Annotated in this window: 52 protein-coding genes and 2 pseudogenes (2 of these 54 only partly in view); 22 read left to right on the top strand and 32 right to left on the bottom strand. The window is 68.5% G+C overall.

Annotated features, from left to right (window positions below):
* The 5 genes from EGX94_RS09180 to EGX94_RS09160 form a co-directional block, all read right to left on the bottom strand.
* A protein-coding gene (locus EGX94_RS09180) for a DUF3073 domain-containing protein (RefSeq protein ID WP_028706226.1) crosses the window boundary here: on the bottom strand, positions 1-30 show its start. Its footprint begins 171 nt before the window's first position; 30 of the gene's 201 nt are visible here — the first part of the coding sequence; the start codon lies at positions 28-30; the stop codon falls past the left edge of the window.
* Between the two features lie 157 nt (positions 31-187).
* Positions 188-1246 (bottom strand): phosphoribosylformylglycinamidine cyclo-ligase, encoded by a 1059-nt coding sequence (purM, locus tag EGX94_RS09175; protein ID WP_021797292.1) that lies wholly within the window; start codon positions 1244-1246, stop codon positions 188-190.
* A complete protein-coding gene (gene purF / locus EGX94_RS09170; RefSeq protein ID WP_021797286.1) occupies positions 1243-2772 on the bottom strand; it encodes an amidophosphoribosyltransferase in 1530 nt (509 codons plus the stop codon). The genes purM and purF overlap by 4 nt, the downstream gene beginning before the upstream one ends.
* A 50-nt stretch (positions 2773-2822) precedes the next feature.
* Positions 2823-3551: a hypothetical protein gene (locus tag EGX94_RS09165; RefSeq protein WP_021797294.1), complete on the bottom strand. Its 729-nt coding sequence runs from the start codon at positions 3549-3551 to the stop codon at positions 2823-2825.
* A gap of 90 nt (positions 3552-3641) precedes the next feature.
* The gene (locus EGX94_RS09160) at positions 3642-4976 is read right to left on the bottom strand and encodes an NAD(P)/FAD-dependent oxidoreductase (protein WP_021797288.1); all 1335 of its coding nucleotides are present in this window, start codon (positions 4974-4976) and stop codon (positions 3642-3644) included.
* 275 nt (positions 4977-5251) lie between these two features.
* Between EGX94_RS09160 and EGX94_RS09155 the strand changes: the two genes are divergently transcribed.
* The 3 genes from EGX94_RS09155 (at position 5252) to EGX94_RS09145 (ending at position 7706) form a co-directional block, all read left to right on the top strand.
* On the top strand, positions 5252-5521 hold the full coding sequence (locus EGX94_RS09155) for an ACT domain-containing protein (RefSeq protein ID WP_021798202.1): 270 nt from the start codon (positions 5252-5254) through the stop codon (positions 5519-5521).
* A gap of 3 nt (positions 5522-5524) precedes the next feature.
* Complete coding sequence (locus EGX94_RS09150; RefSeq protein ID WP_021798205.1) at positions 5525-6874, top strand: PFL family protein; 1350 nt, start codon at positions 5525-5527, stop codon at positions 6872-6874.
* Positions 6875-7082: 208 nt separating this feature from the next.
* On the top strand, positions 7083-7706 hold the full coding sequence (locus EGX94_RS09145) for an AAA family ATPase (RefSeq protein ID WP_021798193.1): 624 nt from the start codon (positions 7083-7085) through the stop codon (positions 7704-7706).
* Positions 7707-7718: 12 nt separating this feature from the next.
* Here EGX94_RS09145 and EGX94_RS09140 read toward each other — a convergent pair whose 3' ends face one another.
* The 5 genes from EGX94_RS09140 to purL form a co-directional block, all read right to left on the bottom strand.
* Positions 7719-9386, bottom strand: coding sequence for a formate--tetrahydrofolate ligase (locus EGX94_RS09140; RefSeq protein WP_021798199.1), 1668 nt, complete (start codon positions 9384-9386; stop codon positions 7719-7721).
* Positions 9383-10333: a hypothetical protein gene (locus tag EGX94_RS09135; RefSeq protein WP_021798187.1), complete on the bottom strand. Its 951-nt coding sequence runs from the start codon at positions 10331-10333 to the stop codon at positions 9383-9385. The genes EGX94_RS09140 and EGX94_RS09135 overlap by 4 nt, the downstream gene beginning before the upstream one ends.
* Positions 10334-10397: 64 nt before the next feature.
* Positions 10398-10700, bottom strand: coding sequence for a DnaJ family domain-containing protein (locus EGX94_RS09130; protein ID WP_021798183.1), 303 nt, complete (start codon positions 10698-10700; stop codon positions 10398-10400).
* A 47-nt stretch (positions 10701-10747) separates the two neighbouring features.
* Positions 10748-12103 (bottom strand): dipeptidase, encoded by a 1356-nt coding sequence (locus tag EGX94_RS09125; protein WP_021798194.1) that lies wholly within the window; start codon positions 12101-12103, stop codon positions 10748-10750.
* Between the two features lie 5 nt (positions 12104-12108).
* Positions 12109-14367, bottom strand: coding sequence for a phosphoribosylformylglycinamidine synthase subunit PurL (purL, locus tag EGX94_RS09120; protein ID WP_021798189.1), 2259 nt, complete (start codon positions 14365-14367; stop codon positions 12109-12111).
* 330 nt (positions 14368-14697) lie between these two features.
* Between purL and EGX94_RS09115 the strand changes: the two genes are divergently transcribed.
* A complete protein-coding gene (locus EGX94_RS09115; protein ID WP_123826219.1) occupies positions 14698-14916 on the top strand; it encodes a hypothetical protein in 219 nt (72 codons plus the stop codon).
* Positions 14917-15024: 108 nt separating this feature from the next.
* Here EGX94_RS09115 and EGX94_RS09110 read toward each other — a convergent pair whose 3' ends face one another.
* The gene (locus EGX94_RS09110; RefSeq protein ID WP_123826217.1) at positions 15025-15231 is read right to left on the bottom strand and encodes a hypothetical protein; all 207 of its coding nucleotides are present in this window, start codon (positions 15229-15231) and stop codon (positions 15025-15027) included.
* On the opposite strand from EGX94_RS09110, the gene EGX94_RS09105 reads away from it, so the two are divergent.
* Entirely contained in the window at positions 15230-15421 is a 192-nt protein-coding gene (locus EGX94_RS09105) for a hypothetical protein (protein ID WP_123826215.1), read from the top strand. The two genes, EGX94_RS09110 and EGX94_RS09105, sit on opposite strands and share 2 nt — an antisense overlap.
* A gap of 321 nt (positions 15422-15742) precedes the next feature.
* Positions 15743-16072, top strand: coding sequence for a hypothetical protein (locus EGX94_RS09100; protein ID WP_021798200.1), 330 nt, complete (start codon positions 15743-15745; stop codon positions 16070-16072).
* A 290-nt stretch (positions 16073-16362) separates the two neighbouring features.
* Here the strand turns inward: EGX94_RS09100 and EGX94_RS09095 are convergent, their stop codons facing one another.
* Together EGX94_RS09095 and EGX94_RS13475 are read right to left on the bottom strand one after the other, a co-directional pair.
* On the bottom strand, positions 16363-17736 hold the full coding sequence (locus tag EGX94_RS09095; protein ID WP_081707444.1) for a dihydrolipoyl dehydrogenase family protein: 1374 nt from the start codon (positions 17734-17736) through the stop codon (positions 16363-16365).
* 75 nt (positions 17737-17811) lie between these two features.
* Complete coding sequence (locus EGX94_RS13475) at positions 17812-17970, bottom strand: hypothetical protein (protein WP_021798210.1); 159 nt, start codon at positions 17968-17970, stop codon at positions 17812-17814.
* Positions 17971-18520: 550 nt separating this feature from the next.
* Between EGX94_RS13475 and EGX94_RS09090 the strand changes: the two genes are divergently transcribed.
* Complete coding sequence (locus EGX94_RS09090; RefSeq protein ID WP_021798208.1) at positions 18521-19288, top strand: hypothetical protein; 768 nt, start codon at positions 18521-18523, stop codon at positions 19286-19288.
* Between the two features lie 181 nt (positions 19289-19469).
* Here the strand turns inward: EGX94_RS09090 and pflA are convergent, their stop codons facing one another.
* The 3 genes and pseudogenes from pflA to EGX94_RS09075 all read right to left on the bottom strand — a co-directional run.
* Positions 19470-20333, bottom strand: coding sequence for a pyruvate formate-lyase-activating protein (gene pflA / locus EGX94_RS09085; protein ID WP_021798186.1), 864 nt, complete (start codon positions 20331-20333; stop codon positions 19470-19472).
* A 14-nt stretch (positions 20334-20347) separates the two neighbouring features.
* Positions 20348-20794: pseudogene (grcA2, locus tag EGX94_RS14500) on the bottom strand (autonomous glycyl radical cofactor GrcA2).
* Between the two features lie 162 nt (positions 20795-20956).
* A pseudogene (locus tag EGX94_RS09075) lies at positions 20957-22651 on the bottom strand (pyruvate formate lyase family protein); the annotation flags it as partial.
* A 574-nt stretch (positions 22652-23225) separates the two neighbouring features.
* On the opposite strand from EGX94_RS09075, the gene EGX94_RS09070 reads away from it, so the two are divergent.
* On the top strand, positions 23226-24560 hold the full coding sequence (locus tag EGX94_RS09070; protein ID WP_021798190.1) for a glycoside hydrolase family 28 protein: 1335 nt from the start codon (positions 23226-23228) through the stop codon (positions 24558-24560).
* Positions 24561-24589: 29 nt separating this feature from the next.
* Entirely contained in the window at positions 24590-25552 is a 963-nt protein-coding gene (locus EGX94_RS09065; protein ID WP_021798195.1) for an N-acetylglucosamine kinase, read from the top strand.
* Between the two features lie 73 nt (positions 25553-25625).
* Here the strand turns inward: EGX94_RS09065 and EGX94_RS09060 are convergent, their stop codons facing one another.
* Positions 25626-26567, bottom strand: coding sequence for a sugar phosphate isomerase/epimerase family protein (locus EGX94_RS09060; RefSeq protein ID WP_021798188.1), 942 nt, complete (start codon positions 26565-26567; stop codon positions 25626-25628).
* Positions 26568-26691: 124 nt separating this feature from the next.
* Here EGX94_RS09060 and EGX94_RS09055 point away from each other — a divergent pair, with 124 nt between their 5' ends.
* The 6 genes from EGX94_RS09055 (at position 26692) to EGX94_RS09030 (ending at position 32944) form a co-directional block, all read left to right on the top strand.
* Positions 26692-27405 (top strand): GntR family transcriptional regulator, encoded by a 714-nt coding sequence (locus EGX94_RS09055; RefSeq protein WP_226906020.1) that lies wholly within the window; start codon positions 26692-26694, stop codon positions 27403-27405.
* 109 nt (positions 27406-27514) lie between these two features.
* A complete protein-coding gene (locus EGX94_RS09050) occupies positions 27515-28498 on the top strand; it encodes a 4-hydroxythreonine-4-phosphate dehydrogenase PdxA (protein ID WP_021798206.1) in 984 nt (327 codons plus the stop codon).
* Positions 28499-28635: 137 nt separating this feature from the next.
* Positions 28636-29949 (top strand): MFS transporter, encoded by a 1314-nt coding sequence (locus tag EGX94_RS09045; protein ID WP_021798207.1) that lies wholly within the window; start codon positions 28636-28638, stop codon positions 29947-29949.
* Position 29950: 1 nt separating this feature from the next.
* Complete coding sequence (locus EGX94_RS09040; protein WP_021798192.1) at positions 29951-30901, top strand: amidohydrolase family protein; 951 nt, start codon at positions 29951-29953, stop codon at positions 30899-30901.
* A 53-nt stretch (positions 30902-30954) separates the two neighbouring features.
* Complete coding sequence (locus EGX94_RS09035) at positions 30955-31662, top strand: cyclase family protein (protein WP_021798198.1); 708 nt, start codon at positions 30955-30957, stop codon at positions 31660-31662.
* A complete protein-coding gene (locus EGX94_RS09030) occupies positions 31652-32944 on the top strand; it encodes an MFS transporter (protein WP_021798204.1) in 1293 nt (430 codons plus the stop codon). The genes EGX94_RS09035 and EGX94_RS09030 overlap by 11 nt, the downstream gene beginning before the upstream one ends.
* 76 nt (positions 32945-33020) lie before the next feature.
* On the opposite strand, the gene EGX94_RS09025 is transcribed toward EGX94_RS09030, so the two are convergent.
* From EGX94_RS09025 to EGX94_RS08980, 10 genes are all read right to left on the bottom strand, one after another.
* Positions 33021-34388: a sn-glycerol-1-phosphate dehydrogenase gene (locus EGX94_RS09025; RefSeq protein ID WP_021798201.1), complete on the bottom strand. Its 1368-nt coding sequence runs from the start codon at positions 34386-34388 to the stop codon at positions 33021-33023.
* A gap of 19 nt (positions 34389-34407) precedes the next feature.
* Positions 34408-35967: an FGGY-family carbohydrate kinase gene (locus EGX94_RS09020; protein ID WP_021798191.1), complete on the bottom strand. Its 1560-nt coding sequence runs from the start codon at positions 35965-35967 to the stop codon at positions 34408-34410.
* 65 nt (positions 35968-36032) lie between these two features.
* The gene (locus EGX94_RS09015) at positions 36033-36890 is read right to left on the bottom strand and encodes an HAD-IIA family hydrolase (RefSeq protein WP_043122461.1); all 858 of its coding nucleotides are present in this window, start codon (positions 36888-36890) and stop codon (positions 36033-36035) included.
* 35 nt (positions 36891-36925) lie between these two features.
* The gene (locus EGX94_RS09010; protein WP_021798212.1) at positions 36926-38005 is read right to left on the bottom strand and encodes a hypothetical protein; all 1080 of its coding nucleotides are present in this window, start codon (positions 38003-38005) and stop codon (positions 36926-36928) included.
* A gap of 715 nt (positions 38006-38720) precedes the next feature.
* Positions 38721-39554: a DeoR/GlpR family DNA-binding transcription regulator gene (locus EGX94_RS09005; RefSeq protein ID WP_021798185.1), complete on the bottom strand. Its 834-nt coding sequence runs from the start codon at positions 39552-39554 to the stop codon at positions 38721-38723.
* Between the two features lie 413 nt (positions 39555-39967).
* On the bottom strand, positions 39968-41659 hold the full coding sequence (locus EGX94_RS09000; protein WP_123826213.1) for a dihydroxyacetone kinase family protein: 1692 nt from the start codon (positions 41657-41659) through the stop codon (positions 39968-39970).
* A gap of 190 nt (positions 41660-41849) precedes the next feature.
* Entirely contained in the window at positions 41850-43616 is a 1767-nt protein-coding gene (locus tag EGX94_RS08995) for a hypothetical protein (protein WP_021798655.1), read from the bottom strand.
* 33 nt (positions 43617-43649) lie between these two features.
* Positions 43650-45005 (bottom strand): MFS transporter, encoded by a 1356-nt coding sequence (locus tag EGX94_RS08990; RefSeq protein ID WP_021798665.1) that lies wholly within the window; start codon positions 45003-45005, stop codon positions 43650-43652.
* 93 nt (positions 45006-45098) lie between these two features.
* Complete coding sequence (locus EGX94_RS08985) at positions 45099-45953, bottom strand: phosphogluconate dehydrogenase C-terminal domain-containing protein (RefSeq protein ID WP_021798661.1); 855 nt, start codon at positions 45951-45953, stop codon at positions 45099-45101.
* Entirely contained in the window at positions 45946-46767 is an 822-nt protein-coding gene (locus EGX94_RS08980) for a sugar phosphate isomerase/epimerase family protein (protein WP_021798663.1), read from the bottom strand. The genes EGX94_RS08985 and EGX94_RS08980 overlap by 8 nt, the downstream gene beginning before the upstream one ends.
* Before the next feature lie 160 nt (positions 46768-46927).
* Between EGX94_RS08980 and EGX94_RS08975 the strand changes: the two genes are divergently transcribed.
* From EGX94_RS08975 to EGX94_RS13460, 6 genes are all read left to right on the top strand, one after another.
* Positions 46928-47659 (top strand): FadR/GntR family transcriptional regulator, encoded by a 732-nt coding sequence (locus EGX94_RS08975; protein ID WP_021798651.1) that lies wholly within the window; start codon positions 46928-46930, stop codon positions 47657-47659.
* Positions 47660-48065: 406 nt separating this feature from the next.
* Positions 48066-48416 (top strand): helix-turn-helix domain-containing protein, encoded by a 351-nt coding sequence (locus EGX94_RS13470; RefSeq protein ID WP_155948349.1) that lies wholly within the window; start codon positions 48066-48068, stop codon positions 48414-48416.
* 274 nt (positions 48417-48690) lie between these two features.
* Complete coding sequence (locus EGX94_RS14080) at positions 48691-49134, top strand: transposase (protein ID WP_192962643.1); 444 nt, start codon at positions 48691-48693, stop codon at positions 49132-49134.
* Positions 49131-49280, top strand: a complete 150-nt coding sequence (locus EGX94_RS14385) for a glycohydrolase toxin TNT-related protein (protein WP_081707487.1) — start codon at positions 49131-49133, stop codon at positions 49278-49280. Before EGX94_RS14080 ends, EGX94_RS14385 begins: the two co-directional genes overlap by 4 nt.
* A complete protein-coding gene (locus EGX94_RS08960; RefSeq protein WP_021798650.1) occupies positions 49277-49531 on the top strand; it encodes a hypothetical protein in 255 nt (84 codons plus the stop codon). The genes EGX94_RS14385 and EGX94_RS08960 overlap by 4 nt, the downstream gene beginning before the upstream one ends.
* A 66-nt stretch (positions 49532-49597) precedes the next feature.
* On the top strand, positions 49598-49759 hold the full coding sequence (locus EGX94_RS13460; RefSeq protein WP_155948348.1) for a hypothetical protein: 162 nt from the start codon (positions 49598-49600) through the stop codon (positions 49757-49759).
* A gap of 176 nt (positions 49760-49935) precedes the next feature.
* Here the strand turns inward: EGX94_RS13460 and EGX94_RS08955 are convergent, their stop codons facing one another.
* The 5 genes from EGX94_RS08955 to EGX94_RS08935 all read right to left on the bottom strand — a co-directional run bounded on the left by EGX94_RS08955 (position 49936) and on the right by EGX94_RS08935 (position 55190).
* Entirely contained in the window at positions 49936-50682 is a 747-nt protein-coding gene (locus EGX94_RS08955; RefSeq protein ID WP_021798666.1) for a triose-phosphate isomerase family protein, read from the bottom strand.
* Positions 50683-50711: 29 nt separating this feature from the next.
* On the bottom strand, positions 50712-51149 hold the full coding sequence (locus tag EGX94_RS08950; protein WP_021798657.1) for an RpiB/LacA/LacB family sugar-phosphate isomerase: 438 nt from the start codon (positions 51147-51149) through the stop codon (positions 50712-50714).
* A gap of 246 nt (positions 51150-51395) precedes the next feature.
* Positions 51396-52430: a 4-hydroxythreonine-4-phosphate dehydrogenase PdxA gene (gene pdxA / locus EGX94_RS08945; protein ID WP_021798653.1), complete on the bottom strand. Its 1035-nt coding sequence runs from the start codon at positions 52428-52430 to the stop codon at positions 51396-51398.
* On the bottom strand, positions 52414-53796 hold the full coding sequence (locus tag EGX94_RS08940; protein ID WP_021798664.1) for a four-carbon acid sugar kinase family protein: 1383 nt from the start codon (positions 53794-53796) through the stop codon (positions 52414-52416). The genes pdxA and EGX94_RS08940 overlap by 17 nt, the downstream gene beginning before the upstream one ends.
* A 38-nt stretch (positions 53797-53834) precedes the next feature.
* Positions 53835-55190 (bottom strand): MFS transporter, encoded by a 1356-nt coding sequence (locus EGX94_RS08935; RefSeq protein ID WP_051383858.1) that lies wholly within the window; start codon positions 55188-55190, stop codon positions 53835-53837.
* Between the two features lie 220 nt (positions 55191-55410).
* Between EGX94_RS08935 and EGX94_RS08930 the strand changes: the two genes are divergently transcribed.
* Positions 55411-56303, top strand: the 5' portion of a protein-coding gene (locus EGX94_RS08930) for a sugar-binding transcriptional regulator (protein WP_021798654.1). Its footprint extends 94 nt past the window's final position; the window shows 893 of its 987 coding nt (coding positions 1-893); its start codon is at positions 55411-55413; its stop codon lies off the right edge, out of view.

Raw genomic sequence — 56303 nt, 5'->3', positions numbered from 1 at the left:
CTGCTTCGCCTTTTGCCGGCCGCGCCCCATATGGGTCGACCCCCTCGCTTAGTCCCTCGCGGCTGTGCCGCGGCATGATGAACAACTCTCGTGGGCCCCAGGCTACCCAATAGTTCGGGTCGTCACCAATCACCGCCCATCTCGAACGCGGCGGGCGGTTGGTGTCCGGACAAGCGGTTGAGGCGGGTCAGGCCCGCGGATGCCCCCCGACCAGCTCGACGGCCGCGGGCCCGGGGCGGGCCTCGACGCGACCGCAGACCCAGGCGTCCAGGCCGAGGCCGCCCAGCACGCGCCGGGCCTCGTCCACCTGGTCGGCGGGCAGGAGGGCGACCATGCCGACGCCCATGTTGAGGGTCTCCTCGATGTCCTCCTCGCCGATGCGGCCGACGGACCGGACGAGCTCGAAGACAGGCCCGGGGCGCCACGTGGCGCGGTCGACGGTGACGAGCATCCCGTCGGGGACGACGCGGACGAGGTTGTTCGCCAGACCGCCGCCGGTGATGTGGCTCATCGCGTGCACCGTGACGGTCCGCAGCAGCGTCATGACCTCGCCGGCGTAGACATGGGTGGGTTCCAGGAGCTCCAGGCCCAGACTGCGGCCGAACTCGGGGATCTCCCGGTCCAGCGCCAGTCCCGCGTCCTCGAGCAGGACGCGCCGCACGAGCGAGTAGCCGTTGGAGTGCAGGCCCGAGCTGGCCATGGCCAGGGCGACGTCGCCGTCGCGCACCCGGTCGGGGCCGAGCAGCTCGTCCGCCTCGACGACGCCGGTCGTGGCGCCGGCGATGTCGTACTCGTCGGCGCCCATGAGCCCCGGGTGCTCGGCGGTCTCGCCGCCGAGCAGCGCGCAGCCGGCCGCCACGCAGGCGTCGGCGACGCCCTTGACGATGGCGGCGATGCGTTCGGGCACGACATGGCCGCAGGCGATGTAATCGGTGAGGAAGAGGGGTTCGGCGCCGCACACCACGAGGTCGTCGACGAGCATGCCCACCAGGTCCCAGCCGATGGTGTCGTGGACGTCGAGCGCCCGGGCCAGCGCCACCTTGGTGCCCACGCCGTCGGTGCTCGTGGCGAGCAGCGGATGGCGGTACCGGGCCAGGGCGGAGGCGTCGAACAGGCCGGCGAAGCCCCCGATGCCGCCGAGGACCTCGGGGCGCCGGGTGCGCGCGACATGGCTCCTCATGAGCTCGACGGCCTCGTCACCGGCATGGATGTCGACGCCCGCGCGGGCGTAGGCGGACTGACTCATGCCTCATCCTCGTCCCTGTCGAATTCGGCGTCGCCGTGACCGGCGCAGGCGGCGGGGGCCTCCTCGGCGTGCAGACCCATCTCGACGGCGGCGCCGTGGGGCACCGGGATCGGGTACTCGCCGTCGAAACAGGCCCGGCACAGCTTCTCCTTGGGCACGTGGGTGGCCCGGATGAGGCCCCCGAGGCTGATGTAGCCGAGGGAGTCGGCCCCGATCGAGCGGCGGATCTCGTCCACCGACAGGCCCGGCGCGATGAGCTGGGCGCGGGTGGCGAAGTCGAGACCGTAGAAGCAGGGCCATTCCAGCGGAGGCGACGAGATGCGCACGTGCACCTGCGCGGCGCCGGCCTCGCGCAGCATGCGCACGAGCTGGCGCTGGGTGTTGCCCCGCACGATCGAGTCGTCGACGACGACCAGCCGGCGGCCCTCGATGACGTCGCGCAACGGGTTCAGCTTGAGCCGGATGCCCATGTTGCGCAGGGACTGGGTCGGCTGGATGAAGGTGCGCCCGACGTAGGAGTTCTTCACCAGGCCGTTGCCGAAGGGGATGCCGGAGGCGGCGGCGAAGCCGATCGCCCCGGGGATGCCCGACTCGGGGACGGGGATGACGAGGTCGGCGTCGGCCGGTGACTCCTCGGCCAGGATCTTGCCGACCTTGACGCGGACGTTGTGGATGCGGCGCCCGGAGATGACCGTGTCGGGGCGCGCCACGTAGACGTACTCGAACAGGCAGCCCTTGGGGCGGGCCGGGGCGAAGCGCGCCGAGTGCAGGCCCGACTCGTCGATGCGGATCATCTCGCCGGGCTCGACCTCGCGGACGAAGGTGCCGCCCACGATGTCGAGGGCGGCGGTCTCGGAGGCGACGACCCAGCCGGTCTCCAGGCGGCCGAGCACGAGGGGCCGCACGCCCTGGGGGTCGCGCGCCGCGAAGAGCGTGCTCTCGGTCATGAACACGAGGCTGAAGGCGCCGACCAGGCGCGGCAGCAGGCGCGCGGCGACGTCCTCGAGGGGCGCGTCGTCGAGGGACATGAGCGCGCTCACGAGGTGGGTGTCGTTGCTGGAGTCCATATCCCTCTTGTGCGGCACCCCGCCGGCCGCCCCCTCGCCGCGGCTGAGGGCCAGCAGGTCCTCGAGCTCGTCGGTGTTCGTGAGGTTGCCGTTGTGGGCCAGCGCGAGCGAGCCGCGGGGCGTCGAGGCGAAGGTGGGCTGGGCGTTCCGCCAGACGCTCGAACCGGTCGTCGAGTAGCGCGTGTGGCCGATCGCCACGTGGCCGGTCAGGGAGCTCAGGATGGCCTCGTCGAAGACCTGGCTGACCAGGCCCATGTCCTTGAAGACCATGATCCGCGAGCCGTCGGAGACCGCGATGCCCGCCGACTCCTGGCCGCGGTGCTGGAGGGCGAACAGGCCGTAGTAGGTGAGCCTCGCGACGTCCTCACCCGGCGCGAAGACGCCGAAGACGCCGCACTCGTCCCGCGGTCGGTCGTTGTCGCGTCGTGGGGTCAGCTGGTCGTCCGGGCGAAGAACCACGGGCTCAGCCTAGCGTGACGGCGCGGCGACCCGGTCCGCCACGACCATGATCAGCGCAGGTAGACGACGGCGTTGTTGCCGCCGGTGCAGCTGGTGACCGAGCCAGCGGCCACGACGCAGGACATCGTGTAGTCGCGGTTCGTCACAGGGCTGGTCGCCGTGACCTGGACGGTGCCGCTCGTGGCTCCGGCCGACCGGAAGGCGGTCTCGACGTTCAGCGCGAACTGGCAGGAGGTGGACGCGTTGACGGCCACCGTGTCGCTGCACCGGGTGGCGCCGTCGGGGAAGGCGGCCTGGGACGGCGAGGCGCTCGGGCTCGGGGACGGGGCCGTCGAGGCGGGGGCGCTGCTCGCCGGGGCGGACGCCCTCCCCGACGAGGAGCCCGAGCGGCCGCCCGCGATGACCAGGCCGAGCACGGAGGCCAGGACGAGCAGGTGGACGAGCCAGCCGAGCAGGAAGGCGGTCCAGTAGCGGCCGGACGGCAGGCCGGCCTCGCGGGCCCGGTGGGCCGCCCCGGAGGCGGGGGCCGCGCCGAAGACGCCGAAGAGGAGCGAGATGATCGCGGTGAGGCGCCTGCTCGGCGGCCTCGTCGCCTCGGGAACCACCGGGATCGACGGGCTCGTGGGCCAGTCGGCCTCGTCGTCGCGGGGCCGGGTCCCGTAGCGGTCCGCGGCGCCCCGTCCTGCGGGGCCGTGGGGGGCGCCGAAGCGCTGCTCGTCGTAGCCGTAGTCGGAGGGCCGAAGCGGGACGCGCGGCCGTGGATCGGGACCAGTCGTCATGCTGGCTCCCCCCTTCCGGCGACCGGGGCGCGCCCGGCCCGCCGGGCGCCTGGGGATCAAGTGTACCCAGGGCCCGTCCGGGCCCCCGGTTCAGCCTTCGGCGGCCGGGCCGGCCCCTCCCGGGTCCCCGCCCTCGTCGACGATGTCGCCGATGATGCCCGAGGCCTGCCGGCTGAAGGTCAGGTAGCGGGCGGCGAGGTTGATCATCGACTGAAGGCGGTTGCGCCCGCCCAGCAGGAAGTACAGGTGGAGGCCGACCCAGGCGAGCCAGGCGACGAAGCCGGTGACGTCGATCCTCAGGCCGTGGAAGCGGGCCATCTGGACGACGGCCGCGTTGCGCCCGATGGTCGCCATCGTGCCCTTGTCGCGGTACGAGAAGCTTCTCGTGCGCCGCCCCGCCTCGAGGTCGAGGATCTGCTCGGCGGCCCAGACGCCCTCCTGCATGGCGGGCTGGGCGAGCTGCGGCAGCGGGTTGCCCTCGATGAGGGCGCCGTCGCCGACGGCGAAGACCCGGTCCTGGCCCTTGGCCCGCAGGTCGGGGCCGACGAGGATGCGGCCCCCGCGGCCGAGCTCCAGGCCCCAGTCCATGACGTCCTCGTGGGCGCCGACGCCGGCGGCCCAGATGACCATGTCGGCGGGCAGCGTGGAGCCGTCCCTGAGCAGGACGGAGCCCTCGCGGACCTCGGCGATCGCCGTGGTGGTGCGCACGTCGACGCCGCGCCTGTGCAGCTGCCGGCGGGTGTAGTGGCGCAGCCTGGCGTCGAACGGCATGAGCAGGTGCTCGGCCATCTCGACGAGGGTGACATGGACGCGGTCGACCGACACATCGGGGAAGATCGCCGGGATGCCGATGGACTTCATCTCGGCGAGGGTGCCGGCCATCTCGACACCGGTGGGGCCGCCGCCGACGACGACGACGTCGAAGTTCCTCCCCCGGTCGGTGTCGAGGGCCTCGAGGTTCGACAGGATGACGTCGCGGGTGCGCACCGAATCGGTGCGGGTGTAGATGGTGTACGAGTGCTCCTGTGCCCCGGGGGTGCCGAAGAAGTTCGCGCCGACGCCCTGGGCGAGGATGAGGTAGTCGTAGTCGATCGGGCCGCCGTTGTCGCACTCGACGCGACGGGCCTCCAGGTCGACACCGGTGACCCGGGCGCGCCGGAACCGGCAGTTCGGCGTCCGCGCGGCGAAGGAGCGCAGCCGGTAGGTGACGTCACCGGGATTGAGGCCGCCGGTGGCCACCTGGTAGAGCAGCGGCTGGAAGCAGGTGTAGGGGTTCTTGTCGACGATGACGACGCGGGCGCCGGCCCTGCCGAGCACGCGGGCGGCGTTGGTGCCGCCGAAGCCCCCGCCGATGATGACGACGCGCGGGCCCGGGCCGGGGCCGGACGCGGCGTCGGGCCTGCGGAGAACGGACGGGATGTTCATCGGATGGGGACCCTCCTTGTCGGGATCGTGCTGTCGGCGGGGCCCGTCGTCCGCCGGGCCCGTCGAGGGGCCGGCAGGCGGGTGGGACCCGCGTCGGTCGATCATCCCACCGTGCGCCGACGCCGGGAACCGCACGGTCGGGCCGTTCACGCTCGGCGGAGCCGCCCGCCGCCCCGGGGCCGTCGCCGCCGACGCGACGGCCCGGACGAGCGGACCGGGACGCGCGGGCCCGGCCGTGGCGGAACCCGGGCGCCGCGCGTCGATAGGGTTGGCCCATGATTGCGATCCTCACCGTGACGGGCCTCGACCACACGGGCATCGTGGCCGCCGTGAGCACGCGGCTGGCGGAGCTCGACGTCAACCTGTGCAACATCTCGCAGACGATCATGGGCGAGTACTTCACGATGATCGCCCAGTGCGAGTTCGACGAGCGGGCCCATCCGATCGAGTCGCTCCAGAGCGATCTGCGGGCCGTCGGCGAGGAGCAGCAGGTGGTCGTCCGCCTGCAGTCCGAGGCCATCTTCCGCGCGATGCACGAGCTCTGAGCCATGGACACCGCACACGAGATCCTCGAGACCATCGCGATGATCGAGGAGTACCGCCTCGACATCCGCACGGTGACGATGGGCATCGGCCTGCTCGACTGCGCCGACCCCGATCCCGACGTCGCCTGCGCACGGATCCGCGAGCGCATCGTCTCGCGGGCCGGCCGGCTCGTGCCCGTCGCCGAGGGCATCGAGGCCGAGCTCGGCATCCCGATCATCAACAGGCGCATCTCCGTGACGCCGATCTCGCTCGTCGCCGGCGCCAGCCGCACCGAGGACTACACCTGCTTCGCCCGGGCGCTCGACGACGCGGCCCACGAGGTCGGCGTCGACTTCCTCGGCGGCTTCACCGCCCTGGCGCAGAAGTCGCGCAGCACGGCCGACCGCCGCCTCATGGACTCGCTGCCCGAGGCCCTGGCCACCACCGACGTGGTCTGCTCCTCGGTGAACATCGGCTCGTCCAGGGCGGGCATCAACATGAGCGCGGTGGCCCGCATGGGCGAGGTCGTCCGCGAGCTCGCCGACCGCACCGCCGGCCGGGGCTGCGCCAAGCTCGTCGTCTTCTGCAACGCCGTCGGCGACAACCCCTTCATGGCGGGCGCCTTCCACGGCGTCGAGGAGGGCGATGCGTGCATCAACGTGGGCGTCTCGGGGCCCGGGGTCGTCAAGCGCGCCCTCGACAAGGTCCCGGACGCGAGCTTCGGGGGCATGGCGGAGACCATCAAGAAGGCCGCCTTCAAGATCACCCGGATGGGCCAGCTCGTCGGGACGATGGCCGCCGAGCGCCTGGGCGTGCCGTTCGGGATCGTCGACCTCTCGCTGGCCCCCACGGCGGCCGTCGGCGACTCGGTGGCCGAGATCCTCGAGACGATGGGGGTCGGCGCCGTCGGCGGCCACGGCACCACCGCCGCGCTGGCGCTGCTCAACGACGCCGTGAAGAAGGGCGGCCTCATGGCCTGCTCGCACGTCGGCGGTCTGTCCGGCTCGTTCATCCCGGTCAGCGAGGACGCCGGCATGATCCGCGCCGTCACCGAGGGCGCGCTGGGCCTCGACAAGCTCGAGGCGATGACCTCGATCTGCTCGGTCGGGCTCGACATGATCGCCATCCCCGGCGACACCCCGGCGACGACGATCGCCGCGATGATCGCCGACGAGGCGGCCATCGGCATGATGAACAACAAGACGACCGCCGTGCGCGTCGTCCCCGTCCCCGGGGCCCGGGTCGGCGACGACATCGACTTCGGCGGCCTGCTCGGGCACGCCCCGGTCATGGCCGTCCACCGGTCCGACACCGGAGCGCTCATCAACCGGGGGGGCAGGCTGCCGGCGCCCGTGCACAGCTTCCGCAGCTGACCGCGCCGCTGGAGAGGCCTCGGGCGCCCGGCGCCCCGCGCCGGCACCGGCTCGTCGGTGAAGAGTTCAAGTGAGGGAGGCTGAGAAGCCTGCCGAGCAGGGCGGGGAGGGCAACCGGCACCGGCTCGTCGGCGAAGAGTTCAAGTGACGGTGCAGAGTTGTCGGCCCGCATTTCCACTCCGCGCCGAACCGCTGGCAGGATCGTGGCATGCTCATCGCGATGTCCGGGCTTCAGGCCACGGGAAAGACCCACGTCTCCGCGGAACTGGCGTCCCGGATGAATGCGATGCGCATCGGCGTCCCCGGCATCGAGTCCGCCATGGTGGCGGCCGGCCTGTGGCGCAACCAGGCCACCGCCCTCGCCGCCTGCCTGTCGGCCCAGTCGGTCGCCCGCGAGAACCTCGCGGCGGGCCACGACGTCATCATCGACGCAGCGAACTACACGAGGGCGAGCCGCCAGCTGTGGACCGACCTGGCCGAGGAGACCGGCGTCGACCTCCTGTTCCTCATCACCGTCTGCTCCGACCCGGCGGTGCACCACGAACGCGTCCGGGCCCGTCGCAACGGCATCCCCGGTGTCAGCCGGATCACCTGGGACGACGTGACCGACCGCAACGCCCACACCGAGATGTGGGGCACCGAGCCGCGCGTGGCCCTCGACACGGCCCGCCCGGTCGACTTCGACCACGTCATCTCGCTGGTGCGCAGTTTCGGCGGGGAGTCCGAGCCGATGCGCACCGCGCCGCGCTACCAGCCGGCCCGCCGCGCCGCCGAGGAGCCCGATGAGGAGCCCGCCGAGCCGGTGAGCGGCTTCGCCCTGCGCTCCTCGTGAAGGGCGCGCCGCTCACGACAGGCCGGTGATCCGGCCGTCGGCGTCGATGTCCATGTCGAGCGCCGCCGGCCTGCTGGGCAGGCCGGGCATCGTGAGGACGTCCCCGGTGAGGCCGACGACGAAACCGGCGCCGGCGCGCACGCTCAGCTCCCGCACGGTGATCGTGAAGCCGCGGGGTGCGCCGAGGAGCCCGGGGTCGTCGCTGAACGAGTACTGCGTCTTGGCGAGGCAGACCGGCAGCTCATCGAAGCCCTGGGCGCTCAGCCGCTCGAGCTGGCGCTGCGCCATTGAGGAGAAGGTCACGCCGTCGGCGCGGTAGATCTCGCGGGCGACCGTCTCGATCTTGCCGCGCAGGCTCGACTCCGCATCGTAGATCGGGGTGAACTCACCGGGCTGCTCGCACAGCTCGACGACGGCCCGGGCCAGTTCGACGCCGCCCGCCCCGCCGTCGGCGAAGACGGTCGAGCCGACGGCCCGCACGCCCAGCTCGGCGCAGCGCTCGCGCACGAGGTCGAGCTCGGCGGCCGTGTCGGTGGGGAACTCGTTGACCGCCACGACGACCGGGACTCCGAACTTGGCGAGGTTGTCGAGGTGCTGCTCCAGGTTGACCATGCCGGCGTCGAGGGCGCCGAGGTCCTCGGCGTCCAGCGCGGCGCCCTGCACTCCCCCGTTGAACTCGAGGGCGCGGACGGTGGCCACGAGCACGATGGCGTCGGGGACGAGGCCCGCGCTCGGGCAGACGATGTCGAGGAACTTCTCGGCGCCCAGGTCCGCCCCGAAGCCGGCCTCGGTGATCGTGTAGTCGGCCAGCTTGAGGCCCATCCGCAGGGCCAGGACCGAGTTGCAGCCGTGGGCGATGTTGGCGAAGGGGCCGCCGTGGATGATCGCCGGGGTGTTCTCCGTGGTCTGCACGAGGTTCGGCTTGACGGCGTCCTTGAGGAGCAGGGCCAGGGCCCCGGTGACGCCGAGCCGGTCGACCGTGACCGGCTCCCCGTCGCGGGTGTAGGCGGGGATGATGCGCCCCAGCCGGGCCTTCAGGTCGTCGAAGCCGCTCGCCAGGCACAGGACCGCCATGATCTCGCTGGCGACGGTGATGTCGTAGCCGCTCTGGCGGGGGACGCCGTCGACGCGCCGCCCCAGGCCGACGACGACGTTGCGCAGGGCGCGGTCGTTCACGTCGACGACGCGGCGCAGGACCACGCGCTGCGGGTCGATGTCCAGGGGGTTGCCCTGGTGGATCGAGTTGTCGACGATGGCCGCCAGCAGATTGTGCGCGGCGCCGATGGCGTGCATGTCGCCGGTGAAGTGCAGGTTGATGTCCTCCATCGGCAGCACCTGGGCGCGGCCGCCGCCGGCGGCGCCGCCCTTCAGGCCGAAGCAGGGGCCCATCGAGGGTTCGCGGAGGGTCGTGACGGCCCTCCTGCCGATCCGGTTGAGCGCCATGGACAGGCCGACGTTGGTCGTCGTCTTGCCCTCGCCCGCGGGCGTGGGGTTGATGGCGGTGACCAGGACGAGCCGGCCGTCGGGGCGCCCCGACAGCCGGTCGAGCAGCCCCAGCGAGAGCTTGGCCTTGTCGCGGCCGTAGGGCTCGTACTCGTCCGCCTCGATGCCCAGGGACTGCGCGATGGCGGAGATGGGCTCCAGTCTCGTCCCCCGGGCGATCTGGGCGTCGGTCCTCATGCCTGCTCCTCTCCGGCGCGAGACGCCTGGTCGATCATCCCGGCCCGCTGGAGCGCCGCCGCGAAGGGGCCCTCGACGCGAATGCCGAGCTCGCTGTCGGCGACCGGACCCGTGATCCGCTGCACACCGCCGTCGGCGTCGATGAAGTACAGGTGCGGCGACAGGGCGCGCGGCGCCGAGGCGTACTGGGCCCGGGCGAAGCGCAGCATGCCGTTGAGGGCGGGGACCATGCCTGCGCCGCGGATGGCGTGGACGAGCAGGAGGCCCTGGTGGGGCGCTGCGACGACGATCCCCACGTCACCACGGTGGGCCGCCGGGACCACCGCGTCGAGGACGCCGAGGCGGCCGGCCGCGTAGGGGTCGTCGGCGCCGATGGCGACGACCACCGAGTCGGGCCGCTCGTGGTCGACGATGATGGCCTCCTGCTCGAAGCGCACCCGGGCGAGATTGCGCCGGCCGAGCTCGACGAGACCCGCGAGACCGCCCAGGGGCCTCGTCCGCTCGCCCTCGCCGAAGAGCTTCTCGACGCTCGTGGGGCGGTCGACGGCCGGGACGAGGACGATGCCGGGCAGCACCTCGGTGAGCGCCGGGGCGAGCGGCCCGGGCAGCGCCTCGCGGGGCTGGCAGGACAGGAAGACGGTCGAGGGGTCGATGGGGCCGGCCGCCCCGTCGCGGTCGGTGATCGAGTCGAAGAAGGCGCCGACGACCTGCGGCCAGCGCTCGGGCGGTTCGGCGCGCACGATGCGCGAGAGGTTGTCGAGACCGTAGTTGGTGCCGTCCTCGGCGATGAGGACGCCGTCCCCGTCGTAGACGGCCCGGACCCCGTGGCCGGCGAGGGCGTCGGCGCACAGGTCGATGAACTCGTCGTAGCGGCTCGGGCTCATCCAGCCCGCCCACTCGGGCGCCGCCCCGTCCGGGCTCCCGGGCCCGCCGGCGCGCTCACTCATGCGGATCATCCTCCCGTCCATTCGAGCTGGTCCACGCGTCCGCTCGGCGACTCCCCGGGTGCGCTCACTCATGCGGATCATCATCCTGCCCATGGCCGTCGGAGCGCTCGCCGTCGCGCGCGGGGCGCTCCCGGCGCAGCGCCCGCAGCGCGCGCAGCCCCTCGGGCAGGACGCCGGACAGGTCCTCCCGCTCGAGGCGCTCGACGATCCAGGGCTTCTCGTCGCCGGGCCGGCCCAGGGGCAGCGGTCGACCGGCGTACGGATTGTCGTCGAACTCGCCGCGCTCGATGGCCTCGCGGACGAGTCGTTCGGGGTAGCTCTCGAAGCGCGGCGCGCCGGTCCTCCCGTTCTCGCGTCCGGCATCCATGACAGCGAACGTACCGCGCCCCGGGCGGGCGTGCGCTCCGGCCACCGTCAGCGGCCCAGCCGGTCGAGGAGGAGCGCCTCGGCCCGGCAGGCCCGGGCGAAGTCGCCCAGCTCGAGGGACTCGTCGGGGCCGTGCATGCGGCAGTCCGGGTCGGCGACGGCCGTGCACAGCACGGTGGCGTCCGGGAAGGCCGCCTGGAAGGAGGCGATCATGCCGATGCTGCCGCCGGTGCCCGCGCGGACCGGGTCGGCGCCGTAGGCGATGCTGTAGGCCCGGCGGGCCTGCTCGGCGATCGGCCCCTCGAAGGGCACGACCGACGGGTCGGCGGCCTCGGTGCTGGAGCACTCCACCCGCAGGCCCCAGGGCGCGTGCCCGATGACATGCCGCCGGAGGCACTCGACCGCGTTCTCGCGGGTGTCGCCGGGGGCGATGCGCAGGCTGACGCGGGCCCGGGCCGAGGGGATGAACGCATTGGCGCTCGCCGCGATCGGGGTGGTGTCCATGCCGATGACGCTGATCGAGGGCTTGGCCCACAGGCGGTCGGCGACGGAGCCGGTGCCGATGAGCTCGACGCCGTCGAGGACGCCGGCGGCGGCGCGCAGCCGGTCGGGGGGGTGGTCGAGCTCCTCGACGGCGGTCCCGCGCACGAGGCCCGCCACGGCCACGTCCCCGTTCTCGTCGTGCAGGCCGGCCAGCAGCCGGCACAGGCCGGTGAGGGCGTCGGGGACGACGCCGCCGAACTCGCCGGAGTGGACGGCCCGCTCCAGCGCCCGGACCTCGATGACCATGTCGGCGACCCCGCGCAGCGAGGTGGTGAAGGTCGGCACGCCGACCCGCCAGTTCTCGCAGTCGGCGATGACGTAGGCGTCGGCGGCCAGCTCGTCCCGGTGGGCGGCGAGCAGGGCGTCGAGGCTCGGGGAGCCGAGCTCCTCCTCGCCCTCGAAGAGCACGGTCACCCCGACCGGGGGCCTTCCGTCGTGGGCGCGCAGCGCCGCGAGGTGCATGGCCAGGCCGCCCTTGTCGTCGGCGGCGCCGCGGCCGTGGAGGCGGCCGTCGCGCTCGGTGGCGGTGAAGGGATCGGTGCTCCACCGGTCGGGGTCGCCGACGGGCTGGACGTCGTAGTGCGAGTACAGGCACACGGTGGGCCGGCCCTGGGGGGCGGGCCAGTGGGCGAGGACGGCCGGCCTGCCGCCGGCGGCGATCGTGCGCACGTCCGACCAGCCGAGGCCCCGCAGGGAGCCGACGAGGTGGTCCGCCATGGCCGCGACGTCGGCGGCGTGCCGGGGCTGGGAGCTCACCGAGGGGATGGCGATCATCCGGGCGAGCTCGTCGAGGGCGGGCCGCACCTGGGCGTCCGCGGCGGCGAGGACCCGGGCGTCCCGGGCATCGTCGATGCTCGTCATCGGCCTCAGACCCCCTGCATGGCGTCGGGGACGGTGTCCCGCCAGACCTCCCGGATCCGGCTCAGCGGCAGCGTGAACAGGCCCTCGACGGCCAGCTCGGCGGCCTGCGTGACCTCGCCGATGCGGGCCGCGGGCAGCTCATGCTCGGCGCACAGGTCGAGGAGGGCCTCCTGGCGCTCCGGGACGACCGAGACGATGGCGCGGGCCGGGCTCTCGCTGAACAGCTCGGCGCACGGGTCGAGCCCGCCGGGCAGGGCGACGGCGGCGCCGAGGCCCCGGCGCAGGCAGCAGTCGACGAGGGACTGGGCGAGACCCCCCTCGGACAGGTCGTGGGCGCTGGTGAGGACGCCGGCGCCGGCCCGGCAGACCGCGGCCAGGGCCCGCTCGGCCGGGAAGTCGGGGGACGGGGGCAGGCCGCCGAGGTGGTGGTCGTGCATGACGTCCTCCCAGGCCGAGCCGCCGAGCTCCTCCTTCGTCGTGCCGAGCAGGACGATGGCGTCGCCGGGCGCGGCGAAGCCCATCGGGGTGCGGGTGCGCACATCGTCGATGACGCCGAGCATGCCGACGAGCGGGGTCGGGAGGATGTTCCTCCCGTCGGTCCGGTTGTAGAGGCTGACGTTGCCGCCGGTGACGGGGACGCCGAGCTCGGCGCAGCCGGCGACGAGGCCCTTGACGGCCTCGACGAGCTGCCACATGACCTCGGGGTCCTCGGGCGAGCCGAAGTTGAGGCAGTCGGTGATGGCGACGGGCTCGGCCCCGGTGACGGCCACGTTGCGGTAGCTCTCGCACAGCGCCAGCTGGGCGCCGCGGAACGGGTCGAGGTGGGCGTAGCGGCCGTTGGCGTCGGTGGACAGCGCGATGCCGAGGTGGCTGTCCTCGTCGATGCGGATCATGCCGGCGTCCTCGGGCTGGGCGAGGACCGAGTTGCCCCGCACGAAGCGGTCGTACTGGTCGGTGACCCAGCTCTTGTCGGCGAGGTTCGGGCTGGCGACGAGCCGCAGGAGCGTCTCGGCCAGCTCCGGGCCCTCGGCGGGGCGCGGCAGGGCGTTGGCGTGGTCGGCGTTGACGGCGTCGAGCCAGGCGGGACGGGCCTGCGGGCGGTCGTAGGCGGGGCTGTCGTGGGCGACCGTGTGCGGGTCGACGTCGACGATGGTCCGCCCGTGCCAGTCGATGACGAGCCGGTCGCCGTCGGTGACCTCGCCGATGATCGTGGCCTGGACGTCCCACCTGGCGCAGATCGTCATGAAGCGCTCGACGTCGTCTGGGGCGACGACGGCCATCATGCGCTCCTGCGACTCGCTCATGAGGATCTCCTCGGGCGTCATCGTGGGGTCGCGCAGGGGGACGAGGTCGAGCTCGCAGTGCATGCCGCCGTCGCCGGCGCTGGCCAGCTCGCTCGTGGCGCAGCTGATACCGGCCGCGCCGAAGTCCTGCAGAGCGGTGACGACGCCGGCGTGGAAGAGCTCGAGGGAGCACTCGATGAGGAGCTTCTCCATGAAGGGGTCGCCCACCTGGACGCTGGGGCGCTTCTGCGGGCCGTCGGCCTCGAAGGTCTCGGAGGCGAGCACCGAGGCGCCCCCGATGCCGTCGGCGCCGGTGGCGGCGCCGAAGAGGATCACCTTGTTGCCGGCGCCGGTGGCCTTGGCGAAGGCGAGGTCCTCGTGCCGCATGACGCCCACGCACAGGGCGTTGACGAGCGGGTTGCCCAGGTAGGAGTCGTCGAAGACGAGCTCGCCGCCGATGTTCGGCAGGCCCAGGCAGTTGCCGTAGCCGCCCACGCCGGCGACGATGCCGGGCAGCACGCGGCGGGTGTCGGGGGCGTCGAGGGCGCCGAAGCGCAGGGCGTCCATGACGGCGATCGGCCGGGCGCCCATGGCCATGATGTCGCGGACGATGCCGCCGACGCCGGTGGCGGCGCCCTGGTAGGGCTCGACGTAGCTGGGGTGGTTGTGGGACTCGGCCTTGAAGGTGACCGCGTAGCCCTGGCCGATGTCGACGGCGCCGGCGTTGTCGCCGATGCCGGCCAGCAGCGGGCCGCGCGGGGTGGTCTGCGGCAGGGCTGAGAAGCGGGCCAGGTGCAGCTTGCTCGACTTGTAGGAGCAGTGCTCGGACCACATCACGGAGTACATGGCCAGCTCGGCGCCGGTGGGACGCCGACCGAGCAGCTCCCTGATGCGGGCGTACTCGTCGGCCTTCAGGCCGAGCTCGGCCCACGGCTGGTCCGCATCGGGCGTCATGCGTGCGTTCTCAACGGTGTCAACCACGGGTCCAAATCTAGCGGTTCGCGGTGACGGGCCCGCGCAGGCGCCACGAGTGATGAGCCGTGTCCCCCGCCTCCCCTGGATCGGCTCCGGTTGTCCTTTGGAATGATATAGGTTTTTCAGACAGTGGTTAATGGTGGAGTGAAGTGAGTTTCTCGGACAGTGGTGAACGTCTGGTTCAGGCTGTTTGATTGTGGCGTCTGCGTTCGGTGCCGATTTCGTTGGGTGTGCGGTAGTCGATCGCAGAGGGGGTCGTTTGTGATTGTATGGCCGACATGAAACGAAATCGTATCTTCCGTGGACTTCCTGTGCGGTTTCGGATATGATTATGACATGTCGGTTGAGGTCGCCCCGGGAAAAACCGTCATCCTGATCAGGTGGAAGAAACGTTCCGACAATTATGTGTTGGTCCGGATGAAAGCAGAAGCGACCCTGTACGCCTCCCGTGGCGTCGACGTGGGCATCATCGCTGAAAACTGGTTGAGCGCACTGAGCGGACGGTGCAGGAATGGCTGGTCGAGTGGCAGGCCACGCGGATGTGCCCGGTCCTGACCGTGGAGCACTCCACAGAGAAGATCGCGGTCGTCCTGGACAAGGCCCGATTCCACCACGCGAAAGCATTGACCGGCCGCCACGAGCCGGGCCAGCCGCTGGAGCGCATCACACCGATTCATCTGCCCCCCGTACGCGCCCGACCACAACCCGGTCGAGCACGTCCGGAACGCGGCCAAGAACAACATCGCCACCATCCAGCACGAGACCCCCGGAGAAACCCTCGGCGCGTCCGCCCCACACGTCACCGGCCGCGCCTTCGACCACGACTTCGAACACCCCCACCCCCCGAAACCAGAAACGATCCTGCTCCATGACGGCCAGAGTTCGTCGGAGCAACGAAAAAATATTCATCGCCTTCGCGGACTGGCTTGATGAAATATATGATGAGCTGGGTGTGAAACCGGTCGCCTCGTCCGAAACCTTCCGCGCGAGCTTTGATGACCTGGTGCGAGAGTATCCAGCCATGACCGAATGGGACGATGACCCACCCGAGGGGAAATGAGATGTTTCCAGGGCCAGCACTCGATCCGTGACGTGACTGGAGGCTTGTGCACAGCCTCATTGAACCAGGCCACGGCCAAGGATTGCGTCTCTCTTCGAGCTTCCTGTGAACAAGTCCCATCACACCACCCACACCACAGACGAAAACTGGGAGACTTTTTCACAGCATGTCAGAACGAAGATCCGACAAGGGGAAACACCGCCGCGGACGATTCCCGTGATCCCATGAACATACCTCTGGGTTGACAGGGCGGCGATGAACGAGACTCGCACCCCATCGGATGGCCGACTCCGCGGAAACAACAAGCAGGAGGCTCCGATCATGGTCACATTCGATGATCTTCCACCACGATCACCCATTCTTGAGATCGATGAGGAGATCGAGGCGATTCATGGCCTCATGAGCATGCCCCTGGACTATCTGAAGGAACACTTCGTTGAATTTCATGACTATGCCATATTCATGATCATGCCTTACGGCAGCGCTGTCTACACTGACATCACACCGGAGAATGAGGGAGAGTTCTTCAAGTTCGCCGACTGGCTCGATGAGGTCTACCCGAAACTTGGGAAGCCTCGCCTGGCAGGAAGCGCTGCCTTCAGGCTCAGTTACGACAGCCTGACAGAAGAATATCCGGATCTCAAGCGATGATTCTCAATGTGTCACAGCACAGGGGTGGAGGAACACGAGAACACGTCCATCGGCGGCAGGACCGGCGCCGCCGCCAGCGCCCCGGCACGGTCCCGGCCGGGGCCAGCATCGGCGGGAAGATGAGGCTGCGCGCCCGCGCCGAGGACCAGGGCGAAGAGCATGAGCCCGGTCGTGATGACGCACCGGTGGAGCTGATCCGGGCTGGCACGGGGACCTCTCGTCTGCCGCCGACGCCAGTCGTTCGGAGGCGGACGCCGGCGGTGGGCCGGCGGCGCGCGTTGTTTCCGCGGTCACCGCCCCGTGGGGAGCGTGGCGAGGACCTCGTTGAGCGCCTCGGTGCTGGACGGGTGGGTCCAGATGCCGTCACGCAACTGGGTGGCGGTGACGCCGGCGCGCATGGCCAGGGCGACGAGGTTGATGACCTCCTGGGCGTCCGTGCAGAAGACGGTGGCGCCGAGCACCAGATCGGTGCCCGGGTCGACGAGCACCTTGATGAGGCCGTGGGTCTCACCGAGGATCTTCGGACGGGGCATGGCGGCGATGTCGGCGACGTTCTTGACGGCCACCACGTGATCAACGCCCTGCCTGCGGGCCTCGCGTTCGCTCAGACCCACCCGGGCCAGGGGCGGGGTGATGAAGGTGGTGTTCGGCACGGCCGACCGGTCAGCGGTGGTGCGGGAGCCGTCGCCGACGAGCTGGCTGGCGATGACGCGGTAGTCGTCCAGCGAGATGTAGGTGAACTGCGGTCCCCCGTTGACGTCGCCGGCCGCCCAGATGCCGGGCGCAGACGTGGCCAAGCGCTCGTCGACGACGATGAAGCCGCGCTCGTCGGTGGTGATACCGGCGGCGTCCAGGTTGAGGGCGGCGGTCTCCGGCCGACGCCCGGTGGCGACCAGGACGGCGTCCGCGTCGACGCGGCCGGCCGGCGTGTTCACACCGGTCTGGTCGATGGACTCGACGGCCGCGTCGGTGAGAATCCGCACGCCGCGATCGGTCAGGGCGGCGAGGACGGCCTCACGCACGTCGTCATCCAGGCCGGCGCCGAACCGGGGTGAGCGTTCGAGGACGACGACCTGTGAGCCGAACGCGGCGAACATCGAGGCGAACTCCATGGCGATGAAGCCGCCGCCGACGATGGCGAGCCGCTCCGGGAGAGCGGCGATGTGCTGGATCGACTGCGAGGTGTGCACGTTCGGCCCGTCGATCCCCGGCAGCTCGGGCAGCAGCGGGCTGCTCCCGGTGTTGATGACGATCTGCTCGGCCGTGATCTCGAGGGTCTCGTCCCCGGCCCGCACCCTGACCCGGTGCGGTCCGACGAAGGAGGCCTCACCGCTGATGAGCGTGACGGCCTCGACCGTCTCGAGCATGGCGCGGTTGGCGGCCCGGAGCCTGGCGACGAGGCTGTCACGAGAGGCGATGGCCTGTCGCAGGTAGGCGGCCGGTTCGGCGTCGGCGCGATGCTCGGCGGAGTCGATGAGGTCCTTGGTGGGCACGCAGGCCACGTTGATGCAGGAGCCGCCGACGAAGGTGTCATCGCGTTCGACGAGGACGACCCGCCTGCCCCGTGAGCCGAGGTCCTTGGCCAGGGTCTTGCCCGCCTTGCCCCAGCCGATGACGAGCAGGTCGGTGTCCACGGTCTGAGCCGCGTCACTGATTCCAGTCATGACGAAAAGGTATACGACTCGGCCGCTCGCACCACAGGGTCCGGTTGCGCGGTGAGCGGACACTGCCGGGCCGTCTCACGCCACGAGGGCACGCGCCGGGTCGGGCAGGAACCGTTCCTCGTTGCGGACGGGGCCGGCCGGGTACGCCCGCCATGGGGTCCGGGCCGGCGCGCAGACCGTCCGGAAGATCATGGCCGCGAACGCCTGCGACTGCCCGCCGGTCCGTGCCACCACGATGTCCCCGTTCCGACCGCGGGCCCCATTTGCATCCCGGCCGAATACGCGAAAATCATGGCCGACCGCGGAATCCTGCCATCGGTGGACCGGACCGGCACCCGCCGCACACAACGCCGCAACGGCCCCATCAACGACACCCGACGTCAAGAGCTGTGAACCGCGAAATCAGTCCAACCAGGGCCCACGCGATCCGGGACGCGACATTCTGGACCGAACCGGGACGCGATCGCAGAAGACCCCGCCCGGCGATCGGCACCGCGCACCCGACAAAGTCGGCACCGAACCCGGACGCCGCAATCAGACCGCCTGAACCAGACATTCACCACTGTCCGAAAAGCTGCTTCGCTCCCACACCTCTGACAGCAGGATCCGCATCGGCCGGGCGCCGACCGGTGGCGGCCCGGTCCTGGCCGACGGCGCATGCGTGCCGCCCCTGAGAGACGGGCGCGCCCCGCAGTGGAACACGCCCGCACAGCGCGGCGGGTAGCGAGTGGCGGTCTCGTGAACATACTGGTCGGAACAGCCGCCACATCGTAATCTTCGCACCATGAGTCACAACACCCCTGCCCCGTACTCGTCGAACAGCGGCCTGGCGAAGGGAGCCGCCGTGGCGGCCATCGCCTACCACGGCCTGCTGCTCCTCCTGAGCGAGTCCATCGTGCTGTTCGCCGGCTCGTTCCTGTCCGTCAAACTGCGCGAGAGCGACACCGATCTGTCCTCGAGCCTCGGCGGCATGGGCATCAGCCTTCTCGTCCTGCTGGGCGTCGTCTTCCTCCTCGCCTTCGGCATTCCGCTGGCGCTGGCGATCTGGATGCTCGTCGCGGCCCGCCGCAACCATCCCGGGCAGGTCCTCGCGGTGCTCGTCATCTACTCGGTCTTCGCCGCGATCTCCCTCATCACGAGGCTGTCGAAGCTCATCTCGGGCTCGAGCGACGGGACCGCCGGGACCAATCTGACGCTCCTCGTCTGGTTGGCGATCCTCGCCCTCGGCTGGGTGGGCTGGTCGCGCATGAGGCAGGAGCCGGCTGCCGGGATGATCGGCTACCAGTCCTCTGCCGTCATGTCGGCGCAGCCCGGCGCGTACTACTCCCCGACGCAACCCGGCGCGTACTACTCCCCGGCCCAGCAGTACGGCTGGTCGCCCGACGGGCAGTACGTCCAGGGCGCGGGCGGCCAGTACCCGGGGTACGGGTATGGGCAGGATCCCTCGTACGGCCAGTACGGCTCGTACGGTCAGTACGGCCAGCCGCCCGGCGCCCAACCGCCGTACCGGGGGTACGCCGATCCGGGCGACCCCTCCCAGCGCAGGTGGTGAGGGAGTCGATGACGGCCGATCCCTGCCGGCCGGGCGCGCCCGCCGGGGCCGGCGCGAGACCGAGGAGTCGGCGGCCCGTTCGGGCGGGGTGCTGAAGGACATCGCCATCCACCCGTCTCCGGGGCCGGCGCGGGATCGAGGTTGTCCCCGGCCCCGGCGGGTCAGTGCGCAGGTCGACCGCTCAGCGGACCGTGAGCCCGCGCCCGCGGAAGACGTCGCGGACGGCCTCGACCTGCTCGGCGGTCGGAGGCGGGGTGCTCTCGAGCGCGTACTCGAGACCGAGGTCGTGCCACTTGTCACGCCCCATCTGGTGGAAGGGCAGCACCTCGGTGCGGGCGACGTTGGGCCAGGCTGCGACGATGTCGGCGACCCGCGCCACGTTGTCGGGGTCGTCGGTGAACCCGGGCACGTCGACGAAGCGGACCCACACGGGCGTGCCCCGGGCGGCCAGCCGGTCGCCGAAGGCCAGCGTCGGGGCCAGCGCCCTGCCGGTGACCCTCTCGTAGACGTCGGGGTCGCCGGACTTCACGTCGAGCAGCACGAGGTCGATGTCGTCGAGCATCTCGTCCGTGCAGGCGGCGCCGAGGAAGCCGGACGTGTCGATGCACGTGTGGATGCCCATCGCCCCGGCCCCGTGCAGGAGCCTCGCCGCGAAGGGGGCCTGCATGAGCACCTCGCCGCCGGACAGCGTGATGCCGCCGCCGGTCGCATTGAAGACGCCGCGGTAGCGGCCGATGCGCGCGAGCATGTCGTCCACGCCCACCAGCCGGCCCTTGGCCATGAAGAAGGTGTCGGGGTTGTGGCAGTACTGGCAGCGCAGCGGGCACCCCGCGAAGAAGATCGTCATGCGGGTGCCCGGGCCGTCGACGGCCGTCACGAGCTCCCACGAGTGGATCGAGCCGGCGTCGCCGGCCCGCATCGCCTCCAGACGCGCGCCACGGGGCAGGTCCTCGGTGGTGATCCCATCGAGTCCCGCCCCGTGGAGCCGCCTGGCCGGGGACCTGAACGAGCTGTCCCCGGCCGGCGTCATCGCGTCAGCAGTCATCTGCTGCGCGGCCCTCAGGCCGACTGGTGGAAGGTGCGGCTCAGCACGTCGAGCTGCTGCTCCTTGGTGAGCTTGACGAAGTTCACCGCATAGCCGGAGACGCGAACGGTGAGGTTCGGGTACTTCTCGGGGTGTTCGATGGCGTCCTCGAGGGTCTCGCGGTTCAGCACGTTGATGTTGGCGTGGTAGAGGCCGTCGGTCGCGCCGGTCTCCTCGCGGTTGGCCTTCATGTCGGCGACGCGCTCGGCGTAGGTCTTCACGGACATGTCAGATCAGATCTCCTTGTCGTATGGGGCTCAGTAGCAGGTGCAGTCGTTGGGCAGGAAACCGGCGTCGAGGATGCCGACCAGGTTGGCGACCTGCTCGTCCTTGTCACGGCCGAGGCCCGTGGGGGTGATGGTGTTCGTCAGCGAGATGCCGTCGAGCGCATCGTTGTAGTCCAGCTTGCCCACCGACAGCATAGAGGCGACCATGCCGTGGGTGTCCATCCCGTTCTCCGGGTTCGCGCCGGGCGCAAAGGGCGTGCCCTTCTCGTGCCCGGACGGGAAGGCGCCGGTGGCCTTGCCGTAGACGACGTTCGAGGTGATCGTCAGCACGGACTGGGTCGGGATGGCGTCGCGGTAGAGCTTGATCTCGCGGATCTTGCTCATGATCGTGTGGACGACGGTCGAGGCGATCTCGTCGGCGCGGTCGTCGTCGTTGCCGTACTTCGGGAAATCGCCCTCGGTGATGTAGTCGACCACGAGGCCGGTCTCGTCGCGCACCGGGGTGACCGTGGCGTACTTGATGGCGGACAGCGAGTCGGCGACGATCGACAGGCCGGCGATGCCGCAGCCCAGGGTGCGCACGATGTCGGAGTCGTGCAGGGCCATCTCGATGGCCTCGTAGGCGTAGCGGTCGTGGCAGTAGTGGATGATGTTGAGCGCCTCGACATAGGTGCCGACGACCCAGTCGAGCATCTTCTCGTAGCGCTCCCAGACGTCGTCGAAGTCGAGGGGGCCGTCGCCGGACACGGACTCGAAGCCGTCGGCGACGAGCTTGCCGCTCATCTCGTCGCGGCCTCCGTTGATGGCGTAGAGCAGGGCCTTGGCCGAGTTCACGCGGGCGCCGAAGAACTGCATCTGCTTGCCCACGCGCATCGGCGACACGCAGCAGGCGATGGCCGCGTCGTCGCCCCAGTGGGCGCGGATGTCCCTGTCGGACTCGTACTGGATGGCGCTCGTCTCGATCGAGATGGCGGCGCAGAAGTCCTTGTAGCCCTTCGGGAGCCTCTTGTCCCAGAAGATCGTGATGTTCGGCTCGGGGGCCGGGCCGAGATTGCGCAGCGTCTGGAGCAGACGGAACGAGGTCTTCGTGACCATGGCGCGGCCGTCGTCGCCGAAGCCGGCGTCCGACCAGGTGGCCCAGTACGGGTCGCCCGAGAAGATCTGGTCGTAGTCGATGGTTCGCAGGAAGCGCACGATGCGCAGCTTCAGGACGATCGCGTCGATCATCTCCTGGGCCTCGGACTCCGTGATGAGACCGGCCCGCAGGTCGCGCTCGAAGTAGCAGTCGAGGAAGGCCGACAGTCGGCCGATCGACATGGCGGCGCCGTCCTGGGACTTCACCGAGGCGAGATAGCCGAAGTACGTCCACTGGACGGCCTCCTTGGCGCTCCTGGCGGGTGCGGAGAGGTCGAAGCCGTAGCCGGCGGCCATCGTCTTGAGCTTCTTGAGGGCCTTGATCTGCTCGGCGTGCTCCTCGCGGTAGCGGGCCCAGTGCTCGCTGAAGGGCTCGTCGGTGACCTTGTCCTTGTCGGCCTGCTTCCACTCGATGAGCTTGTCGACGCCGTAGAGGGCGACGCGGCGGTAGTCGCCGATGATGCGGCCGCGGCCGTAGGCGTCGGGCAGGCCGGTGATGATGTGGGAGCTGCGGGCGGCGCGGATGCGCGGCGTGTAGATGTCGAAGACGGCGTCGTTGTGCGTCTTGCGGTACTTGGTGAAGATCTTCTTGACCTCGGGGTCGACCTCCTTGCCGGCCTCCTTGATGGCGGTCTCGACCATGCGCCAGCCGCCGTTCGGCATCATGGCGCGCTTGAGCGGCACATCGGTCTGGAGGCCGACGATCACGTCGTCGTCGTCGCAGATGTAGCCGGGCCCGAAGGCGTCGATGTCGTTGGGGGTGTGCGTGTCGACGTCGTAGACGCGACGCTTGCGCTCCTCGCTCAGGTAGTTCTTCTCGAGGTGGTCCCACACGCGGAGGGTCTTCTCCGTGGGGCCGGCGAGGAAGGAGGCGTCTCCTTCATAAGGGGTGTAGTTGCGCTGGATGAAATCGCGCACGTCGATGGCTTCGGTCCAGGGCCCCTCGACGAAATCGTGCCAGGGGTTCTCGGTCTGGACGGCGTCGGCTTCGGTGATGGTCACGGATTGCCTTTCTCGTTGGGTCGGTGCGCCGTGAGGGATCCTCCTCCGGTCGCACTGTGCCGTGGGCGAACCCTGTCAGCATGGCGCTTCCTCAGAGCTCGCCGGTGTTCTTCTCGCATCTGCGCAGGCGGGAGAGGTGCTCGCAGCAGCCGCACTCCAAGGCTAGGGCGACATCCTCCCCTTTGGCCAGCCCTGCGGACCACCCTGTGGACGGTCGCCGCCGGTGAGAAGGTCCACCGAGCCGCCGGGCGTCCCCGGAGGGGCCCGTCCGACGGCCCGCCGAGGGCACCTCCCCCGGTCAGGGGCGCCCGGCCCGGCCCCGACCACGGGCGCGGACGCCGTCCGCGTGGAGCCGCAGCGACGCGGCGGGCGGCCAGCGGACCGCGCCGGAACTCCCGGCGCTCCAGGAGGCCGGGAGGATCCGAACCCCGCCGGTCCGACGGATGCGATGATGACGGGAGGAACCAGTGCCGCGGGAGGGGGCGCCGCCATGGAGCAGCCGAGACGTCCGCCGGAGCCGCGCGAGCAGGGCGCGCGGACGACGGCGGGGACGACGGCCGCCGCGATCCGGGCCGGGGACGGGCCCGGCCCGGACATCACCGGACGGATCCAGCGGGAGATCGACGCCCTCGGCGCGGCAGGCGGCGGTGTCCTGAGGCTGCCGGCGGGCACCCACGCGGTGAGCAGCATCGAGCTGCGCTCGGGCGTGCACCTGGTACTCGAGGCGGGCGCCGTGCTGCAGGCCATCCCGGCGGCCGACCTGCCGGAGCGGACGATCTCGGTGGCCGAGGAGTCGCGCAGCGCGATCATCTACGCACGCGGCGCCGACGACATCTCGATCAGCGGCGCCGGCATCATCGACGGCGCCGCCGGGCTCTACGTGCACGGCCTGGACGAGCACGGCTATCTGACCCATGAGCGCCACCGTCCGCGCGTCATCGTCCTGGAGAGCTGCTCCAACGTCGAGCTGCGGGGCATCACGATCCGCAACGCCCCGATGTGGACGCTGCACCTGGTGGCCAGCACCGACTGCCGTCTGGAGGGGCTGACGCTGCGCAACGCGATGGACCTGTCCAACACCGACGGCATCGACATCGACAGCTGCTCGCGGGTGCAGGTGATCGACTGCGACATCTCGGGCGAGGACGACTCCATCTGCCTCAAGACGACCGCCCAGGCGTGCCCGGCCCTGTCCCCGGCCTGCGAGGACGTCGTGGTCCGCGGCTGCCGGCTGCGCTCGCACTCCAGCGCCCTCAAGATCGGCTCGGAGACCCACGGCCCGATACGCCGGGTGCGGGTGCACGACTGCCGGATCGTCGAGTCGAACCGCGCCTTCGGCATCCAGTCGCGCGACGGCGGCGCGATCACCGACATCGAGGTCGACGGCCTGCGCATCGACACCCGGCTGCAGGGCCCCACCTGCTGGGGCTCCGCCGAGCCGGTGCACATCAGCGCACGCGCCCGGCTCGAAGGCGACCGGCCCGGGCGGGTGGACGACGTGCGCATCAGTGACGTGCGGGGCCGCGCCGAGGGCGCCGTCATCGTCGTCGGCGAGGCCCCGGGCGACATCGGCACCGTCGTGCTGCGCGACATCGACGTGGAGCTCGTCGTCGGGCGGGGCGTCATGGCGGGCACGGTCGACCTGCGCCCCCCGGTGAACCCCCTCGCCAGGGGCGGTACCGGCATGGACAACGCCTACCGCATGGACAAGGACCGGGGGCTGCCCTGGGGCGTCGAGCGCATCCCCGGCTGGCCGGTGGGCGTCCTCCTCCGCACGGCTGGGCACGTGGTGCAGGACGACGTGCGCGTGACCCGCGTGGACTGACGTACCGGCGCCCCGTTAGACTCACCCGCATGAGCGATGACGCCCCTGTCCGCGAAGACGCCGGCATCTGCGAGGACGAGGTCGTCCTGTGCGTGGACGGCGGGCAGACCGGCACCCGCGCCCAGCTGCGCTGCGAGGGCGTCCCGGTCGCCGAGAGCTCCTACCCGGGAGTGGTGAACGACCGCCCCCAGATCCCCCAGCTCGCCGCATTCGTCCTCGACGCGCTGCGCACCGCCGACCGGCCCTGCCCCACCATCTCGGTGGGCTCGTCCGGCCTCGCCGACGACGTGGATCCGGCCGAGCTGCTCTCGCTCGTCCACGCCGCGGGGGTGCGCCACGTGCTGCTGGCCCACGACTCGACGACCGGCTACCTCTGCGCGATCGGCGACCAGCCGGGCGTCGTCGTGGCCGCCGGAACCGGCGTCGTCACCCTGGCCGTCGGAACGGACGCGGTGGCCCGGGTGGACGGCTGGGGCTACCTCATCGGCGACGCCGGCTCGGGCTACTGGATCGGCCGTGCCGCACTCGACGCCGTCATGCGCGCCCACGACGGGCGCGGCCGGCCGACCGCGCTGAGCGGATTCGTCAACCAGGACTTCCCCGACCTGGAGAAGGCCTACCTGGAGCTGCAGGCCGATGACCACAAGGTCAGCCGCATCGCCTCGTACGCCCGGACGGTGGCCGGTCTGGCCGCCACGGACGAGATCGCCCGGTCGATCAGCGAGGACGCTGCCACCGAGCTCGCCTCCTCGGCCCTCGCGGGGCTGCACCGGATGGGTCAGGACGAACGGCCCGATCCGGCGGTGGGAATGCTCGGCCAGGTCTTCCGCAACGCGGTTCTGCGCGCGCGCTTCGAGGGACTCGTCCGCGAGCGCTTCGAGGGGGCGAGGATCATCGACGCCAGCGGCAACGGCCTGGCCGGCTGCTTCGCGATGACCCGTCTGGACCCCGACTCGGCCCTGCGGCAGCGGGTGCACGAGATTCGTGCGTGATCCGGGCCAGCGACATCCCGCGGCACGCATCGACGCCGGGCGGGACGACCGAGGCCAATGCGAGACTCGAGGTTCACAACGCAAGGAGCTGACTGAGCAGACTCCGCAGGTAGCGCATGTTCGTCGCCGAGACACTCAGCGCATCACCACCGTACTGCTCAACGCAGATCGGCGCCTCGTAACCGGAGGCAAGGACGGTCCGAAGGGCCGCCCGGTAGTCGATGAAGCCGAGTTCGAGCGAGGACGGCGCCGTGAAGTAGGCACCCGTTGCGGGATCGACGTCCCGGATGTAGTTCTTCACGTGCCAGTAGTTCGTGTACGGCGCCATCGCGGCCAAGGTGTCCCGCCAGTCCTCGACCGGGCGGTGCAGACGGACGAGATTGCCGAGATCGGGATTGAGTCCGACGTTCTCCCTGCCGACATCGTGCACGAACCGCACCGACGACGACCCATCACCGAGATAAGTGTCCTCGTAGAGCTCCAGCGAGATCACCTCCCCAAGACGAGCGGCATGCTCGCCGAGCTCTGCGAAGGCGGCAACGGCCCTCTCATAGACCTCTCTGTCGTCGAGCGGGTTCCTGACACCATCGGCGTGCCAGAACCACTGAGCCTCCACCTGGGCCCTGGTAAGCGGCTCGTGCAGACCCATGCAGATGGTTCTGACACCGAGCCCGTCAGCAGCATCGAGGGCACGGTGCAGATAGGCCAGGTTCTCGACCGCGATGGCTGGATCATCCGCAATCGGGGAACGGCGTGAGGTGGACAGGGCGCAGATGCTCAGTCCCTCCTCACCCGCCACACGACCGAAGGACGCCAAAGACGCATCGTCGAGGTCGCCGACCCGGACCCACGAGTCGAAGGCGTCGAAGGACTCGAAGCCGGCCAGACGGACCTCGCGGAAGACCGGTCGCCAGACGGCGGGACCGGTGCCGGTTGCGCCAACGGCGCCGGGAGGGGTCTCGGAGAACTGGTTGAGCGAGGGGGCGATCGGCCAGTCCTCTGCGGTCCACGTCATGCGCACCTTCCTGAGTCATCACGGACTCCAATATGATATTGGATTTTACGAGCCCGTCGCAATCGCTAGCGCGCTGGGAGGCGGAATCCACACGTCCGAAGCAGCAACTTCGTATGCTGAGCCGGTGAGACCCCAGAGCGACAGCACCAGCCTGAACAGCACCGCTCCCGGCGCACGGCTGCAGCGCAAGGTCCTGCGCGACGACGTCTACGACGCGATCCTCGAGCTCCTCATGTCCGGCGAGATCACCCCCGGGACGAGCCTGGGTATCGACCCCCTGGCAAGACGCTTGGGCGTCTCCCCCACCCCGGTGAGGGAAGCGATGGTTCAGCTGGAGGGCACAGGCCTCGTCGAGCGCACGGCGCTGCGAGGCTACCGCGTCGCGGATCCGCTCACCGCGGCACAGCTGGCCGAGATCATCGACGCCAGGGTCATCCTCGAGACGGGCGCGATCGAGCGGGCTTTCCGGAGCATCGACGCCCTACTCCCACCTCTCACCGAGGCACTGCAGGCCCACCGGACGCAAGCCGAGGCCCTGAACGAGAGGAAGGACCTCGACTACCCGTCCCTACAGCGTTACTTCAACGCTGACTGGAACTTCCATCACGTGATCCTGGAGCACTGCGGGAACCGCTACCTCAGGGAGGCGACCGAGCGCCTCGCCTTCAGCACTCACCGCATGCGACAGCTGGCCGGCCACCGATCGGTATCGGACGGCGACCAGGCAGTGGCCGAGCACACAGCCATTCTCGAGGCCATCAGAACCAGGGACGTCTCGACCGCTCGCCAAGCGATGCAGAACCATCTTGCCGCCGTGGCCGAGCGGACGATCGGCTGAGCATCCTCTGAGCCACAGGGACTGTTGCACCCGGCAGCGGGGAGACTTACACTGCACTTAATCCTATTGGATACAGGATGACGCTGGCGTCAACTGAAGGAGCACCACCATGACCGCCCTGCCCCGCATCGCTTACACGATCGGCGATCCCTCCGGCATCGGACCGGAGCTGGCTACGAGAGTCCTGTCGGATCCCGGCAACCTCGCAAAGGCTGTTGTCCACCTCTTGGCCTCCCGCGCGGAAGTGGAGCATTGGTCCGCCGAGCTCGGCGTCACCGTTCCCGTCGGCGACGAGCCCGGACCCGGCCACGTGGTGCTGGTGCACACACCCCATGCGGACGAAGAGGTCCCTCGCGGGACCATGTCGGTCGCCGGCGGCACCCGCGTTCTCACCGATCTGCTCCACGCGTTGGGCATGTACAAGTCCGGCACAGTCGACGCGATCCTCTTCGAGTCCCTCAACAAGACCGCCCTGCACCTGGCAGGCATGCACGAGCAGGACGAACTGCGATGGTTCGCCAAGGAACTCGAGTATGACGGGTTCACCTCCGAGCTCAATTTCGTTCCCGGTCTGACGACCTCACGCGTCACCTCGCACATCGGGATCAAGGAAGTCGCCGAGAACATCAACGCACGCGCCACCCGGGACGCGATCACACTGCTCAACGAGGCTATCAAGAGAAACGGCGTCGCCGAGCCTCGACTGGCCGTTTGCGCACTCAACCCTCACGCCGGGGAGAATGGCCAGTTCGGATGCGAGGAGATCGACCACATCGCCCCCGGCATCGAGCTCGCTCAGAAGTCCGGGGTGAGCGTCGAGGGCCCCTTCCCCTCCGACACGATTTTCATCAAGGCCAGGAATGGCATCTACGACGGCGTCGTGACGATGTACCACGACCAAGGCCAGATCGCCATGAAGCTCATGGGCTTCGACCAAGGCGTCACCGTGCAGGGCGGTCTGCCGGTACCGATCTGCACTCCCGCCCACGGCACTGCGTACGAGATCGTCGGCAAGGGTGTGGCCAAAGTTGGCCCCAGCCAACGGGCTTTCAACATCGCCTGCAACTTGGGGCTGAGCAGCCAAGGCCACTGATCCAAAGCTCCGGGATGGACAGAACCCCGGAGCAGCCTCCTCATCCACCCTGGGAGCATCAACATAACATTAAATCCTATATCCTCTAGTTCACTTGGGGATCTCACCTTCACCGACGAAGGGAAGGAGTCACCGCTATGTCACAGCCGACAGCGGTATCAACCAAACCCACAACGAACGTCCGCTGGAAGTCATTCGCGATCCTGTGGGTCATCATCCTGCTCAACTACATCGATCGATCAACCTTGTCGATCGCCATGCCCTTCATCTCTCAGGAGCTGCACATCACTCCTGAGACGAAGGGCTGGATCATGGGCACCTTCTTCTGGACCTACCTGATCTTCCAAGTACCCGGCGGGTGGCTGCTCGACAAGTTCGGGCCACGACGGGTCGTCACTTGGGCCGGCATCGGCTGGGGTCTCCTGCAGACCATTCTCGGCTTGGTCACCTCCGGCACTGCGATGGGAGGCCTGCGGCTGGGTCTGGGCGCCTTCGAAGCTCCTGCCGCTCCCAGCGGCGCCAAGTTGAACGGAAACTGGCTCCCGGCATCCGAGCGCGCCAGGGGCGCCACGTTCATCGACATGGCGGGCTCCTTCGGCACTGCCGTCGGCGGTGTCATCGTGACGGCCATCATCGGTCTTCTCGGTAGTTGGCGATGGGCCTTCGTCTTCACCGGTGTGCTGACCATCCTCGCATGTCTCGTCTACCACACCTACATCCGCGACACTCCTCAGGAGCACGCATCGGTCAGTCCCTCCGAGCTCAAGCACATCCGCTCCGACACCAGCGTCGAGGAGATCGTTGACGACGATTCGCCCCTGCCAACTTGGCGCGACTATCTCCGCTCGGGTTCTTTCTGGGGCCTGTGGCTGGGCCGCCTGGGCTGGGCCACCGTCTGGTGGGGCATCATCAGTTGGACGCCGAGCTATTTGTCCGAGGTCATGGGCTTCAACTTGGCCTCCCTCGGCTGGTCCACCTTCGTCATTTACGGCATGGGCGTCGTCGGACAGCTCGTCGCCGGCTCGCTGGCGGACAGGGGTCGCCGGAAGTACGACTACAACAAAGTCATGAAGATCCTTCTGGCCACCTCCGGCATCGGCATGAGCATCTGCGTCTTCTCCCTGCTGGCCATACGCAATGGGTACATTGCCCTCGCTGCGCTCTCACTGGCCGTCTTCTTCATCAACTTCGGCGGCCTGTACTGGGCCATCCCGGCATGGCTGGCCCCGAAGAAGCAGGTCGGCACGGTCGGAGGCGTCATGAACATCGCGTCCTCCCTCGGAGGCGCCATCGCCCCGGTCATCATGGGTTACTTCATCGCATGGACGAGCGGTTACTCCGGCTCGTTCCTCTTCCTGGGCAGCTGCGCAGTCGTCTACCTTCTCGGCAGCATGGCCATCAACTTCAAGAAGCCGCTCGCCTCGGTGCGCGGAACCAGCAAGGAGGTTTGAGATGAGTCATTACGACGGGCCCGTCATCGACGCCCACCACCACTTCTGGGAACCGGAGCGCAATCGCCAGCCTTGGTTGCTGCCAGACGCCCACATCCCGTTTCGCTACGGCAACTACGATTCCATCAAGAAACCCTACCTGCCGCCCGATCTGTTGGCCGATGCCGAAGGCTTCAAAATCGTCGGCACAGTCACGATGGAGACCGAGTGGAACGAAGACGACGAAGTCGGCGAGATAGACTACATGCAACAGGTCCAAGACCGCTTCGGGCTGCCGAGTGCATGCGTCGCCCACGCCGTGCTGAATCGCCCTGGAGTCGAGGAAACCATCGAACAGCTCGCCGAGCGACCGATCGTCCGCTCAATCCGGCACAAGCCGGGACAGGCCGCAAGCCCCTCCCTCGCCGCCTCCCACCCCTCACTGCTCATGGATCCCGTCTGGCGCAAAGGTTACGCAGCAGTCGAGAGAGCAGGACTCACCTTCGACCTGCAGGTCGCTTGGTGGCACTTGACTGAGGCGGCCGACCTGGCAAACGCCTTTCCAGATCAACTAATCATCATCAACCACGCGGCCCTGCCGTCCGACCGCTCACCCGAGGCGATGGCCGGCTGGGAGAAGGCAGTGCGCCTCATGGCCTCGCTGCCGAACACGGTGATGAAGATCTCGGGCATCGGACTTCCGGGAATCCCGTGGGTCATTGAGAACAACCGTTACATCGTCGAGACCCTCTTCGAGGTCTTCGGGGCCGACCGTGTCATGTTCGCCTCGAACTTCCCAGTCGATTCCCTGTGCGGAAGCTACGGGGACATCTTCGGCGGATTCCGGGAGCTCTCCAGCAACTGGTCACCCGATGAGCAGCGCGCAGCCTTCGCTGGCACAGCGATACGCGTCTACCGACTCGATCCCCAGCTTCTCGATGCTCCGCGCGCGACAGGAACTCCCGGGCGCTGAGCAGGAGCCACCGAACCACCAGTACAGAACCCGTGGCCACGGAGGAGACAGACGTGACCGACACCCCGCCAAGACTCATCGACCTGTCGATGCCTATCGAGGAGCACTGGCGTTTCCGTCCAACATTCCAGCCCAAGTACACGCCCCGACCACAATTCACCTTCCACACGACGCAGATTGGGATCAGCTCTCATGGTTTCAGTCACGTTGACGCTCCCCTGCACAACGATCCCGAAGGAATCAGCGTCGATGAAATCGAGCTGGAACACTTCTACGGACCGGCAAGCCTAGTCGACGTCAGCGACTTGGGCGACAACAAGCCGATCGGCTGCGAGGTGCTTGAACCTCGCTCAGGGCACGTACGGGCCGGCGATATTCTGCTGATCCGTTCCGATCAGGAGAGCCGACATCCGACAACAACCAAGGACTACTGGACCACCTCGCCCTGGATCTCGCTGTCGGGTGCGCAGTACTTGGCCACGCTGGATCTGAAGGCCGTCGCCTTCGACTTCCCGCAGGATCGCAGCATTCGCGTCGAGTACGACCCCGATCATGTTCCCGCCGAGGACCCGGACGAGGACGAGGCCTGCCACGTCACCCTCCTGCCCCGTGGGGTCCTCCAATTCGAGTACCTGCAGAACTTCTCGGCGATCATCCAGCCTCGATTCCTCTTCATGGGCTTTCCACTGAGGCTGAAAGGTGTTGACGGCAGCCCCGTTCGCGCAGTCGCCCTAGAAGGAGAAGGACTCAATGACTGCTGAGACAATGCCCGCGAAGGAGCCGGTGAAGCACCACAACCGCAGATGGACGATCCTCATTCCAGTGATCATGTTCATCTACATCATCGCCTACATGGATCGCGTCAACATCGGCTTCGGCATGACCCAGATCCGCGAGGCGCTCAACATGAACGCGACCCAGGCTGGCCTGGCTTCGGGCATCTTCTTCATCGGATACCTGATTCTCCAGGTACCCGGCGGCCATCTCGCCCAGAAGTGGAGCGCCAAGAAGCTCGTCGCCCTCCTCATGGCCTTGTGGGGGCTATGCGCGATCGGCGAAGGTCTGGTGCACAGCTACGGTCAACTCGTCGTCTTCCGCTTCCTGCTGGGTCTGTTCGAGGGTGGCGTCCAACCTGCTCTCATGGTGCTCATCAACCGCTGGTTCCCTCTGTCGGAGAAAACGCGTGCCAACTCGATGTTCATCATGCACAATCCGATCGCCACGCTGATCACCGGTCCATTCGCGGGTTTGCTGCTGTCGATGGGTGATTGGCGTTTGTTGTTCATCATCCAGGGTCTGCTGCCATTCCTCGGCCTGGCCATCTGGTGGGCCCTATCCGCTGACCGGATGGAGGATGCGACATGGTGCGCCCCAGGTGAACGGGAGCTCGTTGCGGCGAAGAAGGCCGCTGAGGATCCGGCCCCGGTCGCCTCCGACTGGCACCAAGCTGTCCACTCCCCCTACGTGTGGACCCTGGCGCTCCTCGGCTTCTTGGTGTGGTTCGGCTTCTACGGCTTGCAGATGTGGCTGCCCACCTTGCTGAAGCAGTCCTTCACCACGGACTGGGAGGTCGGGTTGGTTTCTGCCATCCCGCCAGTCGTGACCGGATTCGCCATCTGGTTCAACGGTCGCGGGGCTGACAGGGACAAGCGGTACAACCTGCGCGTCGCCATCCCGCTCATGCTGGGCGGCGTCATCCTCGCGTGCTCGACCCTCGTCACCGCCGACATGCGCTGGCTCATCGTGGCCGTCTACTCCATCGCCACGGCCTGCCAGCTGTGCTTCTTCGGCTCCTATTGGACGATGAACTCCTTGCTTATCAGGCCCGCAGCGGTGGGCGCTGGCTTCGGCATCATCAACGGCATCGGCAACCTGGGTGGCTTCGTCGGCCCCTACGTCGGCGGCTGGGTCAAGGACACCACCGGCTCCCTACCCGCTTCGACAGCGATCTTCGGCGGTGCCGTGGTACTCGCTGGTGTCATCGCCCTCGCCCTGACCGGGGCCGTGAGACGGGAGATGGCGGCTTGCGAGGCAATCGTCTGACAACTGTCGCCAGAGAGAGGTGGGCCCTGCACCATCAGGTGCGGGGCCCACTCATTCTTCTGGGACCGCCCTGCGATCAGCCGGTCTGCGCCCAGGGCCGCCGACCCCAGAAGCCGTCGGGGGCGAAGAGCCTGTCGACCTGCTCCTCGAGCACGCCGAGCTCGAACAACGCGTCGGGCAGGGTGTAGCGGCTGCGGATCATGCGGCAGCGCAGATAGGTGTCCCGGAAGCGTTGACGGCTCAGGTCGATCTGCTGCGGGTGGTGGAACGCGCCGACCCGCTCGAGGATCGACTCGGCCCGCTCCGGCGGTACGAGCTGCTCGCGGGCCCGGGCGGTGATCACCGGCCAGGCCGTCTTGATGAGCCCGATGCGCGCGCGCAGCTGCTCAGTGGTGAGGTACTTGTCGAGCGTCTCCTTGACGGCCGGCTCGACCATGTTCCCGGTGAACCACGAGCGCACGGAGGCCTCGGTCTCCTCGCGGCTGCGCCACGTCGCGACAGCGGCCTCGGTGTCGATGGCCGAGACATCGAGGTCGACGGCGTTCTGCCACAGCGCCAGCATCGCCAGGGTGCCCAGGCCCACCTTGAAGCCGTGCGTGAGCGGCGGGTCCTGGTCCATGCCCAGGTGCTCCATCTCCCAGACGTGCGAGAACAGGTGCCCGGCCCCCGAGGCCGGGCGCGAGCTGATGCGGTAGCGCTGCATCGCCAGGCCCGAGAGCACGAGCCCCTCGGCGAGGGCGACGAAGGCGCCCGGGTCGCGGTCGACGAGCCCCTGCGGGTCGCTGATGGCGGCCTCCAGCCGGCCCTGGGCGAGGTCCCAGGAGCCCTGCTCGATGGGCTCGATGCCCAGCTCGTCGGCGAGGATCCAGTCGGCGCCGGCAGGGATCTTCTCGATGAGGTCGCCGACGCCGGTGGCGGTGCACCGCTGCGGGGCGGCGGCGAGGGTCGGCAGGTCGACGACGAGGCCCTGCGGCGCCCGGCAGCTCAGGGTCGTCTTGAAGCCGTCGACCGAGATGGAGGCCCCGAAGGCGGCGTAACCGTCCATCGAGGCCGCGGTGCACACCACGAGGTAGCGGCGCCCCAACTCGTCGCTGGCCTTCTTCACGAGGTCGTTGAGGGTCCCCGAGCCGATCACGACGGCATTCGCACCGAGCGGGGCGAGGAATTCGCGCAGCAGCTCGACGTTCTCGTACTCAGCGTAGACGCTGGGGCGGGCGGGGAAGACGTACGGCTCGGCCAACTCGACGCCGGCGCCACGGAGCGAGGCGGTCACCTGCTCGCCCGCCACGGCCCAGGTGTTGCCGTCGGCGATGACGACTCCCCCGGCGTCGCCGAAGAGCCGTCTGAACAGCCGCCCGGTCTCGCCCAGCACGTCGTCGCCCATCACCACCTCATCGGTGTCGTCGGCACTGGCGAGTGCCCGTTCGATCAGATCCTCCGACATGTCTCTCTCCTCCTTGGACTCATCGCTGCGCCTCGTGATCCACCATGGCATGGATCATCGGCTGCAACCTGGGATACGTGTCGCAGTAGGCGTCGAGGTGGAAGCGGTACTCCTCGTGGCGCTGCGGATCGGGCTCGAGGACGTCGATCTCGTGGACCATCGAGGCGGCGGCCGTGGGCAGGTCCTCGTACAGGCCCGCGCCGACCGCGGCCAGCATGCAGGTGCCGAGCACCACGGCGTCGCCGACCTCGGTCAGGGCGATCGGCACCCCGGCGACATCGGCGTGCATCTGCATCCACCCACGGCTCTTGGTCGCGCCTCCACAGGCCACCATGCGACTGACCTCGAAGCCGGCCGCCCTCATGGCGCGGAGGTTGTGGGCGTTGCCGTAGCAGACCGACTCCTGGATGGCGTGGTAGATGTGCGCCGGGGTGTGGGCCAGCGACAGCCCCCAGACGATGCCGCGGGCCTTCGAGTCCGTGTAGGGCGTGCGGTTGCCCTGGAAGTACTCGTTGATGATGAGGCCGTCGGAGCCGGGCCGGATGTCCTTGGACTGCTCGTTGAGCACGTCGTAGGGGTTGAGCCCGACGCGTTCGGCGGCCTGGACGACGTCGCGCGCGAAGTTGTCGCGGAACCACTTGAGCACCGATCCGGTGGACACCTGGGAGCCCTCGACCGTGTACTGGCCGGGCATGACGCCGTCGGTGTAGGCGCCGAAGAAGCCCTCGCCGTGGATCTCCTTGTCGGACTGGCCGGTGAGGACGTGGGACGAGCCGGTGATGAGGGCCATCTGACCGGGCCGCAGGACGCCCAGGCCGATCTGGCCGGCCCATGCGTCGGCCATGCCCTGGGCGACCGGGATCCCGGGGCGCAGACCGAGCAGCTGGGCCGGGATGAGGCCCAGCTCGCCGACCGGGACGCCCAGGTCGAGGACGCGCTCGGGGATCCTGTCGAGGGCGTCGCCGCAGCCGACGGTCTCGTAGAAGTCCCTCGGCCAACCGCCCCTGTCCCGGTTGTGGTACATGCGGATGGCGGCCGAGTTGATGTTGGTCGTCCACTCGCCGGTCAGCTTGTAGGTCACCCAGTCGGGCGCGTCGACCAGGTGGACGGCTCTGGCGTAGGTCTCGGGCTCGTTCTCGCGCAGCCAGGCGGCCTTGAAGGGATACCACTCGGCTGTCGCCGGGCAGTGGCCACCGCCGTTGTAGAGCCGCGCGACCGAATCGGAGCGGCCGGCCCGCTCGGCCTGCTCGGCGGCCCGCACGTCCATCCACATGACGGCCGGTCGGAGCTCGGCGCCCTTGGCGTCCATGGCCACCATCGTGAGGGTGGTGGCGTCGTAGGAGATGCCGGCGATCGCCGAGGCCGGGATGCCCGAGTTCTCGAGGGCCCTGTGGGTGGACGCCTGGAGCGCCTTCCACCAGTCCTCGGGGTTCTGCTCGGCCCAGCCGGGGTGCGGGTGGGCGGTCCGGTAGGGCGTGGCGGCGAAGGTGATCGGGCGGCCCTGCAGATCGCAGATGGCCACGCGGCACGACTCGGTGCCGTAGTCGATGCCCAGCACGTAGGGTCCGTTGTCAGTCATGGAACTCCCCCCTTGAGCGGGTGGACGGGATGGATGGGTGGATGGTTCCCGCCGAGCCGGGCGGCTCAGCGGTCGTCCTCGGTCCAGCCGAGCTCGCCCCAGGACGCGGCGGGGACGAGCCGGTCGACGCGGTCGAGCACGTAGGTGGGCCGGTGGGCCTCGTCGAGCGCGGCGATGTCCTCGGCGGTGGCCTCGCCGGTGAGCACACAGGCCGACCGCATGCCGGCGTCCAGTGCCATCCGGATGTCGGTCTGGAGCCGGTCGCCGACCATGACGCACCTCGTCACGTCGACGTCGAGGCCTGACAGGGCCTCGTCGAGCATCACCGTCGAGGGCTTGCCGAGGTTCACCTGGCACTCGGTGCCGGTGCAGGCCTCGATGGCGGCGGTGATGGCCGCGCAGTCGGGCTCGCCGCGCCCGCCCGGGAAGGGGCAGAAGCGGTCGGGGTTGGTCTGCACGAGGATGGCCCGCTTGTGGAACCAGATGGCGTCGAAGGCGATCTGGAGCTTGCGGTAGTCGAAGGTCCGGTCGTACGAGGCGATGACGACGTCGATCCTGGCCGGGTCGTCGCTCAGCTCGAAGCCGGCCTCGACGAGGGCGCGGCACAGGGGCTGCTCGGCGATCGGGAACAGGACGGCGTCCGGGTGGTTCGCACGGAGCCAGCGGATGGTCGTCACGACGGTGTTGCAGATGTCCTCGAGCCCCGTGGGCAGCCCCAGACCGGCCAGTTTCCGCACGTACATCCCGGGGTCCCGGGTGGGATTGTTCGACAGGAAGCGGACCGGTATCCGGCGGCGGCGCAGCTCCTCGATGAGGCGCCTGGCGCCGGGCAGGAGGTGGCCGCCGAGGTAGATCGTGCCGTCGAGGTCGAAGATGTAGGCGTCCCCGAACTCCGTCGGGCCGCTCACGGGGTCGTGGCTCATGCGTGGCTCCTTCCAGACGGTTCTGCGGCGGCCCGTCAGGACAGCAGGGCCGCCGAGGAGACGACCAGGGTGTTGCCGATCCAGATGCAGGCGGCCGGCGGGTCGACGTGGCTCGTGCCGCGGTTGTACCACAGGCGGGCGGCGAACTCGCCCAGGGCCGCGGTGATCACGCCGAAGACGCCGGCGACGAGGATCGCCACGAAGGCCATGAGCCAGGCGTGCGAGTCCCACGTCGAGGTGGCCGTCCAGGTGAAGGTGCTGAAGCTCTTGCCCATGAGGACGGGGAAGAACTGGACGGCGGCCAGGCCGGCGATGTTCGTCACGTGGTGCTGGACGGGCATGTTCCGGTTGGTGATGAGGAACAGGATGATGATGGCCGAGATGCCGAAGCAGAAGTTGTTGGCGTTGGCGGCGGCCAGACCGTCGGCGAAGCCGAGGTCGGTCAGGTGGGCGCCGATGTTGGCGGCCAGGAACAGGGAGGCGCCGCCGGCGAAGATGCCGAACAACGAGCCGATGGTGATCAGCTGGGAGGGCCTCTCCTGCCACTCGAGCCAACGGCCGTTGGGGCCGGGCTTGATCTTGGCGGGGAAGCTGGTGGCGCCCTCGTGGAAGCCCTCGGGGTTGTGCAGCGAGCCCCGGAACAGGCCCTCGCCGGGGGCCCCGCCGAAGACGATGCGGGCCAGCAGGCCGGAGCAGAGGACGGTGAAGGCGATCGAGTCGGTGTGGGAGCCGAACCACGGGACGTGGCTCACGCCGATCTGGAAGAGGTAGCCGAGGACGCCGAAGACCGCGCCGACGACGAGGACGGCGGGCCTGCCCAGACCGGCGAGCGGGGAGTTGACGTCCTTGCCGTCGGCCATGTGCCCCTTGTACCGGGCGTAGACGGCCGCGGCGACGCCGCCGGCGAAGGCGATGTGCGGGCCCATGAACGGGCCGAAGGCCAGGTAGTCGAAGCCGAAGGTGCTGCCGGTGGCCGCGAAGATCCCCCAGGAGGCGAGCACGCAGAAGCCGACGAGCACGAACGCGTAGTTGCCGCCGATGGCGGCGCCGACGGCGCCGCCTGCGACGGCGGCCAGGAGGCCGAAGAGGAAGACCCCCAGAGAAGCTGTGAACATCCTTGTTCCTTCTTGTCGTTCGATGACGGATGGTGACGCGTCCAACGTCAGACGCGTCGGCGGACTCTCCGTCGGGCGAGAGCCCGACGGAGAGCGAGCCCGTCGAGGGCCGCCGCGCGGGAATGGGTCCGGACGCCGCGCGCGCCCGCGGCCCGTGCCGTCATGGCCACATGGTCCACAGAACGAATGAAATTCTCATCATTATTCATGTGATGAAGGTCATCGTCCGCGGAGCACGAACGAACACGGGGCCGGCAGACGACCGGGACCCCCGGATCCCCCGAGGACTCCAGACGACCCCCCCCGGCGCCTAGAAAACCTTTTCGACAAGGGATCTCCTGGCGGAACCAGGCGCTCGTCGGGCTCGACGAGTCGATCGACCGGGAAACCCCATCGCATGCCCAACACCCCTCGCTCGAATCCGGCGGCTCCGGACGGCTCCGTCCGGACCCATCCTGCAGAAGCAGCCTAACAACACATGTGATGGATGTCACCACTGGTCATGTTTACATCATCATCGATGCTGTTAAAATCCGGGGTATCCCTGAGACGACATCGTCCGGGTGCGGAACCGCCCGCCAACGGGCACCGGCCGGAGACGGGCCGCGGGGGCGCGCCGGTCACCGTTCCTCCTCCGCTCCTCTCGCGGGTGCGGGCGAGGAGCCCCGGGATCTCAGCCCCCACTCGGGGCCGTGCGGGAGCGGGGCGAGCGGGCTCAGCCGCGCTTCGCGGCGCCGGTCCGGCGGGCCCGGCGTCCACGGGGCCCGGCCACGACGACGTGCACGCCGGCGGCCTCGAGGCGGCCCAGCTCCTCCTCGGGGGCCTCGGCGTCGACGACGACGTGGTCGAAGTCGCCCAGCTCGGCGAACTTGAACAGCGCCCGACGACCGAACTTGCTGTTGTCGATGAGCAGCACCCGCACCTCGCTGGAGCGCAGCATGGCCGCCTTGACCTCGGCGACCTCCTGGTAGGGGTGGAAGCAGGCCATCGAGGAGATGCCCGAGGTGGACAGGAAGCAGTAGTCGGCGTGCATCGACTCGATGTTCTGCACGGTGGTCGGGCCCATGAGGGCATGGGCCCACGAGCGGTACTCCCCGCCGGTCATGATCAGCTGGGCAAGACGGTTCTCGGTGACCTCGTCGGCCACGAGCAGGGAGTTCGTGACGATGGTCAGGGACGACAGCTCCGACAGGGCGCGCAGCAGCCAGACCGACGAGCTCGAGTCGTCGAGCATGACCGAGGAGCCGTTGGCGACGAACGTGGCCGCCTCGGCCGCGACGAGACGCTTCTCGTCCGAGGCCTGCTCCAGCCGGAAGACCGCATCGGCCTCGTGCAGCCCGCTCGCGACGGCGACGACGGTGCCGTTGTGGAGCTGGACGATGCTGCTCTGCTCGAGCACCGCGACGTCGCGGTAGATCGTCATGGCGGAGACCCCGGTCAGGTCGACGAGCTCCTCAATGGTCGACTTGCCCTTGCCGATCACCGCCTGGGCGATGGCGTACTGCCTGGCCCTGGGGCCCGAGGCCTGCCCCTCACGCGCGCCGGCCATGTGTCATCTCCTCACGAGCTCGTCCACCCACAGGATACTGAGCGGAACGGGCCCCGACCGGAGCGCCGCCGGGGGACGACACCACGTGACCAATCCGGTCGGAGGGCGGCCCAGCGCCCTATCCTTGTCACTGCATGGCGAGACTCGAGAGTATTCGCCCACACACGGAGCGCGCCGCGCTTCGCCCCTGAACCGGAGGTGTTCTCATGATTGTGCTGGTCGCAGCAACTGCCACCTTCATCGGAGCCGTCACACCCGTCGTTCAGGCCCTGCGTTCGCCCCACCGTCCCTCAGTACCCGGCCCTTCGAACGAGCCGATACTCGTCATCGCTGCCTGATTCACCACCCGGCTCTCGGAACCAGCCCGCCGCGAGATATCAACCTAACGGCAGGCCGGTTTCCGTACCGGACGATCAGCCGGCCAGCTGCTCGGCGATCCTCGTCATGTGACGCGCGAAGGAGACCGCGCCCGGGTCGGGGTGACCGAGCGAGGCGTCACCGTGCGTCGTGGCGCGCCCCTTCCTCGCCACGAGATCGGCGGTCGCCTCGGCCCCGGCGGTGGCCGCGGCCGCGGCCGCCGAGAAGGCTCCCGGCAGATCGTCCCCGGCGGCCCGCAACGAGGCGGCGAACGGCGTCGTGGCATCGACCATCGTCTTGTCGCCGGGTTGCGCGCCGCCGTTGGCCGGCACCGACTCGGCGCCCGCCGCGACGGCGGCGATCACCGTGGCGGCGTCCGCAGCCGTCTCGTCGGACAGCGCCGCGCCGACGGCCTCGAGGGCCCGGCCCCACAGCGCCCCGGAGGTGCCGCCGGCGCCCTCGGCCCAGGCGAGGCCCGCCTGGCGCATGACCGTGGCGGCGCCGGCGCCCGCGGCGACCGCCGCGGAGGCGGCCCTGGCCGCGGCCCGCGAGCCGAGCACCATGCCCTGCCCGTGGTCGCCGTCACCGGCGATCGAGTCGAGCCTGCCCAGGAAGTCGGAGTCCTCGGCCGCGGTGCGGGCCATGAGCTCGACGACCTCGGCGATCCTGGCGCCCTGGGCCGCGGACTCCGGCGAGCCGGCGGCGAGTTCGGCACTGGCCTCGGCGGCGAGCTCGCGCCTCGGGCCGGCGTGCTCGACGGCGCCCCGGGTGAAGGCGGGCGTCAGGGCCGGTGCGAGCAGGAGCTCCTCGAGCTCGTCGTCGAGGAAGACGACGCTCAGCGAGACGCCGGCCATGTCGAGGCTCGTGACCTGCTCGTCGACGATCGGGGCGACGATCTCGAGGCCGGCGGCCTCGAGGAGCCGGTCGACGCGCCCGTACAGGACGAACATCTCCTCGTACTTGGTGCAGCCCAGGCCGTTGACCAGGACGCCGACGCGCCGGGCGCCGGCGGGCCGCTCGGCCAGGACGCCGTCGACGAGGGTCCGGGCGATCTCGTCGACGCCGTTCAGCGGGTGCGAGGACAGCCCCGGCTCTCCGTGGACGCCCAGGCCGAGCTCGTAGTGGCCCTCGGGAACGGTGAACAGCGGCTCGGGCGCCCCGGGCAGGGTCGGGGCGTCGAAGGCGATGCCGAGGGTCCTGGTCGCGGCGTTCGCGCGCCGGGTGGCCTCGACGACGGCGTCGAGGTCCCGGCCGGCGGCCGCAGCGGCGCCCGCGACCTTCACGACGAAGAAGTCGCCGGCGATGCCGCGGCGCTCCGTCCACTTCTCGACCGGACGCGAGGCGACGTCATCGGTGATCGTCTCGACGCGGGTGTCGATGCCCTCGGCGTTGAGCACGTCGGCCCCCTTGCCGAACTGCAGGCAGTCGCCGGCGTAGTTGCCGAACAGCAGCAGCACGCCGCCGCCGTTGTCGGCGGCCCGGGCGACCGACACGACCTGCGAGTCGGACGGCGAGGCGAAGATGTTGCCGCAGACCGAGCCGTGGGCCATGCCCGGGCCGACCCAGCCGCAGAACGCCGGGTAGTGGCCGGAACCCCCGCCCACCACGACGGCGACCTCGCCGCGGGGCGAGGCATCGGCGCGGACCACACCGCCGTGCACCGCCTGGACGAGATCCGAGTGCGCGGACACGAAGCCCGCAAGACTGTCAGCCGCGAAGTCCAGCGGCTCGCCAACAAGGTACGTCATTGTCTCTCCTGTCCTATGGCCTATGCTCCAGCACTGAGCCGCCGCTGGCCCGGCTGAACTAATTCCTGCATGATATAGCTTTTTTGCAGCGTTGGCGAGTCCAGAGACCACCTAACGTCGTGCTCCTCCTCTCACCTCCGCCACCCCCGCCAGCGCGGACCCGCGGCGCGTTACCGACGCCCGAAGCTCGTCAGGATGGCCCGAGGGACCCCGCCGTCGCAACGCAACCCGGCGCCACCTCCAAGACTTGCGAGCCCAGCCTGAAGCGCAGGGCGGTCTTCTCCAGGTTCGACACCACCAAGACCGGATCATCCTGCCCGAGCAGCACCCATGCTGATTTCATCGTGGCGTTGAGGAAACCGATGCGCGCAGGACATCCTGCCAAGCCCATAAACTGTTTGAGCACAGTTCCTGAAGGATTCAAAGTGCCTTCGGCACGGACGACTCCTCGAGGCCCCTGAACCTCGTAGAAGCACACCTGCGAAGCGCCCGACGCCGCGGCGTTCAGGAACATCGAGCACGTCCAAGCCCCGGCCCAAGCGCTGTCATGCCGTGGATCGACGCTGCCCCAAGTTAATTCTGCCCCGTAGCCCATGGTCGAGTCGCGGTCCACGACGCCGGGATCGGTGGCCACCACGTTCAAGCGCGCTCGCAAGGTCACCGGCCCCAGGAGCAGTGGCCGGTCGTCGATCAAGGCGCGGGCCGACCCGATCACGTCTTGGACGGCGTTGAGCGCCCGCTCAATGCCGGCTTCCTCGCGGGTGTGCATCTGAGGGGTCAGCGAGAACCAGTACCCAGCGGCGCCGGGCTGCACGATGGAATGGATTTGCCTGTTGAACTCTGCGAAATGGCCGCGCGTACCGCAGATCAGCTCCGCGTCACGCCCCCGCATGGCGCACCGGAGCGCCTGCCAGAGCGGTCCTGTCGTGACATGGGTCGCCCGATCGACGACTCCGACCCTGAGCAGGGTCATGCCGGTCGCTGCGAAGGCGTCCAGGATCCCGGCGACATCATCCGGCTCACTCACAGCCATCCGCAGATCGACAGGAATCCGACCGCCCTGGGTGTCGACGCGCAGCGAGGCGAAGACACGCTCCAGCGGGTACAGATCCGTGACCTCGGCGACGATGGCCACCGGGGAAATCACCCTGCTCCGATCCAAGTCATCTTCCGTCAGATACCGCGTAGTCGCTCCTAAGGATATTCCCGGTAACCGGATCGGCGGGGTCTCGGTGATCAGCGCGTCCAAATCCACTTCCGGGCCCGCCGCGCCAGTCTCGGTCACAATGACAGGCCCGCTACACGACTTCACGCTGATCCTGACCTCGTTCTGGACGCGCGTGCCTGACTCCACCACGAAGGGAAACGGCCGAGCCAACGGCCGACTGTAGATCTTGAAAGAAGCATCGCACCAGTTCCTCTGGTCTTCCATCTCAAAAACGTCGCCCGAGAAATCGACGTGCGTCTCCAATCCGCTGCCCCAGTAGCAGATACCGACGATATCGAACACCGGCTGGTACGGGCAGACCCGAAGAGGAAATCTGAACCTCCTGGTATACCCATCAGGGGTGTAGTACGTGCCGTCACATCCCTGAAATTCGCGCGGTACCAGGACAGTCAGTCCAGTTCTCGCCGTGATGAAATCATGGTCCGGTTCGAAACCGTAGCGGATCGAGAACCCGTCGTCCCCGGCTCGAACAGTCAGATCACCGCGGACTCGCCCCTGCTCGCACGAGTACCCACCGTATATCATGATCCGCGCCGAACCGGCAACCTCATCAACGACCGTGGATTCGGGGCTCATAGCGATGGTGTTCCAGTTGGGGTCCCTTACGGCCGGTCTGACCGAATCCAGAATCCGCCTGTTTCCATATGTTATGGCGCGCACCTCGTCGCCGATCAACTCGAACGACCACTCCCCCGCGCGAATACGCCGGGGGCTTTCAACAGCACTCACAATTCCTCTTTCCGATGGTTCGGTCCGACAGTTTCACCTAGCAATCTCCTCCAGCTCGGTTCCAGGCCTGATGCTGGGAAGGAAAAACGTCGATATGGCTTGGCAGGCACCAAGAACCACGGCGATGATGAGCCATGTGGTCCGGAGCGAGACAGTTGCGGTCAGCAGAGCCCAGACGAGGCTGCCGAGCATGAACCCACCCACCAGCATCGCACTCATCCAGCTCACGCCAATCGCCCGCACGCGAGTCGGGTAGACCTCGGCCTGGTAGGTGTAGCCGACGCCCGACCATGTGCCGTTGGTGGCTTGGTAGAGCAGGAAGATCATGACCAGTAGAAGTGAGGTGCTGTTAGTGTACAAGATCACCAGCGCAAGCGGGGCGATAGCGCAGGCGGAGATCACAAGCACGGGCTTGCGCCCGAATTTCTCACCCAGCACGCCTCCCAGAATGTAGAAGAGGACACCGACAGCACCGCCAACCAAGAGCAACGAGGCGACCTTGGCCGACGTCCAGCCCTTCACTTCGACCATCCAGTAGGCAAGGTAAATGTTAGTGGCGACATACGACAGCCCGTACAGGAGCCAAGTGACTGACATTGTGACAGCTGTCCGTCGGACTCCGCCCACCTTGGAGAACAACTGGGTGAACTGCCCCTTGCGCAGGGCCTCGACGTCCACGTCGCGTTCGGCCCGCAACCGCGCGACCTCCTCCTGATGCCCAGCCTTCACTGCCTCACGCAACGCTTTAATGTGCAAGAACCTGGAGGACTCTCGGACTTTGGACCGGGCGATGGCGACGAGGACGAGAGGCAACACGCCGAACAGGAACACTGCTCGCCAACCCAAGCCGGACACGATCAAATACATGCCCGACGCCATGAATACGCCAACCGTGTACCCAGACTGAACGATCGAGTACAGCATTCCTCGTCTCTTAGCCGGCACCTGCTCGTTCACCAAGGTCACTGAGACGGCAAGCTCGGCATTCGCAAATCCAGAAGCCACGGCTCGTATCAACACCAAAGACCAGAAATTTTGAACGAAGAATGTGAGGCCGGTGAAGATCCCCGCGACAATCAGGCAGAGCATCCACGCGAATTTCCGCCCGCGACTGTCCATAACATGACCCATATACAGGGCGATAATGAACTCCGATGCGTAGACGCACATCCCCATGACGCCTAGGCTCGACGAGGAAATATTCAGATCCCTGGTGATGTCCGCGATCGTGAGGTTGAAAAGATTCGTATCATAGGCGGCAAGCGCCCAACCAAACAGGGCGACGATGATCAGATAAATCGTGTATTTGCGATCGGTGGTCTCATCCTCCGGAAACTCCTGACCCTGGGCCTGAAGACCGCCTTGGGGCCGCTCATCATATGCATTCACTTGAACTCCTTTGTGTCAGCAGATCAGTTGCACAAAACCAAGCCGGTTCCCGTCCGCCCGCCGCAGAACACGGCGACGAGCAGACGGAAAAGGTCAACTCCTGACCCTGTCGAGCTTGAGCATCTTGGCGATGACGATGTCGAGATCGTCGTCGTTGAAGATGCGCTCCCAATCGTCCTTGATGATGGCCTCACGGCCGTAGTCCATGGCCAGCAGGCAGGCGTCCGAGAAGGGGTTCGACCCGCGCAGCGCGTTGGTCAGCGCGATCCAGATGTGGCCGTGGATCATGGCGGTCACGGTCGCCTCGTCCATGTCGGTGTGCCGCACTGTGGCGTCGATGGCGTCCTTGAGGAACTGGCCGATCATGCAGCCGATCGTCTCGTTGAGGGTCGGCTCGAGCACGGCCAAGTCGTGCACCGAGGCCCAGTAGACCTTGATGACCGGGCCGTACATGGTCGAGATGATCTTCTCGGCCAGCGGCTTGATCGACTCGTCGCCCTGCTGCAGCGCGGCAACCGAGTTCTGCGGGGCGGCGACGCCCCCGAAGGTGTCGGCATACTCCTCGGGCGTGTGACGTTCGAGGAAAACCGACGGATGTGTCGGATGAGCCACGACGTAGTCGAGGTCGTCGCGCATGGTCAGCAGGCCGGCATAGGCGGCGGCCGGGTCGAGGGTCAGCACCATGGCACCGGGCTTCATCCTGGGAACGACGGCGGCGGTGACGGGCTCCAGGGCCACGTCCGGCACGGCCAGAATCGCGACGTCGACGCCACCGATGACATCGTCCGTCGGCACGACCTCGCGGCCGGCCTCCTGCACGCGCCGCCTGCCGGCCTCGCCGTTCTCGCAGTAGTAGACGGTCCAGTCGGTGCGCTGCAGATTGTTGGACACGCGCATGCCCATCTTGCCGCCGGCGCCGACGACTGCGATCTCCAGGTTCTCACTCATGATTGTTCTCCTCGGTTTCGATGTGGTTGCGGACATAATCGAGGGTCTGCCGGGTCCATCGGCGCTCCAGCGCGATAGTGGACTGCGGGTCGCCCTGCCAGGTGAGCCAGTGCTCGGCGACCATGCTGATGCCACGTTCGAAGGGGCGGACCGCCTTCATCTCGGCGTCGAAGTCGAGCAGCCCCTCCCCCATCGCCGCGCCCGCATAGATGAACCCCACCCAGCCCGCCTGGCGGGTGAAGGCGAAGTCCTTCACGTGCAGGTTCAGCGTGTACGGCGCGCAGCGGTCGATCACGTCGCCGGGCAGCTCGAGACCGGCGACGCAGTTGGCCGGGTCGAGGCAGATGCCGACCCGCGGATCGTCGACGTCGGTCACGAACTGCACTAAGCGCGCGCTGGGCAGCTGCTCGTAGGTCTCGAAGGCGATCGAGACGCCGTCCTCGTGGAGTCGCCCCAGCAGCCCCCTGACCGAGGCGAGGGACTCGTCGAGAGTGGGCTCGCCGGCGCCCACGCGCACCATGGAGCGCAGCATGCGGGCGCCCAGCGCCTCGGCGATGTCCAGGTACCTGTTCAGGTGTTCGGAGCGGGTGCCGCGAGTACCCAGCTCGAGCGCCAGCCCCAGGCCCGAGGCCTGCGCGGCGATGTCGTTCAGCTGACGAGCGTCCATTGTCTCGATGAGCGGGTAGTCGCAGATCTGGAAGACGTCGCAGCCGAGCTCGGCCGTCCTGTCGAGCATGCCCGGCAGGTCGATGGGATGCTCGACCGCCTCCGACCACTCCCAGAACAGGGCGTAGGTGCCCATTCCCAGGCCCATGGCGTGACCCCCTCGTCATCGTTCGGACGGCTCGCGCAACGCTGCGCGACGTCGCTGTGGACCACAAGCTACAGGAATACAGGTGAACCTGTCAACCGGTTAACTTGTGATCTTCTCTTCTCACCGCGTTTCCCCGAGTCGCGCCGAGTAGATTGACGCTATGCCCGCTTACGCATCAGGTCCTGCTGACGAGTTCCTCAAGGAGATGTCAACGCTCCCCCGAGGGACGACAGCCGCCGAAGTGGCCCAGCACCTGCTGGCCCACTTCGGTACCGGCCCCCTGTCGACCGGCGACCGGGTGCCGCCCGAGCGCGCGCTGGCCGAAAAGCTGGGTGTGGGCCGCTCCGCCGTCCGCGAGGCGCTGGCCGCTCTCGAACTGCTCGGTCTTGTCGAGGTGCGCCCAGGAGCAGGCACCTACGTGCGCGGCACGACATCGGATCTTCTGCCGAAGTCATTGACCTGGGGCATGCTGCTCGGCGACACCGACACGCAGCAGCTGCTCGAGGTCCGGTCCGCCCTTGAGGTCGAGGCGGCGCGCTGGGCCGCTGAACGAGCCGACGCACAAGCGATCCAGCTTCTCCAAGGCAGCATCGCGACGATGCACGAGGCCCTACCCGATCTGGAGAAAGCAGTCACCCTCGACTACCGCTTCCACGTGATCCTAGCGGACAGTTGCCACAACGACCTGGCAGCCGACCTCCTGCGCACCTGCCGAACCCTGCTGAGCATCTGGATGAACCGAGCGCTGCGCAGCGTCGATGATGCCATCGCATCCCTGACCGAGCACGAGACGATCCTGAGGGCGATCGAGAGACACGACGTCGGGTCCGCCGAGCAGGCCATGCGTGCCCACATGAGAACCGCCACCAAGCGACTGCTCGCACAGAAGTAAGAGAGACCGCCGTCCCTTTCCGCCAGGACGGTCCGGGCGGGTGGTCCCGAGGGCACGGGACCCACCGCCACTGCCGCGCCGGTGCGGTTCGTCCAGTTCCGTGGTTTGTGGGGCCGCGACCGGTTTAGGATGATCACATTCTCTCCCACCCCACTCCTTGGAGGACTTGCGATGAGTGATAGCCTAAGTCCTGATGACCTGCATGCGGCGTCTGATGGGATTTCGGGGTCAGTTCTGACTTGGCCACCAAGCTCGACACCGCGGCTGCTACGGTGCGTGGTCAGATCGGGCCGCGGAACAGCCGCAAGACCACGTACGGCACTCATTTCGCGGGCTACTATGGCCGCCATGAAACGAAACCGTATTTTTCGTGGGTTCCCTGTGCCGTTCCGGATATGATTGGGGCGTGCGGGTCGGGGTCGCCCCGGGAGAAACCGCCGTCCTGGTCGGGTGGAGGAAGCGTTCCGACAATCATGTGCTGGTGCAGATGAAGGCAGAAGCGATCCTGTACGCCTCTGAAGGAGTCGGAATCGGCATCATCGCGAAGATAGTCGAACGGGCCGGGAGGGCGGAGAGGACGGTGCAGGAATGGCCGGCTGACCGGCGGGGCACCAGGATGTACTGGGTCCTGGCCGGGCATGCGGGGAACCAGGACGCGGCGGAGCGTCCGGAAGGAAGAACTCAAGGCTGTTCTCGCCCGACCGCTCTCCCGGTCTGGTGTCCGCGCCGGGTTCTGGGACGTCCCGGCGGTACGTGAGGTCGTGAAGATCCTGTTCGACGTGGAACACCAGGCGGACTCCTCGTACCGGCTGCTCCCGCCCCTGTGCGGGCCGAGCCCCGAACCGCCCGGACCCGTTCGACGAGCACCGCGACGAGAAAGCCATCACCAGACGCATGGCCGAGGTGACGACCCAAGTCAAGGCCCTGTTGGACGCCGGCTGGGAGGTCTGCACGGCAGACGAGGTCCGCTTGGAGCACGAGGCCGAGACTCGCCGCATGCAGCCCTCAGAGGGCAGCGCACCAAGCTGTCCGTGGACCGGAAGAAGACGTCCCAGTCGTTCTCCGGCGCCCTCCCCCCGACCAGCAGAACAGTCACGCCGTACCCGACCGAGAGGAACCGGAACACCTGGCAGACGATCCTCGCACCGGACCTGCTCCAACGAGAAACCGGCACCGGCAAGACCACGGCCGTCCTGGACAACGCCCGCTTCCACCACGCCAGAGCCCTGACCGGCCTCTACGAACCGGGTCAGCTGCTGGAGCGCATCACACCGATCCATCCGCCGCCGTACGCGCCCGGCCACAACCCGGTCGAGCACGTCCGGAACGCGGCCAAGAGCAACATCGCGAACATTCAGCGCGAGACCCCCGGAGAAACCTTCAGCGCGTCCGCCCCATACGTCACCGGCCGAACATTCGACTACGACTTCGAGCACCTCCCACTCCGCGAAACCAGAAACAATTTTGTTTCATGAAAGCCATAGTCAAGCCAATCCCGGTTCAGACATCCCGAATTGCTCTCTGGTTCGGCGAACCTGGCGGTGGAATCCAACACGAGTTGCCGGTCAGTGCACAAAAATTACTTGACCACGGAATAATCAAGGAGGTTACCGCATCATGAAGATGAGTGAAGTCGCCGATTTCCTGACTGAAAAAGGGGTACGTCCAGAGATCTTCGCCATTGACACAGTCGCAACGAATGAGGTCGTGGTCCTTTATCAAGAGGGCCCCGCCCGATGGGTTGTGTTTTATGCTGAACGCGGGCTTCGTACGGACGAGAAGGTCTACTACACGGAAGAGGCCGCCTGCCGAGACATGACTGCAAGAGCTCTTGCGATGGAAGATTTTTCACGCGCACATAAACCAAAATAGAGCCGCCATGGACGGCCATTCAAAACTCTCCAGCCATGGCCGTCATGAAACGGAATCGTATTTTCCGTGGATTTCCTGTGCTGTTTCGGATGTGATTGGGACACGCAGGTCGAGGTCACCCCAGAAGAAACCTTCGGCGCATTCGCCTCATACGTCACCAGCCGAACATTCGACCACGACTTCGAGCACCTCCCCCTCCGCGAAACCAGAAACGATCTTGTTTCATGACGGTCATACGTTCCCACCTCGGATTTGCGTTAACACCCGGGTTATTTCCGAGGTGCAAACACAAAAATAAGGTGGGAACGAGGAGTGATGCCCGGTTTGGAACACGGCGGAGGGCCCGCCGACTGGGAAACAGCCGTGCCGGCGCCGGCGGGCACCAACGGGCGGGAACCCGCCGCTCAGCACCCCGCGCGTTCGCGCGCCTCCCCGGCGACCGAGACGAACGCGGCCGGGTCATGGGCGAACCGGCCCAGGAAGAGGCCGTCGATGGCCGGGTCGAGGGTGCCGAGCAGACCCGGACCGGCCGAGCCGCCGTACAGCAGACTGAGCCCGGGCACGTCGGACAGACCCTCGCGGATCCCCCGGCACACCGCCGAGACGTACTCGGACGGGGCCGGGGCCGGCGCGCCGATCGCCCAGTGGGGCTCGTAGCCCAGCCAGAGCTCGGACGGCCGGGCGTCGGCCAGGGCCGAACGCACCTGCCCGACGCACTTCGCGGCGGCCTCGGCCTCGGTGGAGCGCTCCGCCTCGCCGATGCACAGCAGCGGGACGATGCCGTTGCGGGCGGCGGCGGCCGTCTTCGCGGCGACCATCGCGTCGTCCTCGCGGTAGATCGTGCGCCGCTCGGCATGCCCCACCTCGACGACCCGGACGCCGAGGGCCGCCAGGTCGACGCCCGACACCTCGCCGGTGCGGGCGCCCCGGTCGTCCTGGCAGAGGTCCTGGGCGCCGAGCAGGATGCCCGAGCCGTCCAGGATCGCCCCCGTCTCGGCAATGGTCAGGAAGTCGGGCAGGACCGCCAGACGGACGGCGTCCGACAGGCCCCGCTCGGCGCCGACTAGGTCGACGAGCGAACGGGCGTACTCCAGCGTGCGGGGGCGCTCGAAGTACATCTTGAGGCTCACCGCGACGATCGGCCTGTTCACGATCGGTTCCCCCTCGCCTCGGCGCGGCCTCAGTGCTCGGCCTCGTACTCGCAGATGCGGGCGACCTTGACGCCGCTGCGCGAGTCGGGGTCGAACTCGTTGGCCAGGTAGTTCTCCAGAAGGACCTTCGCGGTCTCGATGCCGAGCACCTGGGAGCCCATGGCGATGAGATTGGCGTTGTTGGACAGGGTCGCCCGCTGGGCCTGGTAGACGTCGGCGACGCAGGCGCAGTAGGCGCCGCGGACCTTGTTCGCGGCGATCGAGACGCCGATGCCCGTGCCGCAGACGACGACGCCGCGGTCGGCCCCGCCGGCCACGACGTCCTCGGCGACCCTGGTGGCCACGTTGGCGTAGATCGGGTCGTCGGAGCCGTAGTCCTCGACCTCGTGGCCCAGCTCGACGGCCCTGGCCATGAGGGCCTTCTTGAACTCGGCGGCATTGGGGTCGCACCCGAAGATGAGCTTCATGGGATTCCTCTCGTCCGAGACGGTGTGTGGTTCTGAGACGGTGCGCGGTGTGGACGGTGCGCGGTGCGCTCCGCGGCGATCGGTGGCGGCGGGCTCGCGGCGACGCCGCCACTTCGCCGCCGATCCTATATGACTCATGCGGGTACGACTCATGCGGGGGCGGGACGGCCGGGCCGCGCGTGCTCGCGGCACGACCCGGCCCGCCCCGGGTCGCTCCGCCCTCCGACGGGGCCGGGCCCGGGAGGATCAGGGGCGGGAGGCCTCGGCCCTCGCGTCGATCTGCATCTGCGAGTAGACGGCGGCCACGCGCGTCGACTCGATCATCGACTCGCCCTGGGCGATGCCCTTGCCGGCGATGTCGAAGGCCGTTCCGTGGTCGACCGAGCTGCGCATGAAGGGCAGGCCGAGGGTCAGCGTGACGGCGTTCTGGAAGTCCAGCGTCTTGCAGGCGATGTGACCCTGGTCGTGGTACATCGACAGGATGGCGTCGTAGTGGCCGTCCAGGTTGAACGCGAAGATCGCGTCGGCCGAATCCGGGCCGTGCGCGTCGATGCCGAGGGCCCGGGCGTCCTCGACGGCCGGCGCGATGTGCTCGATCTCCTCGGTGCCGAACAGGCCGCCCTCGCCGACGTGCGGGTTGAGGGCAGCGACGCCGATCGACGGGTGCTCGAAGCCGAACTTCTTCAGCTCGGTGTCGATGTTCCCGAGGAACTCGAGGATGCGGTCGTGGTTGGCCAGGTCGCAGGCCTCGCGCAGCGAGACGTGCCGGCTGACGAAGAAGACGCGCAGCCTGTGCACGTTGAACATCGTCAAAGCGTACGGCGAGCCGGTGAGCGCCTGGTAGATCTCGGTGTGGCCGATGTAGGGCACCTCGGCCGCCTTGAGGGCGGCCTTGTTGATCGGGGCCGTGGAGACGCCGTCGATGCGACCGGCCATGCCGAGCTCGATCGACTTCTCGATGTACGAGTAGGCGCGCCTGGCCGCGGCGACCTGGATCGCGCCGAACCCGATCGTCGCGTCGGGCTCGACGCCGGTCTCGAGGAGGTCGACGGTGCCGAACTCGTTCCTCGCCTGCTCCGGCCCGGTGATGACGTTGAGCTTCAGATCCCTGACGCCCTGGATCTCGGCGGCCCGTTCGAGGGAGTCGGCGCTGCCGATGACGAAGGGATCGCAGATGTCGTGGATCCGCTCGTCCTGGATCGTCTTGAGGGTGATCTCCGGGCCGATGCCGGCAGGATCGCCCATGGTGATCGCCATGGTGGGCTTACGCGTGTGCGCCATGAGTGCGCATCCTTTCGTCGAGGATTCGGTTGACGGATTGAACGGCGGTGACCTCGGTGCCCGTCAGACCGCCCTTGCAGACGACGGGGAGCCCCTCGTAGGGGCCGCCGGTGATGATGCCCTGGTCGACCTGCGGAATGACGTAGTCGACGAGGGTGATGCCCTTGGCCCCGAAGGCCTCGCAGCCGGCCACCATGACGTCGCCGCCGGTGAGGTACAGGCCTGCGCAGTCCTGCCTGCCGATGACGTCGAGGACGCGCCGGGCCAGGGCGCCGAAGCGTACGGTGAGCCGCTTGGCCGGTTCGGGGCCTGTGAGGCCGGACAGCTCCTCCATGACGGCCTTCGGCGTGGTCGTGCCGCTGTAGACGGTGTCGAGCGCGCAGATCATGACGCGCGGCGGCGCGGCGGCCTCGTCGAGCAGACGGCGGGCCTCCGCCTCCGCCCTGCGGCACTCGGCCTCGTGGGCCGAGACGTCCCTGTCGAGCATCGCCAGGACGTCGACCGAGAGCGTGACGGCCCCGGGCGCCTCGGCCAGCCTGGTGATCTGGTTGTGGGTCACCCGCGTGGCGCTGCCCGCCACGACGAGCACCGTGCCCGTCTCGCCCGGCACCGGGTCGAGGCGGGTGACGCGCTGCGGCACCTCGGCGGGCCGGATGGCCCCCGCGTGCACCGCGACGCGGTCGGTGAACGGGCCCGGGTCGACGCAGACGATCGGCCAGCCGAGGTCGACGACGGCCTGGGCGATCTGGTCGACGTCGTCGATGCTCAACGCGTCCACGAGGAAGATCCGGGTCCCCTCGCGGCGCAGCTCGACGAGCTCGTGCTTGATGGCCTGCCTGCCCGAGATGACGGGCCTGATGCTCACGTGCCCGAGCCCGGCCTTGAACTGCTCGCGGAAGAGGGTGGGCAGGTGGGCCTGGTGCACCGGCGTGCGCACGTCCTGCGCGACGCCGGTGCGGGTCAGGAGCACCGAGTCGATGAGCGAGTAGCCCTCGATCACGACGCGCCGCGACTGGGGCATGGCCGGCACGACGACCGCCATGTACTCGGAGCCCAGGGCCGAGAGCATGCCCTCGACCTCCGGCCCCACGCCGCCGCGGACCGTCGTGTCGATGCGCTTCGCGAACATCCGGGCGCCCTGCTCCTCGAGGATCCGGGTCGCGTCGCGCACCCTCCCGAAGGCCACCCCGGCGGACAGCGGGCGCGAGTCGGTGCTGACGATCGCGGCGGCGTTGTCGGGCAGGGGCGTGGTCGCGACGTACGAGGGGTCGAAGAACACGGTGGCGGGCACGCCCTCCCGGGCGATGAGCGCGCCGACCGTCGTTCCGCCGGTCAGGTCGTCCGCGACGATTCCCACATTCGCCATGAGTCAGCACCTCCTTGTGCAGGGTTCATCGTCGCAGATCAGGCCCGGGTCGCGGTGGCGGCCCCGACCTTGGGCGCGGGCCGCCCCTCGGTGAGGGTGAGGATCAGCACGAGGCCGATGAGCAGGACGACGACGAAGTAGCTGAAGGCCACCGTGTAGTTGCCCCCGAAGGCGTCCAGCAGGGCGCCGACGATGATCGGGGCGAAGAAGCCGCCGAGGTTGCCGCCGGAGTTGATGACCGAGATGGCGAAGGGGTAGGTCCCGTCGGTCGTGAGGTTCATCGCGTAGGCGGTGAACATGGGCCAGCCGATGTTGAGGAAGAAGCCGGTGAGGATCAGCGAGCCGACGACCAGGACCGTGTTCTGCGGGACGACGAGCACGACGACCATCATGACAGCGGTCATGAGGGCGGTGATGAGCATGGTGGGCTTGCGGCGCCCGCGGAAGACGCGATCGGAGACGACGCCGCCCACGAGGGCGCCGACCAGGCCGCCGATGGACGGGGCGGAGGCGACGAAGCCCATCTTGATGAAGTTGTAGCCGCGGGCGGTCACCAGGTACGAGGGGATCCAGGTGAGCATGCCGTACAGCACGTTGTTCATGAAGAAGTAGGCGATGGTGTTGCCCCAGATGTTCCAGGACCGCATGATCCTGCCGTTGGTGTCGAGCGGCTTCTCGTCGCGCAGCCGGATGAGGCGGTCGATCCAGCCCATGTCGCCGAAGTCGACCCTCTTCTCGGTCCCACCGGTGTCGGTGCTCGTGATGCGGGCGAGCTCGGCGGCGTTGACGCACCTGGACTGGCCGGGGTGGGTGCGCTGGACGAGGAAGAAGACGATCGCCATGACCACCCCGGGGACGGCGAACCAGTGGAACACCGAGCGCCAGCCCTGGGCGTTGGCCAGGGCCACGGCGATGATCGGCACGATGATCGGCGCGAACTGCGTCGAGGCGATGTAGACGCCGGTGGCCGTGCCCTTCTCCTTGGGCGGGAACCAGGCGTTGACGGTGGAGGTCATGCCGACCGGGGTCGGGCCCTCCATGAGGCCGAGCAGCAGGCGCAGCACGAGCAGGGCCACGGCGGTGGTCGCGAAGCCCATGCAGAAGGTGATGATCGAGAAGAGCAGGACGGCCAGCGAGACGATGTGGCGGGTGCCCTTCTTCGTCATGACGAGGCCGGCGGGGATCTGGGAGATCGCGTAGCCGAGGAAGAAGAAGCTCGAGATGGCGCCCGAGGCGAAGTTCGAGATCTCGAACTCGCCCTTGATCATCGGCAGGACGGCGCCGATGTTGGAGCGGTCGGCCATGCAGATCACGTAGGTGATGAAGATGACGGTGAGGACGACCCAGCGATAATGCGTGGGACGCTCCTCGTGGTGAAGTGTCGACGATGACATGCGTGCCCCATCTGGTGTGCGGTGGACGATGTGTACGAGTCGGGAGGGGCCCCGAGACGAGACAAGACTACACAAATTCTCATCATTGTCCATATGAGAGGGTCTTGATGCGAGATTTTGGGAAAATATCGCATTGTTGACAGTGTGGCGGTATGCTGGGAGTCGCCTCGCCGAGGAGGCACCCGCGCACCTGCGGGCCCTCGATCCAGGAAGTCATCGCATGATCGTCGGACAGTCGGGCAGGACGAGCCGGGCGCTGCGCCCCGTCGAGCGCGCGCGTCTGGCCGACGCCGCCGAGCTCTACTGGGTGCAGGGGAAGAAGGTCGAGGAGGTCGGCGCCGAGCTCGGCGTCTCGCGCTCCACGGTCTCGCGCATGCTGGCCCGGGCCCGCGCGACGGGCGTCATCCAGTTCACCGTGCACCGCGAGGAGGGTCCCACCGACCAGCTGCGTCACGAGCTCGAGCAGCGCTACGGCGTGAGCGCCACCGTCGCCCCCGTCGAGCACTCCGAGACCGCCCGGGAACGGATGCTGGCCGTCGCGGTCCAGACGGCCTCTTGGCTCGACGCCTTCGTCCGACCCGGCGTCATCCTCGCCGTCGCCTGGGGCAGCACGGTCGAGAACATCTCGCTCCAGCTCCGCCCTCACCCCGTCCCCGACATGCAGATCGTCCAGCTGCACGGCTCGGGCAATGTGGCCACGCTCGGCACCAACTACGCCGGGCTCATCCTCGACCGCATCGGCAACGCCTTCGACGCCCAGGTGCACTACTTCCCCGTGCCCGCCTTCTTCGACTCGGCGAGCACGCGCGCCGCGATGTGGCGGGAGAAGTCCATCCAGCAGGTGCTGGCCCTGCGGGCCGGGGCCGACCTGCTGCTCACCAGCGTCGGCACGCCCGACGGCGAGCTGCCCGGGCATCTCTACGACTCCGGCTACCTGACCGCCGCCGACATGGCGCAGATGGAGCGCGAGCACGTCGTGGGCAACCTGGGCGGCATCTTCTTCCGCACCGACTCCAGCACCGACCGCATCGACGTCAACGCGCGCTCGACCGGACTGCCGTTCAACGAGCTGCGCCACATCCGCCGGCGCCTGCTCGTGGCGGCCGACCCTGC

This window comes from Propionibacterium acidifaciens, assembly GCF_003798325.1.
Lineage (GTDB): Bacteria > Actinomycetota > Actinomycetes > Propionibacteriales > Propionibacteriaceae > Propionibacterium > Propionibacterium acidifaciens.
The sequence above is the reverse complement of the archived record's forward strand: the minus strand, read 5'-3'. Positions and strand labels throughout refer to the sequence as shown.

What these genes read in the sequence shown, in the direction of transcription:
- EGX94_RS09040 (WP_021798192.1), top strand. Translation starts at nt 29,951, where the DNA reads ATGAGTCATTACGACGGGCCCGTCATCGACGCCCACCACCACTTCTGG.
- EGX94_RS09020 (WP_021798191.1), bottom strand. Translation starts at nt 35,967, where the DNA reads ATGACTGACAACGGACCCTACGTGCTGGGCATCGACTACGGCACCGAG.
- EGX94_RS09155 (WP_021798202.1), top strand. Translation starts at nt 5,252, where the DNA reads ATGATTGCGATCCTCACCGTGACGGGCCTCGACCACACGGGCATCGTG.
- EGX94_RS09140 (WP_021798199.1), bottom strand. Translation starts at nt 9,386, where the DNA reads ATGAGGACCGACGCCCAGATCGCCCGGGGGACGAGACTGGAGCCCATC.
- EGX94_RS09135 (WP_021798187.1), bottom strand. Translation starts at nt 10,333, where the DNA reads ATGAGTGAGCGCGCCGGCGGGCCCGGGAGCCCGGACGGGGCGGCGCCC.
- pdxA (WP_021798653.1), bottom strand. Translation starts at nt 52,430, where the DNA reads ATGGCGCACACGCGTAAGCCCACCATGGCGATCACCATGGGCGATCCT.
- EGX94_RS09010 (WP_021798212.1), bottom strand. Translation starts at nt 38,005, where the DNA reads ATGTTCACAGCTTCTCTGGGGGTCTTCCTCTTCGGCCTCCTGGCCGCC.
- EGX94_RS09030 (WP_021798204.1), top strand. Translation starts at nt 31,652, where the DNA reads ATGACTGCTGAGACAATGCCCGCGAAGGAGCCGGTGAAGCACCACAAC.
- purM (WP_021797292.1), bottom strand. Translation starts at nt 1,246, where the DNA reads ATGAGTCAGTCCGCCTACGCCCGCGCGGGCGTCGACATCCATGCCGGT.
- EGX94_RS09150 (WP_021798205.1), top strand. Translation starts at nt 5,525, where the DNA reads ATGGACACCGCACACGAGATCCTCGAGACCATCGCGATGATCGAGGAG.
- EGX94_RS09165 (WP_021797294.1), bottom strand. Translation starts at nt 3,551, where the DNA reads ATGACGACTGGTCCCGATCCACGGCCGCGCGTCCCGCTTCGGCCCTCC.
- EGX94_RS09005 (WP_021798185.1), bottom strand. Translation starts at nt 39,554, where the DNA reads ATGGCCGGCGCGCGTGAGGGGCAGGCCTCGGGCCCCAGGGCCAGGCAG.
- EGX94_RS09000 (WP_123826213.1), bottom strand. Translation starts at nt 41,659, where the DNA reads ATGACGTACCTTGTTGGCGAGCCGCTGGACTTCGCGGCTGACAGTCTT.
- EGX94_RS09070 (WP_021798190.1), top strand. Translation starts at nt 23,226, where the DNA reads ATGGAGCAGCCGAGACGTCCGCCGGAGCCGCGCGAGCAGGGCGCGCGG.
- EGX94_RS09130 (WP_021798183.1), bottom strand. Translation starts at nt 10,700, where the DNA reads ATGGATGCCGGACGCGAGAACGGGAGGACCGGCGCGCCGCGCTTCGAG.
- EGX94_RS08980 (WP_021798663.1), bottom strand. Translation starts at nt 46,767, where the DNA reads ATGGGCCTGGGAATGGGCACCTACGCCCTGTTCTGGGAGTGGTCGGAG.
- EGX94_RS08950 (WP_021798657.1), bottom strand. Translation starts at nt 51,149, where the DNA reads ATGAAGCTCATCTTCGGGTGCGACCCCAATGCCGCCGAGTTCAAGAAG.
- EGX94_RS09065 (WP_021798195.1), top strand. Translation starts at nt 24,590, where the DNA reads ATGAGCGATGACGCCCCTGTCCGCGAAGACGCCGGCATCTGCGAGGAC.
- EGX94_RS09060 (WP_021798188.1), bottom strand. Translation starts at nt 26,567, where the DNA reads ATGACGTGGACCGCAGAGGACTGGCCGATCGCCCCCTCGCTCAACCAG.
- EGX94_RS09160 (WP_021797288.1), bottom strand. Translation starts at nt 4,976, where the DNA reads ATGAACATCCCGTCCGTTCTCCGCAGGCCCGACGCCGCGTCCGGCCCC.
- EGX94_RS09015 (WP_043122461.1), bottom strand. Translation starts at nt 36,890, where the DNA reads ATGAGCCACGACCCCGTGAGCGGCCCGACGGAGTTCGGGGACGCCTAC.
- EGX94_RS08935 (WP_051383858.1), bottom strand. Translation starts at nt 55,190, where the DNA reads ATGTCATCGTCGACACTTCACCACGAGGAGCGTCCCACGCATTATCGC.
- pflA (WP_021798186.1), bottom strand. Translation starts at nt 20,333, where the DNA reads ATGACTGCTGACGCGATGACGCCGGCCGGGGACAGCTCGTTCAGGTCC.
- EGX94_RS09095 (WP_081707444.1), bottom strand. Translation starts at nt 17,736, where the DNA reads ATGACTGGAATCAGTGACGCGGCTCAGACCGTGGACACCGACCTGCTC.
- EGX94_RS09090 (WP_021798208.1), top strand. Translation starts at nt 18,521, where the DNA reads ATGAGTCACAACACCCCTGCCCCGTACTCGTCGAACAGCGGCCTGGCG.
- EGX94_RS09105 (WP_123826215.1), top strand. Translation starts at nt 15,230, where the DNA reads ATGACGGCCAGAGTTCGTCGGAGCAACGAAAAAATATTCATCGCCTTC.
- EGX94_RS09145 (WP_021798193.1), top strand. Translation starts at nt 7,083, where the DNA reads ATGCTCATCGCGATGTCCGGGCTTCAGGCCACGGGAAAGACCCACGTC.
- EGX94_RS08960 (WP_021798650.1), top strand. Translation starts at nt 49,277, where the DNA reads ATGAAGATGAGTGAAGTCGCCGATTTCCTGACTGAAAAAGGGGTACGT.
- EGX94_RS09110 (WP_123826217.1), bottom strand. Translation starts at nt 15,231, where the DNA reads ATGGAGCAGGATCGTTTCTGGTTTCGGGGGGTGGGGGTGTTCGAAGTC.
- EGX94_RS08975 (WP_021798651.1), top strand. Translation starts at nt 46,928, where the DNA reads ATGCCCGCTTACGCATCAGGTCCTGCTGACGAGTTCCTCAAGGAGATG.
- EGX94_RS09100 (WP_021798200.1), top strand. Translation starts at nt 15,743, where the DNA reads ATGGTCACATTCGATGATCTTCCACCACGATCACCCATTCTTGAGATC.
- EGX94_RS09050 (WP_021798206.1), top strand. Translation starts at nt 27,515, where the DNA reads ATGACCGCCCTGCCCCGCATCGCTTACACGATCGGCGATCCCTCCGGC.
- EGX94_RS08985 (WP_021798661.1), bottom strand. Translation starts at nt 45,953, where the DNA reads ATGAGTGAGAACCTGGAGATCGCAGTCGTCGGCGCCGGCGGCAAGATG.
- EGX94_RS09045 (WP_021798207.1), top strand. Translation starts at nt 28,636, where the DNA reads ATGTCACAGCCGACAGCGGTATCAACCAAACCCACAACGAACGTCCGC.
- EGX94_RS09115 (WP_123826219.1), top strand. Translation starts at nt 14,698, where the DNA reads ATGTCGGTTGAGGTCGCCCCGGGAAAAACCGTCATCCTGATCAGGTGG.
- EGX94_RS09025 (WP_021798201.1), bottom strand. Translation starts at nt 34,388, where the DNA reads ATGTCGGAGGATCTGATCGAACGGGCACTCGCCAGTGCCGACGACACC.
- EGX94_RS08940 (WP_021798664.1), bottom strand. Translation starts at nt 53,796, where the DNA reads ATGGCGAATGTGGGAATCGTCGCGGACGACCTGACCGGCGGAACGACG.
- EGX94_RS09125 (WP_021798194.1), bottom strand. Translation starts at nt 12,103, where the DNA reads ATGACGAGCATCGACGATGCCCGGGACGCCCGGGTCCTCGCCGCCGCG.
- EGX94_RS14385 (WP_081707487.1), top strand. Translation starts at nt 49,131, where the DNA reads ATGAAAGCCATAGTCAAGCCAATCCCGGTTCAGACATCCCGAATTGCT.